The organism is Bacillus sp. z26, from assembly GCF_058313635.1.
Window position 1 is genome coordinate 57672 of record NZ_JBZFQM010000003.1, and the last position, 57671, is coordinate 115342.

Here is a 57671-nt window from a genome sequence, read left to right on the forward strand (position 1 = left end):
TGGTTTTGGGCTTGCCCACATTGCACTTGGAGTAATCGACTTAGTCGAGCATCGAGATAAATACTAAGCGAACCTATATATCCAAGAATAAGCAACTTAACCGTTGCTTATTTTTTTGGTACTAATACAATCCTATCTTCTCTTATATATAGATATAAGTTTAATTCAATGAGGAGGTGCCCATATGTACGGAAATCAACAATTTTACAGTTGGACTCAAAGTCTTGGACCTCATTACCAAATACCCATGTGGATCAATCCGCCTGTGCGGTTTGTTTCTAATAGGAATTATTATTCGCCATATAGCAGAAAAGTTCCTGCCATAAATACAAGCAAATTTAGAAATTCGGCCAAAAAGACTGCATCCTATCTTGCTGAAGGATTAAATATTGCCAACCGAATTTCCACATCCCAGGAACTGGCTTATCAAATAATGACTGCTTCAGAGCTTAATAACATTAGCCAAGTGAATCAATTATTGCTTTCAACAGGTATTCAAATAGCCCCCTCCATTTATTATGATCCAGAGGGGATACGGCTCGTTTTTACTGACAAACAAACATCTCCCCCCTGTTGTGAAGTTGGAGTGGTTATCCGATGGAGCTAAAAACCAGCAGTTATCAAACTGCTGGTTTTGTTTACAAATTATTATTAATAAAATCCTCCACCATATCCCCATGGGTAGCCATATCCATACGGGGAACCATATCCATAGCCCCACGGATTGCTAAGTAATGCTCCCCCAATTAATCCACCGGCTAATCCTAAACCAAATCCTCCCCAGCCGAAAGGACGGCCAAATCCGAAACCAAAACCTGGCCTGCCGAAAGGACGGCCATATCCAAATCCACCACCAAAACCTGGCCTGCCCCAGGGTCTTCTCTGTCTATAATCCATCTGTAAAATACCTCCTGTGTGTTTGATGCCTACACTTATTATGTATGCAAAAACCTAGCAGCAGGTAAGGGCGGATGTCCTTAATAAGGACGGCATTTCTTTTTCATCACCTTAAATATCCTTTTTGTTTCCTTTAAGAAGGCTGGATTATTCTTCGCCATCCAAACCGAAACGTTCAACAAGTACGGCTAATGTCCTTGACATCACACCGGTAGCACCCGATGGGCCAAGCTCATAACCAGAACGTCTTGTGGATGTACCGGCAATATCTAAATGGACCCAGGGAGTGTCTTCAGCAAATTCACCAACAAATGCTCCCCCCATAATGGCATGCCCCTCTCCTCCCGGAGAATTATTTAGATCAGCTATTTTACTATTCCGGACCCGCGCTTTATCCTTTTCGGTAATCGGCAATCTCCACATCGGTTCTCCAGCTTCATCAGATGCTTTTAATACTTCCTCAAACCAGCTTTCATTATTTGTCATTGCTCCTGTCATATCAACACCTAAAGCAGTTATAACCCCGCCCGTTAATGTGGCCACATCAACTAAATAATCAGCTCCATGCTGTTTCGCATATGTGATTGCATCTGCTAATACAAGGCGTCCTTCAGCATCTGTATTTAAGACCTCAATTGTTTTGCCAGCCATAGAGACGATGACATCATCCGGCTTAAAAGCATTTCCGGAAATCATATTGTCCGTTGATGGTATTACAGCAACAACATTTTGTTCAGGTCTTAACTCACCAATAATCTCCATAGCTCCAAGGACAGCGGCTGCTCCACCCATATCTGTTTTCATTCCGACAATTCCTGTTTTAGTTTTAAGGGAGTACCCGCCTGTATCAAAGGTAATACCTTTACCGACCAATCCAATCACATCTGTCCATTCAGGTTTCCCTTGATATTTCAGGACAATCAGTTTAGGAGGTTCAGCCGACCCTTGATTGACGGCAAGCAAGGCTCCCATTCCAAGTTCCAGCATATCCTCTTTTTCAAGGATTTCACATTCAAACTGATACTTAACAGCTAATCCTTCGGCATAATTGGCCATGTCTGTTGATGTCAGCATATTGCCAGGCAGGTTCACTAATGTACGAGCTGAATTTGTCCCCTTTCCATATGTGTATCCAACAAAAAGGGACGATTCAACAAGCTCTTGATCTGCATCCGTGTAAACAGCAATCTCTTCAACTTTTTTAGCAGTTTCATTTTTCTTTTGCTTATAGCCTTCAAATTCATATGTAGACAATGCAAATGCTTCCCCTAATGCATGAGCAGCATCTTCGACCGTAATGACATCTGTTAAAAATGAGGTTAAATCAACACCAATCTGTGTCCACCCACTATCTTCAACTTTCTGAAACATTTTCCCAAAAGCCTCTTTTAGTTCTTCGAATGTTAGATCTCTTTGTTTGCCGAGACCTATGAAAACTAATCTTTCCGGAGGAATTAAACCAAGTGTATGTAATGTCGATACTTTTTTCTTTCGAGCAGAAATATCGCCGATTTTAGCTAGTTCCTGAAGTTTACCATTCATCTTTTTGTCTGCGTCCGATAAGATGGCGGCTAGCGTAATCGGATGATTAAAAGCCCCTGTTACCAAAACAGGTATCTGTATCTGACTCGGATTTTCTTTGATTACTCTAAACATAGAACCCCTCCTAATCGTTTTTCTTTTACCAGTGCCTTTTGCTGATAATCAGTTTGGCACTCCCCCTTTATCTTACCATTGACATCATTATTTAGAACCCATCACGCATTATCATTTATCTTACAGTTCCTAAACAAACCCTCTACTGCATGTTTTAATTGGTGTAGGGGAACTGGAAAAACAGCATTTTAGCGGCATGAACAAAAATGCTGCTGAAATGTACGAAAACCTTCATGAATTGGATGCATATGGGATTCGTTTACAGTTTAAGGAGTTTTCTGATGTAAGCCATGTATCAGTATTATTGCCACTTATAAATCGCGCCATTAGATTTGGGAGCATATAAAAAACAAATGCCCCGGGGGGATTTAAATACAAAAAAAACCGCCCAAAAGGAACGGTGAGAAGTCTCTAATTTTTGTTCATGATTTGATTTCTAAATACTTGCAAACTCTCTGTTTCATTTAATACCTTTAGCTCTTCTTCAGTTAGCTTGCCTGTTCCCTTACTGATTACATATACATTTAGCTGCTTTTTCCCCCATTGCTGATAGACATCCTCCACGCTGTCATAAAAGAGGTCTATTTTGTTCCCTTTTATGGCCGAACCTGTATCAGCTACCACTCCATACCCATATGAAGGAATAAAGAGAATAGTCCCGATAGGAAATACGCTAGTATCTGCTGCTATTGTTGAATACAAATCCCGTTTCACCTTCACACCAGAATAAGTAATCCCATATCCAGGATGAGTTGGATTTTTCCCGGTGGACTCGTACCCCGCTGTATATCCGGTAGCGATTACTTCTTTAGCAGGATATTTACTCCAATCATCATTATCTTCCAGTGAGGAAGCCGATTTTGCTTGTTTAGTGGTTAATGCGGTATCGTAGCTTGATAAAGACTTGTTTTCTGTCGGCTTTCTCAGGTTGTCCTTTACTATTTTGGAATGTATATGACGAAAACCAGGAAACTCATGAACATCGATCCCTGTAAAATATGAAAGAGTAACAAAAGTTGCCAGTAGTAATAAAAGAACTAGCGAAATTGCTCTGATTAATTTAAATGCATGGTCCATGTGATGATTTCTCCTTTCACACAAACCATTTTTCCCATTACCAGAAAATCTATTCTATTATCAGAAATGTGTATACGCGCATACGGATTAATTTAAATAAAAAAACCTTTACCAATTACTCGGTAAAGGTCAAAACATTCTGTATCCATTTGAACGAAGAATTCTAATTACTATGCCAGATAGAATAGAGCCTGCTAACCCTCCCAATAGAATAATCGCATCAGCGAGGGCAAGGTTGAATAAATGCTCCTTTAATAATTGAAAACTTGAAGATGGATTTACAAAGTACTCCGTTAACTTTAGATTATTAATAAAATATAAAGATACCAAAGGATAGATTACCGTCATAATCCATGTCTTTCTAAACAACATATTTAAAATAAACCCCAGCCCAAAAAATAAGATAAAGAATAAAACAAATGACACAATAACAACCGGAATCGACATGCCCATTCTCTATACTCCCCCTTAGTCGTACAAAAGTAAGTGTATAGGATGGAAGAATTTTCGTCAATTGGGTTGTTCTTGGAAAATAATATTCCGATGTTATTATTTTTTATTCTTTGTTTTTCCACTTCCACCGCAGCATGAACAGGTTTCAGATCCACCAAGCAATAATTGAAAATAACCTTTTCCGGAGCAATACGTGCACTGATATGATTTCTGATTCATAACCTAATCATCCTCCCATTTATTGAATTTTCAGATAATATAACAGAAAACACAGGAAATGAAAAGGGCTTTAAAAAATGTATAGATGGTATGTAAGCGTAATCATAATATCAATCCTTTTATATACTCGCTAATACGCAAGGATTATTTATTTATATAAACAACTTATAAGCTGTATATTGAAATATATCCCCTGGATTGATTCCTTCAAGTGGTTTTTTATGAAGAGACGCATGCTTTTCATTTAATTCCTTTAGTAGCAGAGAACTGTCCGGATCCCGCTTGATCTTCAGTTCATCCATAAAGGCAACATCCATTAGTTCATCTTCTTGAATCATAATCTCTCCAGCAATCGGTTCCAGTAAAAACAACAGCATATTATCGCTAATCTCATTGCGTATTACACCTGTTCTGAGACCAAATAACCCAATAACCTTTGTATCAATCCCTGTCTCTTCTTTAATTTCTCTGACCACAGCCTCGTCTGCAGTTCCCCCTGGATTTACGAAACCTGCCGGCAAAGACCATTTCCCCTTTAAACCGCCATATGACTTCTTCACAACGAGCCACCTGCCGTCTTTTGTTACGACTAGTCCCGCTACACCCAGCCATACATATTTGCTTCTTTCCAACATTTTATTTCAACACCCTTTCTTTAAATTACAAGATAACTTACAAAAAGCTGCCCTGAATGAACGGACAGCTTTCAATCTATAACGAACCCTAATTTAGATTAATTTAAATTTACCTTTTTTCATGAGAAGGGGTAATCCACCCATGATATATAAAGCACGATTATCAATGATTTTTTTCATGGCTGATGCCCTTGCACCTTTTAATTTTTTACCAAAAACCACGCCAATTGCGTCATCATCGCCAAGTGAGCATACAGTTCCCTTTTGTTCGTATACAAAATCTCTTAGCTTTTCACCTCGAAGCAATGCAATAATATTCTCTGCACATACTTCAGCTTGCTGCATGGAAATTTGAGCAGTTGGCGGATACGGACGATTAATCTCCTCATTAATGATCAATGAACAATCTCCAATGACAAAAGTATCTTCAAGGCCCGGTGCTTGTAAAGTGGGCTCCACTTTCACACGTCCACGCATCGCTTCAATTCCTGACTTCTCTATGATACTGCTTCCTCTGACTCCCGCTGCCCAGATAACTGTACCGGCTTTAATTAATTCTATTTCATTCTCACCAATACCCACTAGGATTCCCTCTTCTGTACAACCTTTAACTGGTGTACCAATCATGAATTCAACACCTTTTTTCTCCAAACGGGCTACAGCATATTGTACCAGTTCCGGATCAAATCCTGGCAGTGCGGATGGTGCAGCTTCGACACAAATAATGCGCGCTTTTATAGGATCTACATCATATTCTTCGCAAAGAGCCGGTATACGGTTAGCAAGCTCTCCAATAAATTCAATACCTGTAAATCCGGCACCGCCTACTACTATCGTTAATCTTTCTTCCTTTTTATCTGTTTGATATTGAGAAAATTGATAATCAATATGTTCTCGAATATGACGTGCTTTATTCACACTGGAAATACTGAATGCATATTCTTTTAATCCTTCAATGCCAAATGTTTCAGATTCAGCACCTAAAGAAACGACTAAATAATCATAGGAAACATTACCATTCTCGCAAATTACTATTTTTTCATCTTTTTTAATTTCTATAACGGTATCTTCAATCAATGTTACCTTATTCCGATCTATGACACTGCTAATGCCGTAACGTACTTTATCATGGTGTAATGTGCCTGCGGATGCTTCATGCAACCATGTAGTTTCATAATGATAATGATGCTTATTAATTAATGTAATCTCTGCTTCATTCACATTTAGCTTTTTTTGCAAGCGTTTAGCAGTTAATAGCCCGCCATAACCTGCTCCAAGAATAACGATTTGAGGTTTTTTCACTTGTATCACGTCCACCTTTTTATAAAATATAAAATGAAAATAAATTGTGATATCATTCACGTATATATAGATAAAAATGTCACAAAATATTAACAATTAGCTATAGATTACTATATTCCCTTTTGGTTAATTTTTCAAGTACTGGATTTTAAAAGAAAATTAATAAGCAACAATATTTGCTTTTACTTTTTAGAATAATTAAAATTATCTTCTTTATATACACTCTTAGCCTTTAGAGGAACGTTATACCAAAATATATGGTACTATTTATGTTATTAAGGATTTTTTCCAATATAGGGGGTTATCATGTGAATGAAGATCAAAATGTATATGATGTAACGGTCATCGGTGGAGGACCCGTAGGATTGTTCACGGCTTTTTATGGCGGTATGAGGCAAGCCTCTGTGAAAATCATTGAAAGTCTGCCCCAACTAGGCGGGCAATTATCCGCACTCTATCCTGAAAAATATGTATATGATGTTGCTGGTTTTCCAAAAATACTCGCTCAAGATTTAGTTAATAACCTTAAGGAACAAACGGCTAAGTTTGATCCAACTATTTGTCTGGAACAAGCTGTTCTTACTGTTGATAAACAGGCAGACGGCATTTTCAAATTAACAACAGATAAAGAAGTTCATTATTCCAGAACAATTATTATTACAGCGGGCAATGGTGCATTCCAGCCAAGACGCCTAGAACTCGATAATGCTTCTAAATACGAAGGAAAAAATCTTCATTATTTTGTTAATGATTTGAATAAATTTGCAGGTAAAAAAGTCGTTGTGTGCGGCGGCGGTGATTCTGCAGTGGATTGGGCATTGATGCTTGAGCCAATTGCAGAGGAAGTGACAATCGTTCATCGCCGTGATAAATTCCGCGCCCATGAACATAGTGTAGAAAACCTTAAAAATTCTAAAGTAATCATTAAAACTCCGTATATACCTTCTGAATTAGTTGGCGATGAAGAAAAAATCACACAAATTGTTTTGGATGATGCAAACGGTGAGCATAAAGAAATGATTGATGTAGATGACGTATTAGTTACATTTGGTTTTGTTTCTTCACTTGGTCCAATTAAAGAGTGGGGACTAGCTATTGAAAAGAATTCAATCGTTGTGAATAGTAAAATGGAAACAAATATACCGGGTATTTATGCAGCCGGTGATATATGTACGTATGATGGAAAAGTGAAGCTGATTGCAAGCGGATTTGGCGAAGCTCCAACTGCCATTAACAATGCAAAAGCATATATGGATCCTAAAGCAAGAATCCAACCTCTTCACAGTACCAGTATGTTTAAAGATTAATTCACTCTACTCCACAAAAAAGGAATTCAGACCAGTAAGAACTTTATGTTCTCAATTCTGAATTCCTTTTTTATTATATTTACGCCAGACAGTTCTTAGGATTTACCCTATAAACCTTTAGTCTAACATTGTTCGGGAGTTCCCGTAGCTTTAGCTGTACGGAATGAGGACCCGCAGCCACATGTAGCAATCGCATTGGGATTATCAATCGTAAAGCCTCCACCCAACATGGATTGTTTATAATCTATGCGCGTTCCATTCAAGATAGCTGCATCCTCTTTATTCACCAGAAAATGAATATCATGCTGAATCGTTTCAAGGTCATTTTCCGACTTTTTCTGTTCAAAATTCATACCATAGGATAAACCGCTGCAGCCTCCGCCATGAACGGATACACGCAAGTATGGCTGATCCTCGCCGCTTTCTTTTATCATCGTATTTATTTGAATAGCTGCCGCTTCCGTAACAATAATAACTTCATTATTCACGCCTACATTCCCCCTTAAAAAAATGGTAGAAGGAAAATCAATCCTCTACTCATTAGTATATACATTAACCCGAGTCCCCTCAACCTTGGAAGTCACCTATATTAGGTATACTGCTTCCATTTCATGATCTAAATAAATGTCTTCACTAAGATGATTTTATTATTTTATCCAAAAGAATGAATTATATTTTTTACATAAACCGTTACAGAATGAAGGAAAATAGAAGGACGAAACTGAAAGGAGTTTCTATAATGCTTTCTTCTGAACAACAATCCAAATTTAAATCAAAACTAGTAGAGCAAAAAAAAGAACTTGAACATCATATATCCTTGAATAATCATTTTGGCGTCGGAGAAGATGAGAATTTTTATAATTATGTGGGAGAGCTTTCTACATACGATAATCATCCGGCAGATACCGCCACTGAATTATATGAACGTGGTAAAGACTTAGCCTTAAACGAACATTTTGAGAATGAACTTGCTCAGGTTAACCGAGCTTTGGAAGCAATAGAAAAAGGGACATACGGAAAATGTGAAACATGCGGGAGAGACATCCCATTTGAACGGCTTGAAGCCATTCCTTCTTCCACCTATTGCATCGAGCACAGTACTGAACAAACGGTCTCCCACGAACGCCCAATAGAGGAACAAGTCCTTCATCCGTTATATGAAAAAAAGCATGAAACTGAAGTGAATGGCTTTGATGAAGAAGATTCATGGCAGGCAGTTGCAGAATGGGGAAGTTCAGATAGTCCATCTGATTATTATGATCCAAAAGAGCATTACGACCAGGTCTATTTGAATTCCGATGAACATATTGGGTATGTGGAGGATATAGAAAACTTCGCCGGGAACGATATAGAGGGAAAAAATGTACAAATTTATCCCACAACGGAGCTTGAGCAATTAAAAGATCTATTGGATGAAGAAGGAATCATGACTTCCTTTGGAGATTTAAAACCTTATGAAGAAGAGCCCTATACTGAAGATGCCAATGATGAGGATTGATCCTTTTCGCGATAAAAGGGAAGAAATAAGCGTAATAATACGCCTGCTTCTTCCCTTTTTTATATTAAAACATAGGATTCTCTTCCAGATATTCATAAATATGATCGACCAGTTCTTCCGGGCTGTTCCCTGTCACAACTTCTCCATTTACCAGGGCATACATACTGGCTGAGCAGATTCCACAATAGCTGAGACATCCATATTCAATTACATCTAAATTGGGATCTTTATCTAAAATCTCCATAGCAGGCTGTGATCCGCTAACAAGATTACTGACGCAGAATTCAATAATTGGTTTCATAAAATTGTCACCCCTCAGTACACCAAAATCCTACTCTAAAACGAAATAATAGTCAATTAATTTAGACAAAACAAAAGTTATATTACCCTTTTTCCCTCAAAAATATGGAAATGTCCTTTTTTAAAAATAAATCGACAAAATAAATAGACTTTTCACAAATTATACACTATTCAGTTGTTATTTTTGCTCATTTCCGATATACTTTGTATGGAATTTTACAATATTAACAACTATTCTCAATAATGGTATATATCCAATACTTTAAACCAAAATAGTATTCTAGCAAAATTTAAAATCAGAAAAAATGTATATCCAACAAAGGAGTCGTCATTTCTATGAAAAACTTAGTCATCCTCGGTGGTGGGTATGGTGGTATGAGAATATTGAACAAGCTCACCGATCATCATTTCCCTGCAGATGTTCATGTTACTCTAGTCGATAGAATCCCTTATCATTGTTTAAAAACCGAATTTTATGCATTAGCAGCTGGTTCCATTTCTGACCACACTATACGTGTTTCATTTCCTCAACATGAAAGAATTCAATATAAGTACGGAGAAGTAGACTCTATAGATTTACCAAATAAGCAAGTTCTGATGAAAGATCAAGAACCACTTTCATACGATGAACTGATTATCGGCCTCGGCTGCGAAGATAATTACCACAATATCCCTGGAGCTGCAGAATATACGTATAGCATACAGTCGATTGATAAATCCCGCAGCACCTATCAAGCTCTCAATAATCTTGGGCCAGGTAAAGTAGTGGCCATTATTGGCGCAGGATTAAGCGGAATTGAATTAGCAAGTGAATTAATTGAAGGGCGCCCGGATTTGAATATTAAGCTTTTTGACCGCAATGAACATATCCTATCGACATTTCCTCCAAAACTAAGTAATTATGTGGAAAGCTGGTTTATTGAACATCATGTAGAACTGGTGCCGAACAGTAATATTACAAAGGTGGAACAAAACTTACTATATAATGGTGACGTTTCCATTCCATGTGATGCCATTGTTTGGACAGCCGGAATTCAACCAGTCCGGCCAGTCAGAGATTTACCTGTTGAAAAAGACAGCGGTAACAAAATAAAGCTGACAGCTCAGCACACCATTCCGGGATATCCTGATGCATTTGTCGTTGGAGATTGCGCAAGCCTTGGCCATGCCCCAAGTGCACAGCTGGCAGAAGGACAAGGAGAACAAATCTACCAGGTTCTACTTAAAAAATGGGCCGGAGAACCGCTCCCTGAATCTTTCCCGCCGATTAAACTGAAAGGGATTCTCGGATCTCTGGGTAGAAAACATGGTTTCGGCTTAATGGCTGAACGTACCATTACCGGCAGAATGGCTCGGCTATTAAAGTCAGGTGTTCTATGGATGTACAAATACCATAATGGGTAATGGAGCTTAATCTTTGTATGCCTCCAGCTTAGATTAAAAAAGCTTGCAGATCCAAACTGAACTGCCCCCTTAAAAGTTAGATTTGTGTCTAACTTTTAAGGGAGCAGTTCAACAGAGGATGCAAGCTTTTTCTATAAAATTCACTATTCATCTTTATAGCCATATTCCTTTAAAGCTTCCGAAATCGTTCTTAATCGCGGGTTTCCTTCACCGACTATTTGTCCGTTCAGGATGACCAATGGATAAAAGTATTCTCCTTCAGCAACTTTCACAGCTATTTCTTTTATTGACGGGTCTTCTGGCGGATGATAGATATCGATATACGTAATGGTTAATGGCTGATTCGGAAATTTCCTGGATAAAGCAGCCTGCAGCCACTCATATGTTTCCTTCGATGATGGCATCCCAACACAGCTTGCACATATTTGTGTCGCTCCATACACATATAAATTAGCAACTATCACCTTTTCTCCCCCTAATTAATCTCTTTTATTTTCATCTTACATAATTTAAATAAAGGAAACAAATTTTAACTGTAAGCTAAGGAAAGGAGATAGCTTTTTTAAAGTAAAATCATTATAATATGAGTAGGAAAGGAGTCGATAGCCATGGCAGAACAAGAGTTGTTTGGGCAAGTTCAGAATGTACTTGATAAATTGCGTCCATTTCTTCTTCGCGACGGCGGCGACTGCGAGCTGGTTGATGTGGATGATGGAATTGTAAAATTACGTCTTTTAGGGGCTTGCGGAAGCTGTCCCAGCTCCACGATCACACTGAAAGCTGGCATCGAACGTGCACTTCTTGAAGAAGTTCCAGGCGTTGTTGAAGTTGAACAAGTATTCTAATCACCAAAACATAAACAGCGATTCCCCTATAGTGGAATCGCTGTTTTTATTTCAGCATTTGGAGAACTGCTCCCTTATCTACCATTGGAACATGCAGTACAGTCATTTCTGGGAACTCCTTTTGCAGACGCTCACAAATTGAAGGAACGGCTTCATGAGGAGCCAACGTGAAAATAGTCGGTCCTGCTCCACTAATCGAGCTTCCAAATGCCCCTGCCTCTTTTGCTATCCGTTTAATCCTTGAATAGTGAGGAATTAATTCACTGCGGAACTTTTCATGAAAGCAATCCATCTCCATCATCTCTCCAACTAGTTTCCAATTATTTGTGGCAGCAGCTGCTACTAATATATTTGCTGCTGCACTTGAAGAAACCGCTTGAGGATGCGAAAGTTGGACTGGCAATACACTGCGTGCTCTTTCAGTATTCAACTCAAAAGGAGGAATGATTACAATCGCCTGAACATCCCCAATCGGTAAGGCTACCAGATTGGTTTCATGATCATTATGTAAGCCAACGATTAAACCTCCGTAAATGGAAGCCCCCACATTATCAGGATGCCCTTCTTCTATACTCGCAAATCTCAGTTTTTCTTGTTTACTCAATCCCAGGTTGCAACATGCATTGGCAAGCTCGACTCCCGCAACAATCGCAGAAGCACTGCTGCCCAATCCTCTTGCCAAAGGGATTTCACTTTCCACAATCAATTTACAAGCCGGCATTTCTGCTCCAAAATAGGTTGCTGCTTTCTTAGCCATACATACAATATAATTTCTTTCATCTGTAGGCGTAGATTTTAGCTCTTCCGATTTCACGATGACCTTCCATTCATTAGATAGAACAGCCTCTATTTTTAAGTACAAGCCTAATGCTATTCCAATGGAATCAAATCCCGGACCCAAATTAGCTGTGCTTGCCGGTACTTGGATGTTCAACTTGCCAGGCTGGTTCATGATAGAAATACACCGCCAAAGTATTTCGCCAATTCATCTACATCATTTTCAATAACTTTTGGGGTTATATGGCTACACTCTACAGCTGTAGCAGGGTCTTTAAGTCCATTACCGGTTAACACAGCGACAACTGTTTGTCCCTTCTTGATTTCACCAGTTTGCAATTGTTTATAAATACCTGCAATAGAAGCACAGGAGGCCGGTTCAGCAAATACCCCTTCTTTTCTGGCTAATAATTGATAGGCCTGCACAATTTCCTCATCGGTTATTTCATCCATTTTACCATTCGATTCCTTTACCGCCTCAACCGCATATTCCCAACTTGCCGGATTTCCGATTCGAATAGCAGTCGCAATGGTTTCCGGCTGTTCAAACACCCGATTATGAACAATCGCTGCAGCACCCTCTGCTTCAAACCCTCTCATTTCCGGGAGACCGGTTTGGTAATGCTCATTATATTCTTTAAACCCCTTCCAATAGGCTGTAATATTGCCGGCATTTCCAACCGGTATAGCCAGTACATCAGGTGCTTTTTCTAATTGTTTGCAAATCTCAAAAGCAGCTGTTTTTTGTCCTTCAATTCGATAAGGATTTACCGAGTTCACAAGAGTGATCGGATATTGAGCACTGATTGAGCGAACCATGGCCAATGCTTGATCAAAGTTTCCTTTAATGGCATAAATTTCAGCTCCATACATAACAGCCTGTGCCAGCTTTCCCATTGCAATTTTGCCATCCGGAATGACAACAATACACCGTAAACCTGCTCTGGCAGCATAAGCTGCCGCTGCCGCTGATGTATTACCGGTTGAAGCACATATAATTGTGTCACTGCCTGCTTCAATTGCTTTCGCCACTGCCATCACCATGCCTCGATCTTTAAAGGAACCTGTTGGATTTGCTCCCTCATATTTGGCATATAAATCTATTCCCCATTCTTTTGAGAGGGCATTACAATGAATCAACGGTGTATTCCCTTCCAACAGACTCAAGTTTGGAGTCTTGGCATTCACTGGCAAAAAATCTTTAAATTCCTGTAATAGCCCATTCCAGCTCATCTTAAACTCCTCCTTCAACTCGGTATGTGCTTTTGATCGAATATACTTTTTCATGTGATTCCAGCTCTCGCAAAACCTGATCAAAATTAGATAAAGGAGCCTGATGTGAAACAAGTATAATCTCCGATAATTCATTTACTTTAATCGGCAGCTGCATAATTTTCTCAAAACTTATCCCGTGATTAGCAAAAATAGATGTCAGTTTGGCAAATACTCCGACCTCATCCTTTACATGTATTCGCAGAAAATACTTACTAATCATTTCTTCATCTGTCTTTAATTTCTTTTCAAATTGGGGTATAACCGCACTCCGGCCATTTACCTTTAATCTCATGTTTTTCATGATTGCGACAAGGTCTGATACAACCGCTGTTGCTGTTGGCAGGCTCCCGGCTCCCGGTCCGTAAAACATTGTTTCCCCAACAGCCTCACCATACACATACACTGCATTATATTCGTCGTTTACAGTTGCAAGAGGGTGTTCCTCCGGTAAAAGGGTAGGTTGGACGCTTACTTCTACTTTCTGATTGCTTCTCTTGGCAACCCCCAGTAGTTTCATGGTATAGCCCAGTTTTTTACAAAGTGCTAAATCCTCCTCAGAAACAGCTGTAATTCCCTGAACCTTTACATCATTCAAACCAATATTCATCGAAAATCCCAGGGTAGCCAGAATCGCCATTTTCCTTGCTGCATCTAAACCGCCTACATCAGCAGTTGGATCTGCTTCAGCAAACCCAAGCTTCTGTGCTTCATCTAATGCATCCTGATAAGAAACCTTTTCTTTGGTCATTTTTGTCATAATATAATTCGTCGTACCATTGACAATCCCCATTATTTTAGTAATGTGATCAGATGCCAGTCCATCTACCAAGCTTCGTAAAATCGGAATTCCTCCAGCTACACTTGCTTCATAAAATAAATCACAGCCATTCTCCGATGCTGTACGCAATAAACCCGGTCCATAGACCGCCATTAAATCTTTATTGGCTGTTACAATATGTTTTTTATTTTTTAATGCTTGCATCAACAATAAGTAGGTGTCTTCCACACCTCCAATTACCTCAATGATAATATCAATTTCGGGATCAGAAATGATTTCCATAGGGGATGTCGTTAAAAGTTCAGACGCTAAATCCATCTCCCTTTCTTTATTTAGATCTTTAACAAGGATTCTTTTGATCTCAATCGGGCAACCAACTTGATGCATCAGTTTGTCCTGATGGTTTTGAATAATTTGTACAACACCTGTTCCGACTGTTCCCAGCCCCAGTAATCCAATAGTAATTGGTTTCACCCTATCCCTCCTATTTTGTCCTTATTAAAAATACATTTGTCTATGTATAAACGACATTATAAATATAAATATACCTGCTTACAACTTAAATTGTTTAAAAATATAATAAATTTTACTCTATTGTTTTATTATACATAATATTCTAACTATTTTTTTAAAAATAATTAGAACAGCCTCTCAGCATAAGAGTGATTCTCTTGCCAATTACAAAGGATATTCTTCTCTGCTTCAAGTTTATTCCTTAAGTACTCCCTGTCTTAACTGCCTCTCCAGCTTATTTCTCGTCATTCTTATTCAGTAAAAAACTAATCACCTCTTTTCACCAAACTTACTAAGATATAGAAAGAAGATTTTCTCTCTCATTTATCAAGGACAAAAAAAGATTATCCCGTTCCAGCAAAGATGATGGGGCTGTTTCATTTTCTCTTTATCACTATTTGTATGTACTATAAATGGAAGTCGGTGTATATTTTATGAAAGGCAAACCCATGGATAAAACCGAACAGACTGCACGAAAATGGCTAAATGACCGTGGTGTATCAATCAAGGAAATCGGTGAATTAGTCATGTATCTTCAACATATGTATCATGAAAACTTGCAATTGGAAGATTGTATTTACAATGTGGAACGCGTTCTTGCTAAACGTGAGGTTCAAAATGCTATTTTAACAGGCATTCAGTTAGATATGTTAGCTGAAAAGGGGTTATTGGAGGAACCTATACAGTCCATTATTAAAAGCGATGAAGGTTTGTATGGCGTAGATGAGAATCTTGCATTAAACATTGTTAATGTATATGGATCCATCGGCTTTACCAACTATGGATATGTCGATAAGCTTAAACCAGGGATACTGAAAGAATTAAATGATAAATCAACTGGAAAATGCCATACTTTTCTTGATGATATCGTTGGAGCCATTGCAGCTGCAGCCTCAAGTCGCTTGGCACATCGTGTTGAAAATGTGGAATAGACATAAAATAAGAAGGGACTCACTTTAAAGGAAATATTTCCTTAGATGTGAGACCCTTTTTTTTAAATTAGATGGTCCATTGATCCAATGAATCGATTGTATAGGTCGGCTTTTGATCATACCCGTTTAAATGTTCTCGGGTCGTAACACCTGTATGAACAAGCAGTGTGTCAACTCCGGCATTTATTCCAGCCATAATATCTGTATCATAGTTGTCACCAACCATTAGGGTTTCTTCCTTAGCTAACCCGAGTACCTTCATGGCCTGTTCCATAATAATAGATTCCGGCTTTCCGATAAAAATAGGCTCCGTTTGTGTGGATACGGTAACAACGGAAGTTAAGGATCCGTTCCCCGGTAACAGGCCTCTCTCCGTTGGAATCGCAATATCTGCATTGGTTGAAATGAATGTGGCTCCATTACGGACAGCCAGACAGGCTACCGTTAATTTTTCATATGTAATACCACGGTCAATACCAGTAATTACAAAATCAGCATCTTCTTCTTTAAAGGCAAATCCTTTTTCTTTGCATGCTTCAATGATACCGTCTTCACCGATAATAAAAACGGAGGCATCCTGTTTTTTCTCATATATATAGTTTGCGGTAGCCATGCTTGTTGTAAACACTTGCTCTCCTGTAGCAGGAATTTCAAATTGACGTAGCTTTTCAGCTACCTGCTCAGGAGTACGTGATGAATTATTCGTTACGAATAAATAAGGAATATCCTGTCTCTTAAGTTCTTGCACAAAATGGACAGCTTCCAGTATCCTTTCCGTTCCTTTGTACATCGTTCCATCTAAATCAATTAAATAACCTTTATACTTTTTCATACGCTTGTTCTCTCCTGGACGTGTTAGATTTACTCCATTTACTTTACCACAGTAGAATTCAATCGAAAAGCGGAAGCCCGTTAGATAGCTCTCCTATGTTTAATAGGGCTTTATATATTATTCCTTATTTAGTATGTCAAATTTTGCAGAAAGGTTACCCAGTTTGTTTTTTTGAAATTGAGCTCTCCTTTTACCCCTGGAAAGAGTGTTTGGCTGGATTTTAGTCAACTTCGGCTGGTTTACGGCTCACTTTAGATCAATTTCCGCTCACTTCGGCTGGATTATCCCGTTTCCTGCTCTATTCCCTCCCACTTTGGCTCGGGTTCCGCCTTCCTTAGCCGCACTCTTCATTTATATTTGTTAAAACAGACTCTCTTTTCCCCCTGGAAAGAGCGTTTGGCTGGATTTTAGTCAACTATGGCTGGTTTACGGCTCACTTTGGTTCGATTTCCGCTCACTTCGGCTCGATTATTCCCGTTTTCCGCTCTATTCCCGCCAATTTGGAAATAAAAAATAAACGACAAGCATACCGGCTCATCGTTTCTATGTACTATAATTTATTATATGGTTTAAAAGCGGTCACGACACCTAACTCAGTTTCAATATAGCTTCTTACACATGCTGGGAACTGTTGAATGGTGCTCAAATTTTCATAGATTGCTTTTTGCAGGTTCTCGTGATGAATAGCTGTGTAGGTTTGTACGAGTGCTTTTCTATAGGGCAGCAATGCTTTTAAATTCGGCTCCATTTCTGTGCCAATCACTTTTTCATCCAGCAAGATATCAATAATGTCTTCATAGCTGCCAGGGTCTCTCATGATAAAACCATCTATCATTGCATTTCCGACATCCAGGATTGCATCTATGGTTGTTTGAAAGATACGCTCTAATGCCAGACTCTCAATAACTGATTCAGTCCAATCTTCTTTACTCTCCAGTAGATTTGTCTGTGTTTCTATATAGCACAGTTTATCCTCAATTGCTTCTCGATCTACGAAGTACATCCTGTATTCCTCCTCATCATCTCACCATATCGATTATCTTTATAAGCTTATATGGTGGCCAACGAAAGTTCAAGAAATTGTGGTCTTCCATAAAAATATCCTTGAGCGAGGTCTACCTTATTCCGTTTCATGACTTTGGCTTCATCTTCATTTTCAATTCCTTCTGCCACGACAAGGGAACCAGTTTCTTTAGCAATTAGCAGCAAGCCTTTAAGCATAGATTCTTTCACACTGTTGGAATGAATATTATGTATGACTGTACGATCGATTTTTATGATATCAGGCAATACTTCTCCGATAATATGCAAGCTTGCATAGCCAGCTCCTGTGTCATCAATAGCAATCCTGATTCCAATTGAACGCAAATAGCATACATTTGCTCTTAATAAATGAATTCCTTCAATCGAATCTCTTTCTGTTATTTCAAATACAACCATAGACGGATCTATCTCATATTCCTTTAATAGCATCTCTACATGACGTGAAAAATTACGTTCTCCCATCGTAATGGGTGTGAAATTGATAAAAATATCGCCCTCTATTTCTGTCTTTTGTATATGCTGAAATACCTTTTCCAGCACAATCATTTCAAGGGTAAACAATCTGCCTGTTTGTTTAGCAACAGCAAATAACGTTAACGGGTTTTCAAGCTTCGTTCCAGCTGGACCTCTCGACAGCATTTCCCAGGCTTTCACTTTGCCCGTTTCTACATCTAATATAGCCTGTGACATCAGGCGAATCGATTTATCATGGATAATACCAGTAAGCTGATGAATCATTTCATTATAATCCGGCTCTACTTCATTACGAGCCATCGAATGTGCCAAAACGAATGCCCGATTAACTGCTGTTTCGACATTTTTATATGTACGGTCACAGTACATATACCCATGTCCAACTGTAAACTCAATTGGCGAATGTCTGTATACATGAGATCTCATGACTGACTGGTGTATATTTACTATGATATTATCCAATGGATCGGCGTCTGGTGTGGACAACGGCATCTTCACATACAAGACAATGCTATCCCGATTAAAATCCTGAACACCCATAATATCTGTCGTACAAATATATGTTTTAATAGCGTCCTCAAAGTCTTTTTTCATCTCATAAAAGAAGGAATAATAGGCTTGCTCACCCGCCATTTCCTTCAATTCATCCATTTTGCTCAAATGAAATACAACGACAGCGATTTCATTTTGATTTCCAAATGCTTTTGTTATCCTAGAAACAATTGGGTTTCTCATTGTGAATTTTGGAGGATAGAACAGAAGTCTGGAATCCGGAAGAAAAAAGGATAGCCATTTATTCCATTTCACTCTTCCGTTATTGGTACGAACCATATTACACAATCCTCTCACAGAAGCATAGTAGGAATTTATATCCAGTATACTGAACACTTATCATAAACCTATTATATCCTTTTTTATAAATTTTTGTTGAAAAATGTTAAAATAATACAATAATTGAACAAAATAAAAGCTATACATTTAAAAGGTGAAATACTACAAATCAAAATGGCGGAGGGATTATATGTCAGAACAATTTTTTCTTTATGATGATACACTTGATACGAAAACAAGATTTGTCAGTTTTATGGGGGACAACAGCAGAATTGACCTTGCTTTAACCCGAACCGATCGTTTTTATGGAAAAACACTCGTGTTGGATATGCAGGGAAATCGATTTGCCATTATTGGTCCAGATGATTTGGAGGAGCCCGGTTATTTGGAATACGCTTTTTCTATCACGAGTGATGAGGCATTGGAGTGGAAGAAGTTTTTAGACGAGATTATCTAATAGCATAATCGATGCATAAAAGCCCCCCATTAAAAAATCGGAGGGCTTTTCAATTACTTTTTAGTCTTCTTTAAGATAAAGTATGAACAGCCAAAATTACAGTATTCATAAAGGTATTCTTTGATGGTGCTGATCTTATTATCGTACGATGCTTTTTGATTTTGGTCATCAAAAAAACCTTTAAGGCGAAGCTGCCCATATCCCCAATCCCCAAGAATATAGTCGTAGCGGTTTAATATCTCACTGAAACGGCTTTTAAAAGTTTCTTCATTAAACCCATCACCATATTCTTCTACAATCTCATATTGAGTGTTATTAATGGTAATCATTTGTTCACCTCTTACTCATTTCATCCATGATTTGTTTCCTTATTATATCATTCTCCACATATAACCATGAAGTTTTTTATTTGCGTCTTCGAATGGTGCATAATTGTCTTCCATTTACTTTACTACCCTTTACCTGCTCTTAGTAGGATGAGCAATCTTATATGAATTACAATTACTTTCCAATTTCCAACTAAAATAATCATCCATATTTTTCGGTATACTAACGAACAAGTAAAGGAGTGTTCCATATGTTCTATCGCGTATTGATTCTATTCATCCTGGCAGCTACGATTTCTACTTGTATACCCATGCAGGCTGCAGCTAGTCAAGATGAGCAGCAACTAATTAAAAAACGAATGGAATTGTACAAACAAGTCGAAGACTCCACCCTACTACCCTGGTACTATATAGCTGCTTTTGACCAATATGAACGAAGTATCAGATTAGCTCGAAAAGATCTCCCGGACCCTAATATATTAGGTATTCTAATCCCCCCTGATAAGTGGACCGGCCTTGCAAATTTAAATAATGAAGACACTAACCCATTAACTATTTCTTTTTTTGGGGGCATGGGGCTAGATGGTGATCAGGATGGAAAAGCAGATCGTTCCAATGAATATGATCAATTAGCTGCAATCAATCAGTATTTGCTTTCTTATGGAATAGATAAGGATAATTTCCGTATTGGAATATGGGAATACTATAAAAGGGACAGGGCAGTGAGTATTATTATGAGCAATGCTGAATTATTTAAAAAACATCAAACCATTGATTTGCAGAAAAAAGCTTTCCCTGTACCTCTCGGCAGCCATTATACATATAACAGCACATGGGGAGTTGCCCGAGGCTGGGGTGGCCGCCGAACTCATGAAGGCACAGATATCTTCGCAAATTATGGTGTACCTGTCAGGTCTACCTGTTACGGAATTGTTGAGCTGAAAGGCTGGAACAAATTCGGTGGATGGAGAATCGGGATTCGTGATATTAATAACACCTATCATTATTTCGCCCATCTGAATGGTTTTGCAAAAGGGATTAAGGTCGGCCAATTAGTTGAACCAGGTACTCTCCTTGGCGGTGTTGGCAGTTCTGGCTATGGCCCACCCGGCACATCAGGAAAATTCCCTCCCCATCTTCATTACGGAATGTATAAAGAAAACGGACGAACTGAATGGTCCTTTGATCCATATCCATATTTAAGACTTTGGGAGAGGAAAGAAAGAGCTGCAAAAGCAAAGTGATAATTTTGAGCCGATATGAAAAGACGGATCTATCCTGTAAATATAGAAATGGCCTGAATTCTGTATGAAACAAGATTCAGGCCTTTCACTTTGTCTTTCATCCTTAATTACATGTAAGAGTTCCAGAATAACTTCACGCTTCCCTGAGGTGTAAGTAATACTATACTGCCAAAGGACCAATTTCCGACAGAACCTCTATTTTGTCGGCAATTGAATGGCTGGACTTCCTCCTGTTCCACTGCCATTAAAATAAGTTGGGACATGACCGGACACGACTCTCATCCCCATTGGAATATTTGTGGTAATCTTCGTTGGCTTTGAAGCAAATGGAATAATCACCTGTGCATGAACTTCAACCTCTAAATAGACTTTGATTAGTGCGTTGTTTATTCCATATGGCTCCAAGGTCGTTTTTACGTCACTTTGAACATCACTGATGGTTTCCATTTTCACTGGGATTTTGGGACCAAGATTGCCCAATAAAGCATTATTGGTTGCTTTCCCAAGGGGTACCTCATGAATGGTTCCTTTTGAACGTTTTGACTCTGCCATTACTTGATCCTTTAAATAATCAAAGGATGATAAATTGCCATTTTCTATTTGACTTAATTGCTTTTGAATAAGTAAAGAAGTTTCTGAACGAATCCTGTTAATAATTTCAGTGTTAAACTGGATTCCGTCCACTGCTATATTATCTCCCTGCTTCGGTATATCTGTAATAATTTCATTCATATCACTATTTTTGGAAATGGTTTCTTTTATCGCATGATTAATGACCAAGCTGGTAAGTTTTTTGGTTTCAGATTCGGCATAACGCATCAATGTGGGTTCAATAGCTGCATTCACAATCCAAAGGCTGAGCAAACTTGTTCCGATAAAGAAAAGAAACGTAATAAGGAGGACATGTTTAACAGGCAAGGGACCTCTCATAATAGTTCGTTTCCTTCTAATTCGTTTCATAAAAAATCCCCTCCTTACAAGTATATCTATGCTTGTAAGGACGGGATTATTAGCTTAATTTCTGGGAGTGGCTGCTGTAAGTGACGTCACATTTTTGAATGGTGACATCCAACTGGCTTTTCAAATCAACCTCATACCTAAATGGTAAAGGTTCACCATTTTTTTCATACACTTCTATGACTGGACGATCGCTAAAACCTATATTTTGCCTGGATACAATCCCTTTGCGTTCATCGCTTAATACCACTGCTATACCTACTGGATATATGGCTACTGATCTCTTAAATGCATCTACAACTTCTCTATCAAACTTCGTGCCGACGCCTGAATACAAAAGTTCCAAAGCTTCACTTGGCAACATGGCATTCCGATATACCCGGTTAGATGTAACAGCATCAAAAACATCTGCGACAGCAATAATTTTAGCCATGTACAGGATTTCATTGCTTTTTAGCCCGCGGGGATATCCACTTCCATCAAGTCGTTCATGATGTTGATAGGCACAATGAGCCACGAGTAATGAAAGACTATGGACCTGTCTGAGTATGTTGAACCCATCCTCCGAATGCTGTTTAATCAAATGGAATTCCTCTTCCGTCAGTTTGCCAGGTTTAAAGAGGATTTCTTCTGGAACGGTCATTTTTCCCACATCATGCAGAATGGAACCAAGTCCTAAAGTTTTTAATGTTTCTGGCTTTAATTTCAATTCCAATCCTATGGCGAGTGAGTATAACGTAACATTTAAAGAATGATTAAAAACATAGTTGTCAAATGTAAAGATATCAGAAATAATATGAAATAAATCCTGGTGACCTTTTAATTCATCTGTAAGTTGATCGATAAGTTTTGACATGCTAAGAGTAGCATGATCTATAACCATACTTTTGGATTGCTTGATCTCGTCTTTCATATTCTCAAAAGTATCTTTAATTGTCACAATAGCTCCTCTTCGGAGTTTATCAGGAATACTATCTTCAGGAATTATATGACTGGTTTCTACTTCATCAATATAAACATATAGGATATTATATTTCTGCAGCCGTTTAATGTGCCAATCTGTAATTTGCACACCTTTATTCAAGAGGATTCGGCCCTTCATATCAACGATTGGCTTTCCTAGAACGACACCCGATGATAAATAAGCTGTCTGAATGATTCTCATTTTTTATACCTCTGTTAAGGAAAAGGATTAAAATGTCTATAATTTGACATCTTCTAACTTATTATAACAGATTAAACCAAATTTCCTTTTAATTTTTGGAATATATTATAAATAATCGCTTTTTTTGGAGAGGATGAGTTTATCCAAACTCATCATGATTCTCCAGCATTATAATCGTTCTAAAACGTATCTGAATCCAAAAAAGAAGAGCATTCCCCTATACCGAGGAATACTCTACATGAACTGAATCGCATCTTTTCCAATCATTCCCGGGGTAATCCCTCTCTTTTTAGCTTCATCGGTCACCGATTCGAGCGGAGCATTCAGCAATTCTTCAAAGGTACGTACACCTACGGCCCTGCCGGCAATGATCCTTCGCTCTTTAAGTCGTTCATTCAACAATCCAATATCCAACGCTCCGCACATAATATATCCCTCCTGCCCGGCTATCACAAGGAGAGATGTCTTTGGCAACTGTACACATACTCCCTTGTATAATTTTCCGGCTATTTCAAAGGGCAACATTTCTATCATGAGCTTCACCCCTTTTTCAAGGTATCGTTCATAAAGTATATGGCTATTCACAGGAATAATAACCTTAAGATGTTTCCAGTGCTAATTTCCAGGCAAGAATATCTCTTAGAAATTCCGGCATAAGATACATCTTATTCTCAATCTCCCTGACTTCCGGAAACAAATACCCAAATGTAAACATATCAGGGATAGCTACCCGATAAATTTTATTTTTTTCGATACTTTTCCCGTTATGCAGCCACTGAATCTGATTCTCTATATCTATCAATTGGATCCCTGCATAAACAAATAATCCCATCACTTTCCCTCGGAAACCAAGACCCTTCACTTGTAAGTGAGGCCATTCGGGATTGCGGGTCATGTTCAAGATTTGGATTAATTTTTCTCCATTTATCGTCAAAACACATGGATTGATTGGGTGTGGACAAATTTTATGGATATCATATTTTGTCACAACGCCGGCTTTCAAACCATCCAGTAATAAACCAGAATTTACTATAGCAATATCTGATTTACACCAATCCTTTAAACCTTGGCAAAGTATATCAGGAAGATCCGATTGGTGAAACCAATCTGTTTTTAGAGGCTGTTTTAACGTAAGGATTGCTTCGTCCAGTGATATCTCACCGATTCTATACAATTTATTGGCCAATTCCTGTTCTTTGTCTGTCAATCCATCTGCCCTCATATCTTTAAGAGTAGCCCGTGTGGTAATAAATCCTTCATCTATCGTTAATTCAACATGCCCGACAAACATGCCATATTTACCTGCACAGCATAGGAGGGTATTATTAATCTTTTTTCCGCTATGCAGAATATGATGAGTGTGCCCGCCAAGTATAATGGTGATTTCCGGATGTTTAGCAGCAATTATTTCATCGCTTGGTAAGCCTAAATGAGAGAGTAAAATAATGATATCTGCTTTCCCATTTAATTCATTCAGAATACGCTCTATCTCCATGAATGGGTCTGTTATGGACCATCCAAGGAGCTGATATAATTCAGTGAATGGTGCTGTTACTCCAAAGAAAGCAATCCGTCTCCCTTCTGGTGTTACCCTGATATAGTAGGGGATAGCCCATTCGGGTTTACTTCCATCAGGCTTATAAAGATTGGCCACGGTTACCGGGAATTTTGCTTCCTTGTATAATTGATCCAATTCATCATGTGGTAAAGTAATTCCCTCATTATTACCAATTGTTGCGCCGCTGATCCCAGCCTCATTTAATAACCGGACGTTCCCTTTTCCCATTGTACCTTCCGTATAAGGATGAAACCGGTCAACATGATCACCAATATCGAGCTTAAATACAAGATCTCCCGCTTCTTCATAACCTGCTTGCTGGTTGTTCATATATGTTACAATTTTATCCCAATGTTCAAAATGACTATGTAAATCATTTATATGAAATAAATGAATGGTTTCTTTCATATTCTCACCTCTAGATAAGCGCTTGTACCCCTTCCCAGATCAATTTTATGCCAACGACTACCAGCATAATTCGGAGTGCGATGACCAAGGTGGTACTTTTCATTTTTGTATTAGCATATGCACCCAATTTTGCTCCAATATATCCGCCTGGAATGAGGGCCAATGCATAGAGCCAGATGACATGGCTTTGCAAGATATGGCTAACGGATCCAATAATGGATGAGAAGAATATTAACAGCATCGATGTTCCTACAGCGACGTGGGGAGGGAAATGGAAAGCTAACAGCATCACAGGAACCATGAGCGAGCCTCCGCCTATCCCAAATAAAGAGGATAAAAAACCAACAACAAAAGAAACTAATATAGCACTGCTTTTTCTGTATCCATATTGGTGCTCTTGCCCTTCCTTATCTATGTATGTACGGGTAACCATGCCATTAAAATCGCTCTTTTTCGGCTTAAGTTTATTCCTTATCATTAGCAGAAAGGACATAAAGACCATTAAAATCCCAAAGAGGATATTAAAGGCTTCCACATTTAAATAGGAATTGGCCCATCCCCCAATTAAACTGCCCGGTGCAATTCCAAGCAGAAATAAATAAGCACTTTTATAATCTACTGTCTTCTGTTTTAAATAGGCAAGGGTAGAAGACAATCCTGTAAAGATTAGGGTGAAAAGAGAGGTACCAACAGCCATTTGGGGGTTGATGTTACCAAGAACTCCACCAGATAAAAAAAGAAGAATCGGAACGATGATAATTCCCCCTCCCAATCCAACCAGAGAACCGAAAAAACCGGCTGTCAATCCAACGATAATTAATAATAAATAACTCATATGATCCGCCTTCCAATGATACAGTATATATAGATAAAGCTAAGTGATTATAGTTAGTTTTCATTTATATAATTAATAATGCATGGGTGTTATTGTGACGAAAAATCGTCTTGGCGTCAGCCCAATAATTTCCTTGCGATTTTCTGCTATCCACCGGAGTCTTTTAACTTATTTTTAGTCGATGTTTGAACTTCCACTGAATTAATTTCTTATTCTTGTATTTATCTCGCACCTGCCTGAGGCGGGAGATTTCTGCCTTAGTCAAGTTAAAATAAATCCATCTGTCTCGGACTTAAATCCTGATAGGTAATTCCTAATAATTTTTGAAATTCTTTCGCATTACCAGCTGCGTCACCACCGGAATTATTATTGAATAACACAATAATATCCTTTGTATCCTTTGCTAACTCCGTAATTCTCATTCTCCATTCAAGTAGCTCTTCTTGATTATATTTATATAAATAACGAACTTCACGCCAATTCGCATCATTCGGTTTATTCCAGCCATACACGTTTCTTCCATGCATCCGTACAAGTGTCAGTTCTGAATTCGTCGCAATGGGGACTGTCGGGACAGAACCCTCTCCAGCCTGTGGTTCATCCACAACAGAATGAATCCAACCTTCCTCTTTCATAAAAGACAAAGTTGCTTCTCTAAATTTTTCGTTATACCATGATTGATGCCGAAATTCCAATGCTATCTTACAATCTCCCATCATTTCTTTACAATATCTTAAATAATGGACATTCTCTTTGTTACAATCAAACCATGGCGGAAATTGAAACAGAACCATCGCCAATTTATTTGCATCTATGTATGGCTTTAAGGATTCCTTAAAAGCAAGAAACATATCTTTCTTTGTCTCAAAAGGGATATCGCCACGCTGATGCCCTGTCATTCCCTGATAAGCTTTAACCACGAAACGAAACGTATCCGGTGTTTCTCTTACCCATTTCTCCGCATTCTTGATCGGTTGTACAGCATAAAAGGATGCATCAACTTCCACTACTGGAAAATGGCTGCTATACTCAGCCAGTTTATCTTTAGCTTTTATATTCGCAGGATATAGGGTATCATGGTCACCCCATCCGGTTACCCCAATATAAATCATAAAGGATCCCTCCTACGTCATATCATAGCATATGAATGCAGATACTTGGCTAATGGTGCTTCTCCATTGATAAATACCATTGTACAAAAAAAGACAGCACCAGGGTGCCGTCTTTTTAACTGTTTAGATACCTTTATACGCTTCTCTTAAGATTTCTTCAAGTTCACTGATAAGAGGTAATTTTGGATTGGCTGTTGTACATTGATCTTCAAATGCACGCTCTGCCAATACTTTTACTTGTTCTTCAAAACGTTCTTCCGTGATTCCTTGTCCTTTAATGCTCATATCAATTTCTAATGATTTACCAAGTTCAGTGACAGCCTGAATTAAGGATTGAACCCCTTCTTCCATTGTATTTGCAGGAAGTCCCAGCATTCTTGAGATTTGCGCATATCGTTCATCCGCACAATAGTATTCATATTTTGGGAAGAGCGCATGTTTTCTTGGACGTATCGCATTGTAACGGATAACGTGAGGCAAAAGAATCGCATTGGAACGGCCATGTGGGATATGGAATTCAGCTCCAATTTTATGTGCCAGACTATGATTTATTCCAAGGAATGCATTGGAGAAAGCCATTCCTGCCATACAGGAAGCATTATGCATTTTCTCACGCGCTTCCTCATTGGCTCCATCATGGTACGCTGTTTTTAGGTTATTAAAGACAAGTTCAATTGCTTTTAAAGCTAATCCATCTGTATAATCATTTGCCATAACGGATACATACGCTTCAATCGCATGTGTTAGTACGTCCATACCAGTATCGGCTGTGATGTTTTTTGGAACGGTCATGACAAACTGCGAATCCAGAATGGCCACATCCGGTGTTAGGGCGTAGTCAGCCAAAGGATACTTTACATTTGTTTCCTTATCTGTAATAACGGCGAATGGTGTTACTTCAGAACCAGTGCCGGATGTTGTCGGTATGGCAACAAATTGGGCTTTTTCACCTAAGTCAGGATATTTAAATGTACGTTTCCTGATATCAATGAATTTTTGTTTAATGTTAAAGAATGTAGTTTCCGGTTGTTCATAGAATAGCCACATCCCTTTAGCCGCATCCAGCGCGGAGCCCCCGCCTAAAGCGACAATCACGTCGGGTTCAAAACTGTGCATTAATTTAGCTCCCTTGAAAACTGTTTCATCAGATGGATCCGGTTCTACATCCGCAAACATTTCAATGGCTTCAATTCCTTTATTTTTCCACAAATATTCTTTAACAATATCCACATAACCAAGGCTTACCATACCAGGATCAGTTACAATAAAAGCACGTTTGATTTTTCTCATTTTCGCTAAATATTGTGTTGAATATTTTTCAAAGTAAATTTTAGGCGGCAATTTGAACCATTGCATATTATTACGGCGTTGTGTCATCTTTTTCACGTTAATTAGGTGAGTAGCCGAAACATTCTCAGAAACTGAATTATTTCCATATGAACCACAGCCCAGTGTCAAAGATGGGATGAAGGCATTATAGATATCACCAATTCCCCCTTGAGCAGATGGAGCATTTACAATGATGCGGCAAGCCTTCATTTTCAATCCATATTCCCGTTGGATTTGCTCATTCGTACTGTGAATAACGGCAGAGTGTCCAAGACCGCCAAGGTTTAGCATATCCATACAAGCCCCAAAGCCCTCTTCCGTAGATTTCACACGGATACAAGCCAATACTGGACTTAATTTTTCACGGGATAAAGGATATTGTGGACCGGCGCCATCGATTTCGGCAATCAAGATTTTTGTATGCTCCGGTACTTTGATTCCGGCCATTTCAGCTATTTCCTCAGCAGATTTACCAACTATATTGGCATTAACGGCACATGTACTTTCATCAATAACAAGACCTTCTAGTTTCATTAATTCTTGACTATTTACAAAATAGCAGTTGTTTTTAATAAACTCTTGTTTAACTTCTTCGTAGATTTCATCATCTACAATAATTGCTTGCTCAGAAGCACAGATCATTCCATTATCGAACGATTTGGATAAAATCACATCATTGACTGCGCGTTTTAACTTAGCAGACTTTTCAATATAACATGGTACGTTACCCGGGCCTACACCAAGTGCCGGTTTACCTGTTGAATATGCTGACTTCACCATTCCTGCTCCACCTGTAGCAAGCACTAATGCAATATCTTTATGATTCATTAATTGCTTGGTTGCTTCGATAGATGGATGTTCAATCCATTGAATACATCCCTTAGGAGCACCTGCAGCCACAGCCGCATCATGTAAAATTTGCGCTGCCATCTTGGAGCTTTTCTGGGCTGATGGATGGAAAGCAAATATGATGGGATTACGTGTTTTAATCGATATTAAGGCTTTAAACATAGTAGTGGAAGTTGGATTCGTAACCGGTGTAACACCAGCGACAATTCCGACAGGTTCTGCAATATCCATTACACCTGCTTGTTCATCTTCATGAATGACGCCAACGGTTTTATCATATTTAATACTGTGCCAAATATATTCAGTCGCAAATATATTTTTAGTACATTTATCTTCATAAATCCCTCTGCCAGTCTCTTCAACTGCCATTTTGGCTAAAAGCATGTGTTGGTCTAGACCGGCAATTGCCATTTGATGAACAATATCATCGATTTTTTCTTGATCAAATGTTTCAAATGTTCTCAGGGCAGATTTTCCATTTTCAATTAACTCTTCAATCATCTCAGAAACGGTTAGGACTTCTTCTAATTTTTCTTCTTTAATAGCCACTATAATTTCCTCCTTATAGAAAATCGTTTAATGGTCACTAATTGTCCCACCGGGATAATTAATGTCCCTACTAGTGAAAAAAATTTTGACATCCTATCTGATAAGTTTATAATATCAGATTATTTAAAAACAATCTGTAAATAAATTGTGAACATTCGCTCTAATTTTATCAAAACTATATGTGAAGCATATCACAAACTTAGTATATGCTTGATTTGAGCAAATGTCTATCTGTTATTTCGTTTTTTTTAAATATGAGTCCTTTGTCATAGATTTATCGATACTCTATACAAACCTTTATAGTGGACAAAAATTGAAACTTCAGTAAAGTAATTCTTAGATAACCCAGAAAGGAGAAAGAATCCAATGTACAAGAAAGCACTCCTGCTGATTGGCTTGGCCTTTTCATTAACAGCCTGCTCTTCCGGTAATGAAGAAGAATCTCAAAAGCCTCAAACGGAAGAAGAAAAAATATATGCCAATAATTGCGCTTCCTGTCATGGCAATGCCTTAGAAGGCTACGCCGGACCGAAATTAGATGATATCGGAAATAAAATGAGTAAAAAAGAAATTTTAGAAACGATTAACGATGGTGCAACAGGAATGCCAGCAGAAATAATTCAAGGCGAAGAGGCAGAGAAGGTTGCTACATGGCTTGCTGAGAAGAAATAAAGAACCTTACCTTTATTCTCTTTAATTATTTCCTATACTCAGAAAACTGTTCATTATATAAATAAGTTTCAATAGGGAGTAACCTTGATCATAAGAAATGCCGTCACCATTTGATGACGGCATTTCTTATTGTTCTGTATATTCTTTTTGTCTATCTTGTATAGAAAATTGTTGAGATGCTAAACAAATTTGGTTATCGTACAGTTTTTGAGCTATGACTTTCTTCACCAATTGAGCTGCTTCTAAATAGTGTTCATCATCCACAGTAGCTTTCACAGAAAAGCGATAGCCATAGAGGCTGCTATCTAAAGAAGATAATCCATGGACTTGATATGGTTCGAGATATTCACCGAATATATCCTCTTTAAGATAAATGTAGTGCTTTTCGTTGAGCTCAACACATGCCTGACCAAGTAACTCTTCTATTTTCTCAGGATTTTCCTTGAAACTTACGATCACACTCTCAAAAACCCTTCTCTTTTCTACATTACCATTTTCTACTTTTCGGATTTCACCATTCGGAACAGTCATCAGTTTTCCGTTCACTAAACGAATTTTTATCACCCTAAAACCCATTTCCTCGACAGTTCCACCATCTATCTCCCCATTAACATGAACAAAATCTCCTCGCTGAAATTGTTTTTCAAATATCATAAAAAATCCAGCCAGAAGGTCAGTCATAATCTTTTGGGCCCCGAGACCAACTACTATTCCTAATACTCCACCCGCTACAAGTATATTTTTAATATCTACAAAGGGTTTAATCATAGCAAGAATAATTATAAAAAAAGCTAAATATGTAGACGTGTTGCGTACAACGGATTCAATCGTTTGTTCTTTTTTCTCACTAAAAAAATGGGTATGTTTAAAAAAATTGTGGAGAATAAACCTAACCAAATAAATTAAAGCATACGTGATTATAACCGTGTAAAGAATAGATAAGCCATAGCTTTTAAGTTGAGTCCAATCAATATTGATAGTATTTTGTATTCTATTAAAAATATCCATTCCCATCCCCCATTTTAGTATTAAACTTACTAAATACTACTAAAAATACTGGTAATATCCAAGTATAGTAGAAGGTTTTTTGTAATTAATTCTAATTAACAGTAGTTAGAAGCAGAAGAATTGCAGGGTCCAAAACTAAGTGGATTCGTGATTATTTAGGTGGGACCTAAAGGTCATAGGTGTAACATAAACGAGCTATAGGTATTTAACTCGACTTTTATTGCATCTTTTAACTTTGAATCAAAAAAAGAATCCGAAATTAGATTCGGATTCTTTCATGAATATGGAATTTGTTATATCAGGATTATCCGATAGAACCTTCCATCTCAAATTTAATTAATCTGTTCATTTCAACGGCGTATTCCATTGGCAGTTCTTTCGTGAATGGCTCAATGAATCCCATAACAATCATTTCTGTTGCTTCTTGTTGTGAAATACCTCGGCTCATTAGATAGAAGAGCTGCTCTTCAGATACTTTAGAAACTTTCGCTTCATGCTCAAGAGAAATATTATCATTGTGTATTTCATTATATGGAATTGTATCGGATGTTGATTCATTATCCATAATAAGCGTATCGCACTCAATATTGGAGCGAGCTCCATCCGCTTTTTTACCAAAGTGTACAATACCGCGGTATGTTACTTTACCACCATGCTTAGAAATTGATTTAGAAACAATAGTGGAAGAAGTATTTGGAGCCAAGTGTATCATTTTAGCACCGGCATCCTGATGTTGACCTTTACCGGCAATGGCGATGGAAAGAGTCATTCCACGAGCGCCTTCTCCGCGTAAAATACAAGCTGGATATTTCATAGTAAGCTTGGAACCGATATTTCCATCAACCCATTCCATTGTACCATTTGCATCTACCACTGTACGCTTTGTTACAAGGTTATACACATTGTTTGCCCAGTTTTGGATCGTTGTATAACGGCAGTAAGCATTTTCCTTAACAATGATCTCAACAACTGCACTGTGAAGTGAATTCGTTGTGTACACAGGAGCCGTACAGCCTTCTACATAATGCACGGAAGCATCTTTATCAACGATGATTAAAGTACGCTCAAATTGACCCATGTTCTCCGAGTTAATACGGAAATATGCTTGCAATGGAGTATCCATTTTAATACCTGGTGGTACATAGATAAATGATCCACCGGACCATACTGCAGAGTTTAATGCAGCAAATTTATTATCAGCTGGTGGAATTACTTTTGCAAAATGTTCACGGAAAATGTCTTCATTTTCACGTAAAGCGGAATCTGTATCTTTGAAGATGATTCCCATATCTTCCAAATCCTCTTTCATGTTATGATACACAACTTCGGATTCGTACTGAGCGGAAACACCAGCAAGATATTTTTGCTCCGCTTCAGGAATACCCAGCTTATCAAACGTACGTTTGATTTCTTCAGGTACTTCATCCCATGATTTTTCGGATTTCTCGGATGGTTTTACATAGTACGTAATTTCATCAAAGTTTAATCCTGCAAGATTGCCTCCCCATTGTGGCATTGGCATTTTATAAAAAAGTTCAAGAGACTTCAGGCGGAAGTCCAGCATCCATTGTGGCTCGTTCTTCATGCGAGAGATTTCTTCAACAATCTCACTAGTTAAACCGCGTTTAGAACGAAAGATGGAAACGTCCTTATCATGAAAGCCGTATTTATAATCACCGATATCAGGCATTTTTTTAGCCATCGATCGCTTCCTCCATTCTTTCTGGTATGAGCTGCTCCCTATACACAGCCCATACCTTGTCATTTTTATTTTTCGTTAAGCCCTTTTTCCATAGCTTTCCAGGCAAGCGTTGCGCATTTAATCCGTGCTGGAAACTTACATACACCCTGTAGGGCCTCTATATCACCAAGGTCCAAATCACCTTCGTCATATTCCTTGCCTAACATCATATTTGAAAAAATTCCAGCAAGTTTCATTGCATCCTCGATGCTTTTTCCTTTAATGATTTGTGTCATCATAGAAGCAGATGACATTGAGATAGAACAACCTTCTCCATCAAACTTTGCATCGTGTACAATTCCATCTTCTACTTTTAGAGTAAGGTGGATTCGATCTCCACAAGTAGGATTATTCATATCAATCACAAGGCTGCCGTCTTCCAGACTTCCTTTGTTCCGTGGATTTTTATAGTGATCCATAATTACTTGCCTGTAAAGGGTATCTAGATTATTAGAAGCCATTACTGAAATACTCCTTTGTTTTAACGAGTCCTTCGGCCATACGGTCGATATCTTGTTCCGTATTATATAGATAGAAACTAGCTCTCGCCGTTGACGAAGCATTTAACCATTTCATAAGAGGCTGTGCACAATGGTGCCCTGCTCTGATGGCAATCCCATCAGCATCCAGTACGGTAGCTACATCATGCGGATGAACATCCTCAAGATTAAATGTAACTACCCCAGCTCTTGATTTAGGATCTTTAGGACCATAGATTTGCAACCCATCAATACCTGATAATTTATCAAGTGCGTAAGCAGCAAGCTTATGCTCATGCGCTTCAATATGGTCAAGGCCAATTTCATTTAGGAAATCGATTGCGGCTCCCAGTCCAATGGCGCCTGCAATTATAGGTGTGCCAGCTTCAAATTTCCATGGAAGCTCTTTCCATGTAGAATCCTGCAACCCTACAAAATCAATCATCTCTCCGCCAAATTCAATTGGTTCCATTTTCTCCAGATATTCCTTTTTCCCATACATGACACCAATGCCTGTTGGTCCACACATTTTGTGGGCGGAAAAGGCGAAGAAATCACAATCAAGATCCTGAACATCCACTTTCAGGTGGGGAGTGCTTTGCGCACCATCGACCACCATAACGGCACCATGTTCATGTGCAATTTTGCCGATTTCTTTAACTGGATTGATCACACCGAGTACATTCGATACATGCATGACCGACACAATCTTAGTTTTTGAAGTGATTACTTCTCTAACTGTTTCAATCGAAATGGTACCGTCTTCCTCAAGTGGGATATATTTTAGCGTGGCGCCAGTAGCCTTAGCTACTTGCTGCCACGGAATGATATTACTGTGATGTTCCATCATACTGATCACAATTTCATCTCCAGCTTGAAGATTTGATTTTCCGTAGCTGGCTGCAATCGTATTAATAGAAGTCGTTGTTCCTCTTGTAAAGACAACTTCTTCGATGGATTTGGCATTAATGAACTTTCTTACCTTTTCACGAGCTCCCTCATAAGCATCCGTAGCTATTGTTCCAAGCGTATGAACACCACGGTGTACATTTGAGTTATACCGTTTATAATACTCATCAATAGTCTGAATGACGGATACTGGCTTCTGTGATGTTGCTGCACTGTCCAGATATACCAATGAATGACCATTGACTTTCTCATTTAAAATTGGGAAAAGTTCTTTAATAGTAGTTGGAATCATTATTTAACTTTCCTTTCAATTACCTCTGTTAACTGCTTTTTAACAGCCTCTACAGGTAACTGATTGACTACTGGGGCAAGGAACCCATGGATAATTAAACGTTCTGCATTTGACTTACTAATCCCTCTGCTCATTAGATAATAAAGTTGAGTAGGATCCACACGGCCAACAGAAGCTGCGTGGCCTGCTGTTACATCATCTTCATCAATCAACAGAATAGGATTCGCATCCCCACGTGCTTTTGGACTAAGCATTAATACTCTGGATTCCTGTACGGCGTCAGATTTAGTTGCACCATGTTCAATTTTACCGATTCCATTGAAAATAGAAGATGCTTCATCTTTCATAACACCATGCTTCAGGATATATCCATTTGAATTTTTACCAAAATGAATCACTTTCGTTGTAAAGTTTTGGATTTGTTTACCCGTACCAACAACTACTGTTTTAGTATCACCATAAGCACCGTTACCATGTAGGTTCGTAATATTTTCTGAAATCGTATTGCCATCGTTCATTAAGCCCAATGCCCATTCTATTCTTCCATCATTTCCTACAGATGCATTACGGTTTACATAGGTTTTCATGTCTTTGGATAATGTGTCAACTGCACCATATTTAACGGTTGCATTGTCTCCGACTACTACCTCAGAAATGATATTTCCAATGGTTTCTTTCCCATCAACCAGTGAAATATAGTTTTCAACGTATGTGACGGAGCTGCTCTCTTCTGCAACAACTAGTACGTGATTATATAACTCAGTATCCGCATGATCAATCATGAATACAGCCTGGATTGGTTCTTCCACTACCACATTGCGTGGAATATAAAGGAAAGCTCCCCCATTAAAAAGGGCTGCATGCAAAGCTGTCAGCTTATTCGTATTTACAGGGACACTTTTCGTCATGAAGTATTTTTGCAATAGTTCAGGATGATCTTTAGCAGCAGTTCTGATGTCTGTAAAAATAACCCCTTTATCACGCAGCTCCTGCGAAAGTGTTAAATATGCAGCTGTATGGTTTCGCTGTATATATAAACTTCTATTCTCATTAGGATTGATCAGTTTCTTCACGTCTTCAGTGAGTTCATCAATAGAAGTAAATGTCTCACTTGTAACGGAGTTCACTTTCATATCCTCTAAATTCCATTTATCAATCTTCGTTTTATCAGGTTTAGGCATAGGCAGCTCAACTGAGGCAGAAAGAGCGTCTAAACGGAAGCTTTCAAGCCAGGCAGGCTCACTATGTCCTTTTGAAAAAGAAGATATAACGTCTTTTTCGAGTAATGTAGTTTCGATTGTCATAACGATCCTCCTATAGCTTATGCTTCAATTTCTATTGTTTCGTCTTCAATACCTAATTCTTTTTTAATCCAGTCATATCCTTCTGCTTCCAAACGTTGCGCTAGTTCCGCACCGCCGGATTTCACGATTTTACCTTGCATCATAACGTGAACATAATCTGGAGTAATATAGTTCAATAAGCGTTGATAGTGAGTAATCATTAGGCAGCCAAAATTTTCGTTTCTCATTTGATTGATTCCTTTGGAAACAACTTTTAGAGCATCGATATCTAGACCGGAGTCGATTTCATCAAGAATCGCAATAGCTGGTTCCAACATTAATAATTGCAGGATTTCATTACGTTTCTTTTCACCGCCAGAAAATCCTTCATTTAAGTAACGTTGTGCCATGTCTTGGTCCATTTCTAATAAATCCATCTTTTTATCCATTTCTTTAATGAATTTCATCAAAGAAATTTCTTCTCCCTCTTCACGTTTACTATTTATAGCAGAACGCATGAAGTCCGCATTTGTAACTCCAGTAATTTCACTTGGGTATTGCATAGCTAAAAACAGACCGGCACGAGCACGTTCGTCTACTTCCATCTCTAGTACATCTTCCCCATCCATTGTAATAGAGCCACTTGTTACTTCATATTTTGGATGACCCATAATAGCAGAAGACAATGTAGATTTCCCTGTACCATTTGGTCCCATAATTGCGTGAATTTCTCCACCTTTAACTTCAAGGTTTACACCTTTAAGAATCTCTTTACCTTCTATTGCTACGTGTAAATCTTTAATTGTAAGAACTGAACCAGCCATTCTTATACCTCCAATATATAGTCATCTAAGTTTTAGATTATTTCTATTCTCAATTTATTCTCATTACAATCTTATAACAAATCAAATCTAGATTCAACTTTTTGAAATAAGAAATTACATATAATGGACACAATATGCTACCATACTACTAACCTTTATTGACATTATAAAGTTAATTTTTGTGAAAGAAAAGAACCATCATTTTCTGCCTTCCACTAGCTCTGAAAAATAACGACAATCGTATTTTTTTAAGAATAATCTTAAAAATATAAAAACAGGCAAAGGAAAACAACTCGTTTTTCCTCTGCCTGTTTTAAGAAAATATTCATTTATCCATTATCCATAGACTCTTCTATTCACATCATTTAAGATTTGATTGCTCTTCATATAGCTGCGTTCACGCTTTTCTTCTACTTTCATGCGCACATTCAAATTCTGGCTGTATACTTGATATCCAACCCCGTGTGCCTGTCTCATCGCTTTATCCATTTCATCTGTTACTCTAAGTTGTAACTGATTAACAAAGATAATAAATCATTCCTTTCCATTTATTATGAAATAAGTGTATCACTCTGTATAAAAACCCTCAAAGTCTATATACCACTCTGAGCGCATCTTAAAAGCGATATTGCTTATTTATTTAAAGAAATTCTTACTCATTCAAAAAAATGATACCAAAGAGACTTACATTTATGGTTAAAAGCGATCAAAAGCGATGTCTGGGAAACCATAATATAATAGAAGAAAAAAGGTACAGCCGCTAATTTCGACTGCACCTTTTCGTTTAGATATTATTTAGTTGCAGGGATAACAGACCCTTTGTATTCCTCAGTAATGAAGTCCTGAATTTCTTTTGAATGAAGGACTTCAACTAATGTTTTAATTTCTTTTTTATCCTTGTCATCAGATCTGACAGCAACAATGTTTACGTAGGGATTATTTTCAGAACTTTCCAATGCAATAGCGTCTTCTGCGGGCACAAGATCTGCTTCGATTGCATAGTTGGAATTAATTAGAACTGCATCACCTTCGTCATTATTATAAACCTGTGTTAACATAGGCGCTTCAATATCTGTTTTAAATTTTAAATTCTTAGGATTATCTGCAATATCATCTACCGTTGCAGCTGTTTTATCAATGCCTTCTTCCAGCTTTATTAAACCTTCAGTTTCAAGCATGGATAACATACGGCCATGGTCAGCTATTGAATTGCTCATAATAATCGTTGCGCCTTTTGGAAGATCATCCAGGCTTTTGTACTTTTTGGAATACACACCAATCGGTTCGATATGGACACTTCCTGCATTGGCAAAATCATATCCATTATCTTTAACTTGGCCTTCGAAATACGGAATATGTTGAAAGTAATTCGCATCAATTGATCCGTCTTCTAAAGCTTTATTTGGCATCACATAATCTGTAAACACTTCAACTTCTAGTTTAATGCCTTTTTCTTTAAGTAAAGGCGCTGCTTCTTCCAGAATTTCCGCATGCGGTACATTTGAAGCACCAATTTTAATTGTTTTTAAATCTTTGTCACCTGACTTGGATTCATCGCCCGACCCTCCGCAAGCTGTCAATAGAAGAGTTAATCCTAAAACAAGTATGAATGATAACTTTTTCACTTTGGTTCCTCCCTATCGTTTGTCTAATTTTCTTGTTATTAAATCTCCAATAAATTGGATAATAAATACTATAATCAATACTAAAACAGTGGCGACAAACGTGACATCTGTTTGACCGCGGCTAAACCCTTCCGTATAGGCGAGGCTTCCCAGTCCGCCCGCACCAATCATACCAGCCATCGCCGTATATCCAACCAATGCAATGGCAGTAACCGTTATACCTGATACTAACGCAGGCAATGATTCAGGTATTAAAACCTTTCTTATAATCGTAAATGAAGTAGCACCCATAGATCTTGCGGCTTCAATCACACCTTTATCAATCTCGCGCAACCCAATTTCAACCATTCGAGCATAGAACGGGGCCGCACCAATAATTAAAGCAGGTAAAGCGGCCTTAACACCGATAATACTTCCAACCAAGGCCTTTGTGAAAGGGATAAGCAGGATAATCAAGATGATGAAAGGAATCGAACGGAATATATTAACGAAAGCTCCTACGATTCCGTATACCATTTTGTTTTCCCACATATTTCCCTTTGAGGTCAAAAATAAAAGGAGACCCAGTATAATTCCCAAGAAAAAAGTTGCAACTAATGAGATACCAGTCATATATATGGTTTCCCAGGTTTTTTCATAGATACGTTCCCATACTACATTTGGAAATAATGTTTCTATCATCCGGACATCACCTCCACACCAATTTCCTGTTTGTGGAGATAATCAATGGCCTTTGAAACTTCAGTTGCATCCCCGTCAACATGAATAAACAATGTTCCGTAAGATCCATGCTGAGTCTGTGAAATTTTACCTTGCAATATATTGACATGAATTTTATAAGAGCGAATGACTTCTGATAAAACAGGCGTTTCAGCAGATTCGCCAATAAAAGATAATTGAACAACTTTTCCCGTCGGATATTCCGTAAGTAAATGTTCGATCGTATCTTTCGTTTCTTCCGGCTCAGTAACTTGCTGTACAAATCGCTTTGTAATCGGGGCAGTTGGTTTTTTAAATACATCAAGCACTTGACCACTCTCCACTACTTTCCCCATCTCCATCACGGCTACGCGATGGCAGATTTTACGTATAACATGCATTTCATGCGTAATTAATACGATTGTTAAGCCCAGCCTTTTGTTTATATCAACAAGTAATTCTAAAATATCATCTGTTGTCTGCGGATCAAGCGCTGATGTAGCTTCGTCACAAAGAAGTACTTTCGGATTATTTGCTAAGGCCCGTGCAATTCCAACCCGCTGTTTTTGACCGCCGCTTAACTGGGATGGGTAGGCATTTTCACGTCCATCCAATCCAACCAGATTAACAAGCTCCTTTACTCTCTTTTTGCGTTCCTTGCTTGGTATACCAGCAATTTCTAAAGGAAACTCTATATTTTCACTGACTGTCCTTGACCAGAGAAGATTAAAGTGCTGAAATATCATACTTATTTCCATTCTGGCTTTTCTTAGTTCAGCGCCTTTAATAGCAGCCATGTTTTTACCTGCTACTACTACACTGCCTTCGGATGGTTTCTCTAAACCGTTCAGCATTCTAATCAAGGTACTTTTTCCTGCTCCGCTGTACCCGATGATTCCAAAGATCTCTCCCTTTTCAATTGATAAAGAGACTTGATCTACTGCTTTGACAGCTGATGAACGTTTAAAAGTTCCAGAGAAGGTCTTCGATACATCACGTAATGTAATCATGAAAAGTTCACCGCTCTTTCTATCAACATCTAATTTTAAGATAGTTTTCAGTTAAAATAAAAATGCCTTTCTGCGGAGGCAGAAAGGCATGATTAGTATATAAACATGTTCCTTTCTCTCATCTCCCAGGATTTATAACATCCTGTGTGAATTGGCACCTTTTCAATCTAATCGATTGCCGGTTGCCGGGCTTCAAAGGGCACATCCCTCCACCTCTCTTGATAAGAGTACATAACACACTATTCAATTTAAATCTAACTGTCTGCTATCCTATCATGTTTTAGAAAGAACTGTCAACACCAAAGTCTTCTTCGAATGGTCAAAAATGTTATTTCAAAACTTCTTTAATCGAAGATATGCCTGTTGCCTTTTCTATCGCCAGTTCCAATTCTTCAATTAAATCTTCTGTATTTTCAATGCCGACGGAAAGTCTGATTAAATCCTCCTGCACACCGGAGGCTTTTAATCCCTCCTCATTCAGTTGCTGATGAGTCGTGCTTGCCGGATGAATAATTAAGCTTTTTGCATCACCCACATTTGCCACATGGGACCATAACTCAATGGAATCAATCAGCTTTTTACCTGCCTCACGTCCTCCCTTTATACCAAAAACAACAACTGCCCCCGCCCCTTTCGGTAAATATTTCTTCGTTTTTTCATAGTCACCGTGATCTGGATCTCCAGGATATAAGACCCATGATACTGCTGGATGTTGTTTTAAATAATCGACTATTATTCTCGTATTTGCGACATGCTCCTTCATTCTTACATGCAGGGTTTCCAGTCCCAGAATAAATTGAAAGGCGTTAAATGGACTAAGGGACGGACCCAAATCTCTCAATAACTGTACTCTTGCCTTCACGATAAACGCCCCTGCTCCAATTGCCTCACTATAAATCAAGTCATGATAACTTGGGTCCGGTTCAGTAAAACCAGGGAATTTAGGTGAATTCCAGTCAAACTTACCTCCATCTATTATGACCCCTCCCAGTGTGGTTCCATTTCCAAGCAGCCATTTCGTAGCAGAATGGACGACAATATCTGCTCCAAATTCAATAGGTCGGCTTAAATAAGGAGTCGCAAAAGTATTATCAATGATTAAAGGAATTCCAGCTTCATGAGCAATTTCCGCTACCCTCTCAATATCCAGCACTTGCAGACTTGGATTTCCGATGGTCTCTCCAAAAATCGCTTTCGTCTTTGAAGTAATGGCTTCTCTGAAATTTTCCGGATCGTCTGGATCTACAAATTTCACATGAATCCCATACTTAGGAAGAGTATTGGCGAATAAATTATAGGTTCCGCCATATAGAGTAGAGGCTGATATGATTTCATCACCCGCACCCGCAATATTTAAGATAGAGAGTGTGATAGCTGCAGCACCACTTGAAACTGCCAGTGCTCCAATTCCACCTTCGAGTTCAGCTATGCGTTCCTCAAATACACTTGATGTGGGGTTATGGATCCTTGTATAGATATATCCGGGTTCAGCTAATCCAAATAAGTTCGCAGCGTGATCTGTATCTTTAAATACATACGCATTCGACTGATAAATCGGTACACTTCTCGCTCCTGTTAATGGATCTTGCTGTAAGCCTCCGTGTATACCTACTGTTTCAAACCGATACTTCTTTTGCTCATTAGCCATTCCACATCTCTCCATTTCGTTTTAAGTAGAGAATTAAGTAAATGAAAAAAACTCTTCCTAAATATAAGAAGAGGCAGGCATTTTCCATCTCTCCTTATCTCCCGGATTTGTTTGTATCCGCAGGAATTGGCACCGTGTATTATAAAAATACCGGTTGCCGGGCTTCAACGGGCCAGTCCCTCCACCTCTCTTGATAAGAATCAAGCTAGTATTAAGTTGTTAAAACTATAGCATAGGAAAAAACAACAGTCAACAGATTATTCTGAATATTTAAACAAAAAGATAAATCATTCATGATTTTAGCTTCTACTATTCTTCAATCATTAATAAATCATTTTATCTGGCTACATGGAAACTATGCCAAACAACCGAGAACCCGGGCTATAATAAGAGCATCTTACAAATATCTTCACGCAATCTGACATATAAAAAGTATGCAAAAGTGAATGTCAATTATATAGACATTCACTAGCAAATAGTCATCGACATATTTCCTGAGAAATAATCCCTACTAATCTATCATTAGTTTCAATCGATCTACGAGATACGGAACGGAATGAAAGGCATATATTTTCTCTATTACCTGGTTGTCTTTAATTAATATGAGGCATGGTACACTTTCAATTTGATATTCTTCTGCAAGTTCTTTTGCAAAGTTGAGATTAATTTTTTCCAATGGTGCACTTGGGAGAACTTCTTTTGCAATATCAAGCATTCTGCCTGCTAATTGACAGGTACCGCAAAGAGGGGTATACGTATAGATTGCTTTATTGTTCGTGGTTAGATCGTTCATTTTTAATAACATCCTTCATTTGTTTTAAGAATTCAGCCTTTACATCAATATTGGCTCCCAAAAGAATCGTTGCCAAATGATATCTTGGCGCATTTGCCACTTCCCGATATGTTCGATCAATATATAAATGAGAAGCATTTGGCATTTCTTGACGCAACTGTTTTCTTAATTTTTCTCCGGATTCATCAGCATCTGCCAGAATGTATACGTCCTTATGTTCAAGCATTTCAACCAATTCATCTAATTTTGATAAACTGATTGTTCCATTCGTACATATAATTTCTACAGATTCATTAAGAATAGGCTGTATCTTTTTGCGGTCGGTAGACCCTTCTACAATTATTACCTTTTCATTTTGAGTATCCAGCATGATTAATCACCTTTTGTCCGGAGACTATGTTAAAAACACAAAGATACTCTCCATTTTCGTTACAAGTATCTTACCCTAACCTCCTGAAAAGTATCAATTGATTAATAGTAAACTTAAAAAGGAAAGAAGCAAGCTTCTCTCCCTTTAATCTTCGCTAGTTGCTGTTTCGTATTGGCCAGCATCCATTAGCTCATCGTATTCGCTTCTTTCGGATGGTTCAATCACTAACATCCATGCTTTTTCATATGGAGATTCATTTACGTATTCAGGATTATCCATTAATTCTTCATTTACTTCAACAACTGTACCACTGATTGGAGCATATAATTCAGATACCGTTTTAACTGATTCCACACTGCCGAAAGGCTCGTTGCGCGTTAACTCATCCCCTACTTCAGGAAGCTCGACAAAAACGATATCTCCCAATTCTTTTTGAGCAAAATCTGTTATTCCAATTCGAATCCTGCCGTCCTCTTGTTTTACCCATTCATGCTCCGCTGTATAACGTAATTCCGCTGGAATGCTCATGATCCTAATCCCCCCAAATATATATATGGTTCTTCCTCATCATGACATCAAACTGCTCATTTTACAATAATTTCATGCCCATGAATTTTGGAAATTTTCTTCCTTAAAACCGACTGTTACTCTCTCTCCATTATAGGCGATTGGACGCTTAATTAACATCCCGTCAGATGCAAGCAAGGTTAGCATTTCCTCTTCTGACATTGCCTTTACTTTATCCTTTAATCCAAGCTCTCTGTATTTCATTCCACTTGTATTAAAAAACTTTTGAAGAGATAATCCGCTTTTTTTATAAATTGTTTCCAACTCTTCTTTGGATGGTGGATTTTGTGCTATATCGATTTCTTGGTAGGAGACTTCCTTTTCATCAAACCATTTCTTTGCTTTTCTGCATGTCCCACATTTGGGATACCAATAAAATGTAATCATCTTTTCACCTCAATTGAAGCATACCATATTTTTTTAGCCTGCTTAAACTGATTTACATATGCTTAAATAAGTGTTCATTTCGGTTAACACTATTTTCTGCAGAATGGGCTCGCTATCCCCGGGCAAGCATCAACCCTCCTCGCACTCTGCGCTGCAGGGTCTAGGGTACGCTTGGTCTTCTCGCAGGAGTCTCTCCCATTCTACAGAAATAGGACACTTTGTTATATATGAGAATCCTCAGATACGGCAAAACCTAATATAAGTAACCATTAGACCCCAAGATAATTATTCATGACTACTCAGTAAAGGACGAGCGACCAGCGATTTTACTCACTCGTTTTACATAGACGACTTTAAGAGGACTTAAAAAAGCGATGCTTTCTCTTACTGACATGAACTTGAAAACATGGCTAATTAAAATTATGAAAGTCCAAAAATAAAGGAGGGATTCAGAATATGGACTCTATAGAGCCCTTCTGAATCCCTTCTTTATAATCTTAAGCCTGGTTTTCTCCCTGGCTTTTCTATTTAATTAACTTATAGGTTAAACAGTGTAACGTTCAACCTCAACCAATTTTACTGCCGCTTCACGTTTTGTTGCAATGACATTAAATGGTGTGAAGCGTGTAAATTTACGTAAAGCAGATGTCATCATACGCAATGTATCACCTGTTTCTGTTGCTACCAATGTTTCTTTAGCATGCTTTTCGATTTCTCCAAATGCTTCCTGGCAGAAGATTTGAGTATATAGAAGTTTTTGTTTGTTCTTTTCTAAGCCATCTCTTTTAATTGCTTTCTCTGTACGAAGAACAACCGATTCCATTGCATAGACAAAGGAAGCGATATCTGCAATATTTACAAGAATTTCTTGTTCTTTTTCCAATTCAGCACCAAATTTTTGCGCTGCTAATCCTGCAATCATAATACCGATATTTTTTGCATTTTTAACGAGATGTTTTTCTTGATCAAGAGGCTCCGTACCTGGCTCTTCAGGCATAAGCATCATTAAACCTTCAGATAGTTCCTGCGCTTTTTGCAAGAGTGGCAATTCACCTTTCAACGCTTTTTTCAGGAATGTTCCCGGGACAAGCAGACGGTTAATTTCGTTTGTCCCTTCAAAAATACGGTTGATTCGGGAATCACGATACATTCTTTCAATTTCATACTCTGCCATGAAGCCATAGCCGCCATGAAGTTGAACGGCTTCATCGACAACATAATCCAAAACTTCAGAAGCAAAGAATTTATTTAAGGAACATTCAATTGCATATTCTGCAATGGACTTTGCGACTTCTTTCCCATCTTTTATTTCTTCATCACTAAGTCGGCTCATTCTTTCTTCAAATAAACCAACTGTCCTGTAGACAGAGCTTTCAGCTGCATATATTTTGGAAGCCATTGTAGCCAGCTTTTCTTTTGTTAAATTAAATGAAGAGATTGGTGTTTTAAATTGCTGGCGCTGATTGGCATACGTAGCTGCCAATTCAAATCCACGCTTGGATGCTCCAACTGCGCCAACTCCCAATTTATAACGGCCAATGTTAAGAATATTAAAGGCAATCACATGCCCTCTTCCCGCTTCACCCAAAAGGTTTTCAACAGGTACTTCTGCATCTTCAAGGATTAAGGTTCTGGTTGAAGAACTTTTAATTCCCATTTTCTTTTCTTCTGGTCCAGTAGAAACACCTGGATATTCTCTTTCTACAATAAAGGCAGAGAATTTATCTCCATCAATTTTCGCGTATACAACAAATACATCAGCAAAGCCTGCATTTGTAATCCATTGTTTTTCACCATTTAAAATATAGTGAGTTCCCGCTTCATTCAATTTTGCAGTTGTTTTTGCACCAAGTGCATCAGAACCTGAACTTGGCTCTGTTAAAGCATAGGCAGCTAATTTTTCACCTGTAGCCAATAATGGAAGGTACTTTTGTTTTTGCTCTTCATTACCAAATAAAACGATTGGCAGTGAACCGATCCCGACATGCGCTCCATGAGAAATGGAAAATCCTCCTGCACGTGATAATCTTTCTGAAATAAGCGCAGAGCTTACTTTATCCAAACCTAAACCACCGTATTCTTCAGGAACATCCGCACCCAATAAGCCAAGTTCTCCGGCTTGTTTCAATAATTTCACTGAACGATCAAACTCATGATTTTCTAAATATTCTACCTGGGGTAATACTTCATTTACCAAATAATCTTCAGTCGTTTTTGCAATCATTTTGTGTTCATCTGTGTAATCCTCAGGAGTAAACATATTTTCAGCTTCAATATCTTCAATTAAAAATGCTCCGCCTTTTAATACTTCTTCTGTTTGATTAGCCACTTTACTTCCTCCTAATTTGGAGATGACCCAAGTTTTTATACCCAATCATCTCATCACTTTTCCTTTTTATGCCAATAATTCAAAAACTCCAGCGGCGCCCATACCTCCGCCAATACACATCGTTACGATTCCAAACTGTTCATTTCGGCGTTTCATCTCGTGAAGGAGGCTCAATGTTAATTTAGCTCCTGTACACCCAAGTGGATGTCCCAATGCAATCGCACCGCCATTCACATTTACCTTCTCCTCATCGATACCCAAGTGGCGTATGACTTGAATGGATTGGGATGCGAATGCTTCATTCAATTCAAATAATCCAATATCAGATAAGCTTAATCCAGCCAGCTTAAGCGCTTTAGGAATTGCTTCAACCGGACCGATTCCCATAATTTCCGGTGGTACGCCTGCAACGGCGAATGATCGGAATTTCAAGAGGGGTTTGAAGCCTTCCGCCTCTGCTTTCTCCCGGTCCATAAGTAATACAGCAGCTGCTCCATCGCTTGTTTGTGAAGCATTGCCCGCTGTTACTGTTCCTGTGAGTGAAAATGCAGGTCTCAGTTTTGCAAGCACTTCAGTTGTTGTACCTTCACGAACTCCTTCATCTGTTGTAAATTGAACAGAGCGCTCTTTTAATTTATGATCCGAACCAACATGGCGAAGAGTCACATCTACAGGAACAATCTCATCTTTAAACTTTCCATCACGGATGGCCTGTGCAGCCTTCTGATGGCTGTGTACGGCAAAGGCATCCTGTTCCGCGCGGGTAATACCGTATTTTTTAGCAACCTCTTCAGCTGTATGTCCCATTCCCATATAGTATTCAGGAGCTGCTTCGGCCAGCTTGTAATTTGGACGGACTACATGCCCCATCATTGGAACCATGCTCATTGATTCGACACCGCCGGAAATGACCGTTTCGGAATGCCCCAGCATAATCCGTTCTGCACCGTAGGCAATGGACTGCAGACCTGATGAACAGTAGCGATTTATCGTAATAGCCGGCACATTGTATGGTAAACCTGCCAAGGCACCGATATTGCGCGTCACATTGAGTCCCTGCTCAGCTTCAGGCATTGCACAGCCAAAAATCATATCATCAATTGGCCCATCATAATTTTCTGCTCGCTTCAGCGTTTCCTTTACTACCAGTGCACCTAAATCATCTGGTCGAACGTTTGCAAGGGTTCCTTTTTTGGCTCTGCCAACCGGGGTTCTGGCTCCGGCAACAATCACTGCTTCTCTCATGCCCATCCTCCTCTTAATCAATCAAAATTCCGGTCTATTAGTTACGTAATGGTTTTCCTTTAACAAGCATATGTTGCATGCGCTGTTGGGTTTTCCCCTCTTGGACAAGGCTGATAAACGCTTCTCTTTCTAAATCAAGCAAGTATTGTTCATCCACTTCAGTTCCATAAGGCACTTTACCGCCAGCTAAAACATAGGCAATTTTTTGAGCGATCTTCAAATCATGCTCTGAAATATAGCCGGAATACAGCATTGATTGCGCTCCCAGTAATAAAGCCGCATAACCTGGTTCACCTGATACCGGAATTTTTTTGCGTACCGGAGGCTTATATCCGGTATCATGCAACGCAATGACGGCTTGTTTTGCATCATATAGCTGATGATCAGGATTGAAACTGATTCCATCCATGTTGTTGAGGAAGTTGTTTTCTCTGGCTTCATCACCAGAAGTTGATACTTTGGCAGTGGCAATTGTTTCAAATACATTAATAGCAATCTTAGTAAGGTCGAAATCAACCCCGTTTGGTAAGCTATTAAGCTGTTTAATATATAGCTCTTTATTTCCGCCTCCGCCCGGCAGTAAGCCCACTCCTGTTTCCACCAATCCTATATAGGTCTCAGATGATGCCTGAATCTTTGCTGCAGGCAGGCAAATTTCAGCCCCTCCGCCAAGCGTCATATTAAACGGCGCGGCAACAACCGGTTTCCTGCTATATTTAATATTCATCATCGCTTGCTGGAATTGACGTGTAATCATTTCCACATCAAAAATATTGTCATCTTGTACTTCCATTAGAATCATAGCCAGATTGGCTCCAACGCAGAAGTTTTTACCTTGGTTGCCTATCACTAGTCCTTTGTAATTTTTCTCCACTTCTTCAATCGCATAATTGATCATGTGGATAATATCAAAACCAATCGCATTATTAGGTGAATGGAATTCCAGTAATGCTACTCCATCGCCTATATCGATCAGGCTGGCACCGCTATTTTTCTTAATGACCCCTTTTTGTTTCTTAATCAACTTCAAATTAATATTTTTTTCGTTCACTTCAAGTTGTTGATATTCACCGTTTGCATAATAAAGTGTTCCATTTTCTCCTTCTTTATAGAAGCTTGTGTTTCCGTCTTCTATCATTTGCGTTATCCACTCAGGAACATGGTGTCCTTCCTCCTGCATCTTGGCAACAGATTTCTCTAAACCAATCGCATCCCATGTTTCAAATGGCCCAAGCTGCCAGCCAAATCCCCACTTCATCGCCTGGTCGATGGCTACAATATCATCCGCAATATCGCCAAGTAATTCTGCCGAATAGATTAAAGTAGGACTTATCACATTCCATAGCAGTTCACCGACACGATCTTTTGAATAAATAAGCGCTTTCAATTTTCTTGCAGCGCCTTTCTCCTGTTTTACCATTTCCAATGAAGGTGCTTTTAACTTTTTACGCTCTACGTATTCCATAGTGGAAGGATCAAGTTCCAGTATTTCCTTTCCTTTTTTCAAGAAAAATCCCTGGCCCGATTTACTTCCTAACCAACCATTTTCAAGCATTTTTTTCATAAACTCAGGTACTTCAAATACGGATTTCTCTTCTTCATTATCTACATTGTCATACACATTTTTAGCTACATGGGCAAAGGTATCCAGCCCTACTACATCCAATGTACGGAACGTAGCACTCTTTGGACGGCCAATTAAAGGACCTGTTACAGAATCAACTTCTCCGACGCTGTAGCCTCGCTCCATCATTTCACGAACAGTTACCAATAAGCCGTAGGTACCAATTCGGTTTCCAATAAAATTGGGAGTATCTTTTGCTATTACTACCCCTTTGCCTAAAACATTCTCCCCAAATTGTTTCATTGCACTTACTATTTCAGGCGACGTTGTTTTAGTCGGAATGATTTCTAACAGCTTCAAGTATCTAGGTGGATTAAAGAAATGGGTGCCAAGGAAGTGCTTACGGAAATCTTCAGAACGCCCTTCCGTCATTGCTTCAATGGAAATCCCAGAGGTATTTGAACTTACAATACTGCCTGGCTTTCTATATTCGTCTATTTGTGCAAATACACTTTGTTTAATATCTAGTCTTTCAACAACGACCTCGATAATCCAATCGCAGTCACTAATTTTCGATAAGTCATCTTCAAAGTTTCCTGGCTCAATTAGAGATAAATTCTTCTTGGAGGTTAACGGTGCAGGTTTTTGTTTAAGTAGTTTTTGAATGGACATTTGGGCCAATCGATTACGTACTTGATTGTCTTCAAGTGTTAGTCCTTTTTTCTCCTCATCTGCGGTAAGTTCTCTTGGAACGATATCCAATAACTTAACCGGAATTCCAATGTTGGCTAAATGTGCTGCGATGCCTGAACCCATAACCCCTGATCCAAGTACAGCTACTTTTTTAATTTGAAGGTTCAATATTAAATCCCCCTTTATTTTGAATGAATGTTCATTCATTTTTATCGCAAAAAATTTTGGAATAAAAATCCTACATATCTAACTATAAGAGATTTTAGAAAATTCCGCAATTAAAATATCCAAAAATATGGCAGTTTGTTATTAATTTTTAATTTGGTCAAACTAATAGAGGAGGTGATTTTAATGGCAAAGCTTAAAAAGAACCCAAGCAAATCAGGAGTCAGTGCTGCAAGCGTAAAGGGAAATGCCGGTCCACATCACGAAAAGCTTCATTCTAAAGTAAACAGTCAAAATAACCAATTTAAAAAATAATATATCATTATTCATTTATATGTACGAGATGTAGTTATTGTGCTCCACCCAACTAAAAAAGAACAAAATATACCCCAAATCATCGTAGATTTGGGGTATACATTTCATGCATATATGTTAGGCCATTACTTTTTCTTCCTGCATAGAAATGATTGTTCCGGCATTGCCTTTCAATGCATCTAAAGCTTTATCAAGTGATGTTATAATTGTGGAACGGCCTGGTCTTGATTCTGCAAATTGAATGGCAGCCTCAACTTTAGGAAGCATACTGCCCGGTGCAAAATGACCTTCCTCCGCCAATGCTTTTATCTCCTTGGTTGTAATGGATTCCAGTTTTTGTTGATTCGGCTGATTATAGTTAATGTAGATGTTATCTACTGCAGTCAAAATAATTAAAGCATCTGCATCTACTAATTCTGCCAGCTTCTCAGAAGCGAAATCTTTATCGATAACGGCTTCTACACCAATCAGTTCATCGTTGGATTTTAGGACTGGAATACCACCGCCGCCTGTAGAAATAACGATCTTTCCGCTTTCTACAAGACTGTTAATACTCTTATGCTCCAAAATGCTTACTGGTTTTGGTGAAGGCACCACTCTTCTCCAGCCTCTGCCTGCATCTTCCTTAAAGGAAGCACCAGTCTCTTGAATCAATTTCATCGCTTCTTCTTCTGTATAAAAAGGACCAATTGGTTTAGTAGGATTTTTGAAGGCTCCATCGTTTTCATCAACAACAACCCTTGTTACAATACCTACTACATCCTTATGGATTCCTCTTTTAGAAAGAGCCTTGTCCATAGCGTTTTCCAACCAATATCCAATCATACCCTGTGACATAGCCCCACATGTATCAAGAGGCATAGCTGGATTTTTTTCTGAATCAGCTGCTTTTTGCTGAAGAAGGATATTGCCTACCTGTGGTCCATTACCATGTGAAATGATGATATCCACTCCATTTTCCACTAGCGTTGCAAGTTGTTCAGCCGTTTTTTCTAGTGCCAGCTGTTGAGCTTTTGCACTGGCATCTCCGGATTGAATGGCATTACCGCCTAAAGCTATAACTACTTTTTTTCTTTCCATACGTAGTCCATACCTCCAAAAATCAGTCTGTAGTTAGATACTTGTTAAATGGAAATGTTTCCGTTAATCAAACCAACAATCGCCATGCAGGCAAATACAACAAAGGCTGCCGCAATAGCCATTTCTGTTTTCGTAAATACTTGTTTAACATCCGCTTCTTTCTGTACAGCTCTGTAAATCAGGATACCCGGTGCATATAAAAGCATCGTTAATAGTAAATATCCGATACCGGCTGCATAGACCATCCAGATACCATATACACTTGCCACGATACCAATGATAATATTTTTAATGCGATCAGCCGCGTTATCTTGTAAGGAATATTTTAATTGATAGAAAGCAGAGAACGCATAAGGAATTAAGATGGCTGAAGACGCCAATGAAAAAGCAAAGTTATATGCTTGCTCAGATACAAGGAATGTTAATAGGAACAGTTGAATTAAACCATTTGTAAGCCATAAGGAATTAGATGGTGCTCCGTTTTTATTTACTTTTGCGAACCATTTAGGGAATAGCTTATCTTTCCCTGCCAAGTAAGGAATCTCAGATGCCAGCAATGTCCAGCCTAACCATGCACCTAGGACAGAGATAATTAATCCAAGATTGATAAATGTTGCTCCCCATGGACCTACCATTTCTTCAAATACATAGGCCATAGATGGATTATCCAATCCAGCCACATCTACACGATTCATCGCACCGATGGACATGATGGAAATTAATACATAGATAATTAACGTACCAATTAAACCAATGACTGTTGCTTTACCAACATCCTTTTTGTCTTTCGCACGGCTAGATAAAACAACCGCCCCTTCAACACCGATGAATACCCATAAAGTTACGAGCATTGTATTCTTTGTTTGAGACATAACGTCACTGAATTGGAAGCCTGCACCAGTTCCCCAGAAATCATCTAAGAAAATATCAGCATTAAATGCAAAGATACCAATAATGATAAATAAGAAAATAGGAACTAATTTCGCAATGGTCGTTACGATATTTACAAGTGAAGCTGAGTGAACCCCACGTAAAACTAAAGCATGCACAGCCCATAGCAGTATGCTAGCACCAATAATCGCCGCAATATTTTGTCCACCTTCAAACACTGGGATGAAATATCCAATAGACGAGAACAGAAGGGTAGCGTAAGCAACGTTACCTAACCATGCTGATAACCAGTATCCCCACGCACTATTGAATCCCATAAACTTACCAAATCCAGCGGAAGCATAACTGTATACCCCACCATCAAGATCCGGTCTTTTTGCATTCAAGTTTTGGAAAGATAGCGCAAGAGCTATCATCCCTATACCAGTAATTGTCCATCCTAAAATAATGGCCCCTGGGGATGCGGCACTAGCCATATCTGAAGCAAGGTTAAATGCTCCTCCACCAATCATAGAACCTACAACAATTGCAATTAAAGCAAACAAGCCAATCTTTTTATCGTCTGCCATTCTTCTTCACCTCTATTTGATAATGGTAGCAGGGAATTGTATAGAACCAATTCCCTGCTCATCTACTTATTCAATATTGCCTAATGTTAAGGCCATTACAGATTTAATCGTATGCATTCTGTTTTCTGCCTGATCGAAAACTTTGGAATGCTTGCTGCGGAAGACTTCATCTGTTACTTCCATTTCAGCTAAACCATGCTCTTCATGAATCGCACGTCCATATGCTGTTTCAAGGTCATGGAATGCCGGCAAGCAATGAAGGAAGATTACATTTTCGTTTCCAGTCATTTTAATCATGTCCATATTCACTTGATATGGAGCTAAAAGAGCAATACGTTCTGCAAATTTATCTTCTTCTCCCATAGATACCCAAACATCTGTATAGATTACATCTGCTCCGGATACTGCTTCTTCAACATTAGAAGTAATCGTAATGCGACCATTAGATTCCTTAGCCAATTCTTCAGCCAGTTCTACAATAGAAGCTTCAGGGAATAGGGATTCAGGAGAGCAAATACGTACATCCATACCAACTTTTGCTCCGCCAACTAATAAGCTGTTCGCAACATTGTTACGTCCATCTCCCACATAGACAAATTTAACACCTTTTAAATGGCCAATATTTTCTTGTACTGTTAAGAAATCTGCCAATGTTTGTGTTGGATGCCATAAATCTGTAAGACCATTCCATACAGGTACTCCGGAATGCTCAGCCAAAGCTTCCACTTTTGAATGCTCGAATCCACGGAATTCGATCCCATCAAACATGCGTCCCAATACTTTAGCCGTGTCTTCGATGGATTCTTTTTTACCAAGTTGGATATCATCTTTTCCTAAGTACTCAGGATGTGCACCTAGATCAGTACAAGCTACCGTAAATGCACAACGAGTACGGGTTGATGGCTTTTCAAACAAAAGGGCAATATTTTTACCTTCCATATAACGATGAGGAATGCCTTGTTTTTTCTTTTCCTTTAACTCAGCAGCAAAATCAATCATGTGTAAGAATTCAGCTTCCGTGAAATCTTTTTCAGCTAAGAAACTTCTACCTTTAAGATCCGGTCTTGTCTTAATCATTACGACTTCTCCTTCCAAAGATAACTTACTTTCTATATATTGATTAAATATCTTCACGTACAAGCGGCATGCTCATGCAGCGTGGGCCCCCACGGCCACGAGCCAATTCCGAGCTTTTGATTTCAATAACCTTGACTCCATGTTCGCGCAGAACTCTATTGGAGACTTGGTTTCGATCATATGTAACAACCACACCTGGTGCAATTGCCAATGTATTAGATCCATCATTCCATTGTTCACGAGGAGCTGCGATTTCATCTCCATCACCGCAAAGGATGATTTCAAGTTCAGGCAATCTAAGTACTTCTTTAAGAGTTTCTTTAAGATCTGTGCGATGCGTGATATTTACTGAGTATTCATCAGAACCTTTTTCAAGGATGTAAATATTCATTTTACCGCCAGGTCCCTGAATCATCGGATGCATTGTAAACTTATTGTAGTCAACCATTGTAAATACAGTATCCAAATGCATAAATGCACGGCAGTTTGGTATTTCAATAGCTATTACTTTCTTGAATTGATCTTGTTTATTCAAGATGCTAAGTGCAAATTTTTCGATTGCTTTAGCGGATGTTCTCGCTGAAACTCCGATTGCGACTACTTCTGGGCTTAATACCAGCTCATCTCCACCCTCAATTGGGTTATGATACGTACGATCAAGCCATACAGGAACATCTTTACCAGCAAATCTTGGATGATGCTTGATAATATACTCCATAAACAAAGATTCTCTGCGTCTTGCAGGTTCACGCATGTTATTAATTGTTAATCCATTTCCAATAGATGCTGCTGGGTCACGCGTAAAATAAAGGTTTGGCATTGGATCTGTATAGAATGGATAATGGTCCTCCATCAATTCATACAAATGTGTTTTTTTGCTGATCTCCAGTTCATTTTTGCGGATACCGGACATAATTTTTTCAATCATGTCTTCATTTGAAAATGATAATAAATACTCTTTAAGATTTTCAAATGTACCCTGTACCTTTGCATTGCTTTCTTCAAGCATGCGACTAACAAATTCCTCTTTCACTTCAGGATTTGTCAGCGATTCTGCAGCAAGCTTCTCAAGGTATAATACTTCTATCCCTTGATCTCTTAGTGTATTAGCAAAATAATCGTGCTCTTCCTGAATAATCGGCAAATACGGGATATCATCAAATAATAGCCTCTCCAGATATTCCGGAGTAAGATTTTCTACTTCTTTACCAGGACGCTTTAACATAACTGTTTTTAACGTACCAATTTCAGAAGTAACATGAATTGGATTTGTCATCTTGCCTTTCCTCCTGCACATCTTATTTTTCTTACATTCTTAGTGTACAAAAGTAAAAAAAAGAGATTTGTGATATTTTTCACACTTGAAATGTGTAAATCTTCACATAAATCTCTTTAAATAAAAAATACTTTGTATAAATATTCAATTAATTATGTGCAATTTCTATTAACCCAGCCAATCTATGTATATTTTCATGCATAATAGGCTCATGATTTAGAAGAAATAATTTTTCTTTCTTATAAATTTGCAACCGATTTTAGCCTTTCTTCCAGCACCTCTGCCTGAGTAACTGTCCGGCAAATAATCATACACGTGTCATTCCCGCATATCGTTGCTGCTTTTTCTTCCCAGTCAAGTTCATCTAAAATAGCACCAAATGAGTGTGCATGACCAGGTAATGCTTTAATGATAATAAAATATTCAATTCTTTCTATATTAAGTAAGGCATCCTGCATTTTTTTTCGGAGTTTCATTGTATCATTGTACTTATGCTCACCAATAAAGCCATATTTCGTTCCCCCGGTCTTAGATGGATATTTTACTAAGCTTAGTTCCCGAATATCTCTTGAAATAGTAGCTTGAGTGATATGTAATCCTTGCTTTGATAATACTTCAACCAGTTGTTCCTGAGTTTTAATCTCATTATTTTGAATTACTTCCTTAATAATAGCGAGTCTTTTTTCCTTATTCATGATAGTAGAATGCTCCCTTCGCCATGTATTATAATTCTATTGTATACAGATTTGTGCATTAATGAGCAAGTTAATCATACGAAATTATAGTGTATAAAAGGTTTCTTTTTATACCCATTACACTATTTGGATATAAACCAATAACGATTAAATTTAAAAGGAGGAATAGTCTTTCAAGTACAGATCATAGCGTGCCCGGAATAATGTAAACCTGGTATTAATATTCTTAAGGAACGCGTTGCTAAGATGCTCATCGAATCCTTTCCATTATGAAGATAAAGTCGATTATGAGAATAAACTGAATTGGGTAAGGACTTAAAAACTCATCTCTTATAGGAATGGTAACGCCATAGAAAATATAACGTCAACAGAAAGTTCCAGATGTATGTGGATAAAATACAAATCGGAGAAACGAATAGAATAGCAACGTTTCTCCGATTTATTCCACATATTTTTAAGGACAGGCAGCGCTTTAACCGTCACACAATTTGGATTGGATAGTGAACTTTAGGTACTTTTTCACTTCTAGCTAATTCGTCAGTTGACAATTGGACGATACCAATTAATCAGTTTATATAGTTACTTCAGATGACTTCCTTTTCAAAGTATTCAGGTTTATGTATATGAAGCATTCGATCTTTTATGGATAGGATTTGGTCCTTCTTTAATCTATTTACGACCATACTTACAGTTTCTCTCGATGTTCCAGACATAACTGAAATTTTAGTTGTCGTAATCGGACAATTAATACGTATAAATCCTGATTCTCTTTCTCCGATATCATTCATTAAATAGTTTATGGTATTTAATACTCGTATATGAGCACTTGCAGTCATAACATTTTTAACTCTATTTTCTTGTACTGCAAGCAACCCATTGATTTGAAGAATAACTTTTTTGAGAAGAACATTATTTTTAGCGACAACTCGTTCAAATACATCCGCCACCATATAAAAGACTCGAATATCAGTTTCCGCAATGGCGCTATGCCTATACTCTTCACTTTCAAATAAGCCCATAAAAGGAAATACTGTATTCTTTTTCACATAATTCGTATATAACAAACTTCCCTCTCGGTTCGACTTTTCGAGCATAACAAAACCATCAAGCAGTATATAAATTCTAAGCCTCGGATCCCCCTCAAAAAATAGATATTGCCCTTTCTTATATGTTCTTTCATATAGGAAAGGCTCTAATTCCTTTATCTCTTTTTCTGATAAGCATGAAAATAAGTCAACCTGTCTTAATAATTGAATTGCCTTAGCTTTCATTCGTACACCCACTTATATGTATTGTTCAGTTGAAGTTAATCCTCTATTAAACTCGAGCTTGCAAACAAAGTATTTATTGAAACGGATAGCATACAAAGATTTCTATAAATCATGAAGTTTCTATAACTTATAACCTTTCATTACTTCTCTTTATATAGTAACAAAAAAATGATATTAAAATAATAATATTTAACCAAAAAAATTAAAAAGTATGTATTTTCAATAAATTAAATGCAAAGTAAGTACTTTAAACACTAGATGCAGTTTTGCCTGAAATCCTTCTCTTTTCTCTCTATAAAAAATACCTCCTGCCAAATCAAACTTAGGCAGGAGGTATTCTTTAATTAATTCCTTAT

Annotated in this window: 60 protein-coding genes and 2 riboswitches (2 of these 62 cut by a window edge); of the genes, 11 read left to right on the forward strand and 49 right to left on the reverse strand. The window is 38.2% G+C overall.

Annotated features, from left to right (window positions below; all coding sequences use genetic code 11):
- Both AC4G3K_RS10665 and AC4G3K_RS10670 read left to right on the forward strand, forming a co-directional pair.
- Positions 1-67, forward strand: partial view of an asparagine synthase gene (locus tag AC4G3K_RS10665; RefSeq protein ID WP_491077659.1) — the final stretch only. The gene continues 113 nt to the left of window position 1, outside the view; only the last 67 of its 180 coding nucleotides appear in the window; its start codon lies beyond the left edge, outside the window; it ends in the stop codon at positions 65-67.
- Positions 68-184: 117 nt separating this feature from the next.
- Positions 185-607, forward strand: coding sequence for a YuzC family spore coat inner layer protein (locus AC4G3K_RS10670; protein WP_491077658.1), 423 nt, complete (start codon positions 185-187; stop codon positions 605-607).
- Positions 608-651: 44 nt separating this feature from the next.
- On the opposite strand, the gene ymaG is transcribed toward AC4G3K_RS10670, so the two are convergent.
- The 7 genes from ymaG to AC4G3K_RS10705 form a co-directional block, all read right to left on the reverse strand.
- Positions 652-897, reverse strand: coding sequence for an inner spore coat protein YmaG (ymaG, locus tag AC4G3K_RS10675; RefSeq protein WP_491077657.1), 246 nt, complete (start codon positions 895-897; stop codon positions 652-654).
- Between the two features lie 147 nt (positions 898-1044).
- Positions 1045-2553 carry a leucyl aminopeptidase gene (locus AC4G3K_RS10680; RefSeq protein ID WP_491133286.1) on the reverse strand — a complete coding sequence of 503 codons (1509 nt, stop codon included), beginning with the start codon at positions 2551-2553 and terminating at the stop codon, positions 1045-1047.
- Positions 2554-2964: 411 nt separating this feature from the next.
- Positions 2965-3630: a stationary phase survival protein SpsC gene (gene spsC, locus AC4G3K_RS10685; protein WP_491077655.1), complete on the reverse strand. Its 666-nt coding sequence runs from the start codon at positions 3628-3630 to the stop codon at positions 2965-2967.
- Between the two features lie 129 nt (positions 3631-3759).
- Positions 3760-4083 (reverse strand): YuiB family protein, encoded by a 324-nt coding sequence (locus tag AC4G3K_RS10690; protein WP_491077654.1) that lies wholly within the window; start codon positions 4081-4083, stop codon positions 3760-3762.
- A gap of 96 nt (positions 4084-4179) precedes the next feature.
- Positions 4180-4302: a YuiA family protein gene (locus tag AC4G3K_RS10695; RefSeq protein WP_491077653.1), complete on the reverse strand. Its 123-nt coding sequence runs from the start codon at positions 4300-4302 to the stop codon at positions 4180-4182.
- A 152-nt stretch (positions 4303-4454) separates the two neighbouring features.
- Positions 4455-4934, reverse strand: a complete 480-nt coding sequence (locus tag AC4G3K_RS10700; RefSeq protein ID WP_491133575.1) for an NUDIX hydrolase — start codon at positions 4932-4934, stop codon at positions 4455-4457.
- Between the two features lie 96 nt (positions 4935-5030).
- A complete protein-coding gene (locus AC4G3K_RS10705) occupies positions 5031-6248 on the reverse strand; it encodes an NAD(P)/FAD-dependent oxidoreductase (protein WP_491077652.1) in 1218 nt (405 codons plus the stop codon).
- A 299-nt stretch (positions 6249-6547) separates the two neighbouring features.
- Between AC4G3K_RS10705 and AC4G3K_RS10710 the strand changes: the two genes are divergently transcribed.
- Entirely contained in the window at positions 6548-7546 is a 999-nt protein-coding gene (locus AC4G3K_RS10710; protein ID WP_491077651.1) for an NAD(P)/FAD-dependent oxidoreductase, read from the forward strand.
- 122 nt (positions 7547-7668) lie between these two features.
- Here AC4G3K_RS10710 and AC4G3K_RS10715 read toward each other — a convergent pair whose 3' ends face one another.
- Positions 7669-8034 (reverse strand): HesB/IscA family protein, encoded by a 366-nt coding sequence (locus AC4G3K_RS10715; RefSeq protein WP_491077650.1) that lies wholly within the window; start codon positions 8032-8034, stop codon positions 7669-7671.
- A 251-nt stretch (positions 8035-8285) separates the two neighbouring features.
- Here AC4G3K_RS10715 and AC4G3K_RS10720 point away from each other — a divergent pair, with 251 nt between their 5' ends.
- Positions 8286-9044 carry a TraR/DksA C4-type zinc finger protein gene (locus tag AC4G3K_RS10720; protein WP_491077649.1) on the forward strand — a complete coding sequence of 253 codons (759 nt, stop codon included), beginning with the start codon at positions 8286-8288 and terminating at the stop codon, positions 9042-9044.
- 64 nt (positions 9045-9108) lie between these two features.
- Here the strand turns inward: AC4G3K_RS10720 and AC4G3K_RS10725 are convergent, their stop codons facing one another.
- Positions 9109-9345, reverse strand: a complete 237-nt coding sequence (locus tag AC4G3K_RS10725; RefSeq protein ID WP_491077648.1) for a YuzB family protein — start codon at positions 9343-9345, stop codon at positions 9109-9111.
- Between the two features lie 335 nt (positions 9346-9680).
- Between AC4G3K_RS10725 and AC4G3K_RS10730 the strand changes: the two genes are divergently transcribed.
- Positions 9681-10748 (forward strand): NAD(P)/FAD-dependent oxidoreductase, encoded by a 1068-nt coding sequence (locus AC4G3K_RS10730; protein WP_491133287.1) that lies wholly within the window; start codon positions 9681-9683, stop codon positions 10746-10748.
- Positions 10749-10891: 143 nt separating this feature from the next.
- Here AC4G3K_RS10730 and AC4G3K_RS10735 read toward each other — a convergent pair whose 3' ends face one another.
- Complete coding sequence (locus AC4G3K_RS10735; protein WP_491133288.1) at positions 10892-11212, reverse strand: YuzD family protein; 321 nt, start codon at positions 11210-11212, stop codon at positions 10892-10894.
- Positions 11213-11356: 144 nt separating this feature from the next.
- Between AC4G3K_RS10735 and AC4G3K_RS10740 the strand changes: the two genes are divergently transcribed.
- Positions 11357-11593 carry a NifU family protein gene (locus AC4G3K_RS10740; protein ID WP_491077646.1) on the forward strand — a complete coding sequence of 79 codons (237 nt, stop codon included), beginning with the start codon at positions 11357-11359 and terminating at the stop codon, positions 11591-11593.
- Between the two features lie 46 nt (positions 11594-11639).
- Here AC4G3K_RS10740 and thrB read toward each other — a convergent pair whose 3' ends face one another.
- Genes thrB through AC4G3K_RS10755 form a run of 3 tightly spaced genes read right to left on the reverse strand, consistent with a single transcriptional unit; the run spans position 11640 to position 14897 of the window.
- The gene (thrB, locus tag AC4G3K_RS10745) at positions 11640-12545 is read right to left on the reverse strand and encodes a homoserine kinase (RefSeq protein WP_491133289.1); all 906 of its coding nucleotides are present in this window, start codon (positions 12543-12545) and stop codon (positions 11640-11642) included.
- Positions 12542-13603, reverse strand: coding sequence for a threonine synthase (gene thrC, locus AC4G3K_RS10750; RefSeq protein ID WP_491133290.1), 1062 nt, complete (start codon positions 13601-13603; stop codon positions 12542-12544). The genes thrB and thrC overlap by 4 nt, the downstream gene beginning before the upstream one ends.
- A 1-nt stretch (position 13604) precedes the next feature.
- Complete coding sequence (locus AC4G3K_RS10755) at positions 13605-14897, reverse strand: homoserine dehydrogenase (protein WP_491077643.1); 1293 nt, start codon at positions 14895-14897, stop codon at positions 13605-13607.
- Positions 14898-15370: 473 nt separating this feature from the next.
- Here AC4G3K_RS10755 and AC4G3K_RS10760 point away from each other — a divergent pair, with 473 nt between their 5' ends.
- Positions 15371-15868: a phosphatidylglycerophosphatase A family protein gene (locus AC4G3K_RS10760; RefSeq protein ID WP_491133291.1), complete on the forward strand. Its 498-nt coding sequence runs from the start codon at positions 15371-15373 to the stop codon at positions 15866-15868.
- Positions 15869-15935: 67 nt separating this feature from the next.
- Here the strand turns inward: AC4G3K_RS10760 and AC4G3K_RS10765 are convergent, their stop codons facing one another.
- From AC4G3K_RS10765 to AC4G3K_RS10775, 3 genes are all read right to left on the reverse strand, one after another.
- The gene (locus AC4G3K_RS10765) at positions 15936-16700 is read right to left on the reverse strand and encodes a TIGR01457 family HAD-type hydrolase (RefSeq protein ID WP_491077641.1); all 765 of its coding nucleotides are present in this window, start codon (positions 16698-16700) and stop codon (positions 15936-15938) included.
- A gap of 550 nt (positions 16701-17250) precedes the next feature.
- Positions 17251-17703 carry a DUF86 domain-containing protein gene (locus tag AC4G3K_RS10770; RefSeq protein ID WP_491077640.1) on the reverse strand — a complete coding sequence of 151 codons (453 nt, stop codon included), beginning with the start codon at positions 17701-17703 and terminating at the stop codon, positions 17251-17253.
- A gap of 47 nt (positions 17704-17750) precedes the next feature.
- Positions 17751-19049, reverse strand: coding sequence for an EAL domain-containing protein (locus AC4G3K_RS10775; RefSeq protein ID WP_491133292.1), 1299 nt, complete (start codon positions 19047-19049; stop codon positions 17751-17753).
- A 190-nt stretch (positions 19050-19239) separates the two neighbouring features.
- Here AC4G3K_RS10775 and AC4G3K_RS10780 point away from each other — a divergent pair, with 190 nt between their 5' ends.
- Positions 19240-19506 carry a DUF3055 domain-containing protein gene (locus AC4G3K_RS10780; protein WP_491133293.1) on the forward strand — a complete coding sequence of 89 codons (267 nt, stop codon included), beginning with the start codon at positions 19240-19242 and terminating at the stop codon, positions 19504-19506.
- A gap of 53 nt (positions 19507-19559) precedes the next feature.
- On the opposite strand, the gene AC4G3K_RS10785 is transcribed toward AC4G3K_RS10780, so the two are convergent.
- Positions 19560-19835: a YutD family protein gene (locus AC4G3K_RS10785; RefSeq protein ID WP_491077637.1), complete on the reverse strand. Its 276-nt coding sequence runs from the start codon at positions 19833-19835 to the stop codon at positions 19560-19562.
- A 248-nt stretch (positions 19836-20083) separates the two neighbouring features.
- Between AC4G3K_RS10785 and AC4G3K_RS10790 the strand changes: the two genes are divergently transcribed.
- Positions 20084-21076 carry a M23 family metallopeptidase gene (locus AC4G3K_RS10790; RefSeq protein WP_491077636.1) on the forward strand — a complete coding sequence of 331 codons (993 nt, stop codon included), beginning with the start codon at positions 20084-20086 and terminating at the stop codon, positions 21074-21076.
- A gap of 195 nt (positions 21077-21271) precedes the next feature.
- On the opposite strand, the gene yunB is transcribed toward AC4G3K_RS10790, so the two are convergent.
- From yunB to adhE, 7 genes are all read right to left on the reverse strand, one after another.
- Entirely contained in the window at positions 21272-22036 is a 765-nt protein-coding gene (gene yunB, locus AC4G3K_RS10795; protein WP_491133294.1) for a sporulation protein YunB, read from the reverse strand.
- A 49-nt stretch (positions 22037-22085) separates the two neighbouring features.
- Entirely contained in the window at positions 22086-23198 is a 1113-nt protein-coding gene (locus AC4G3K_RS10800; RefSeq protein WP_491133295.1) for an HD-GYP domain-containing protein, read from the reverse strand.
- A 234-nt stretch (positions 23199-23432) separates the two neighbouring features.
- Positions 23433-23732 (reverse strand): YunC family protein, encoded by a 300-nt coding sequence (locus tag AC4G3K_RS10805; protein ID WP_491133296.1) that lies wholly within the window; start codon positions 23730-23732, stop codon positions 23433-23435.
- Positions 23733-23796: 64 nt separating this feature from the next.
- Positions 23797-25164: a bifunctional metallophosphatase/5'-nucleotidase gene (locus tag AC4G3K_RS10810; protein WP_491133297.1), complete on the reverse strand. Its 1368-nt coding sequence runs from the start codon at positions 25162-25164 to the stop codon at positions 23797-23799.
- A gap of 10 nt (positions 25165-25174) precedes the next feature.
- The gene (locus tag AC4G3K_RS10815; RefSeq protein WP_491077631.1) at positions 25175-25999 is read right to left on the reverse strand and encodes a sulfite exporter TauE/SafE family protein; all 825 of its coding nucleotides are present in this window, start codon (positions 25997-25999) and stop codon (positions 25175-25177) included.
- 266 nt (positions 26000-26265) lie between these two features.
- Positions 26266-27111, reverse strand: a complete 846-nt coding sequence (locus tag AC4G3K_RS10820; protein WP_491077630.1) for a DUF72 domain-containing protein — start codon at positions 27109-27111, stop codon at positions 26266-26268.
- Positions 27112-27234: 123 nt separating this feature from the next.
- Complete coding sequence (gene adhE / locus AC4G3K_RS10825; RefSeq protein ID WP_491133298.1) at positions 27235-29838, reverse strand: bifunctional acetaldehyde-CoA/alcohol dehydrogenase; 2604 nt, start codon at positions 29836-29838, stop codon at positions 27235-27237.
- A gap of 366 nt (positions 29839-30204) precedes the next feature.
- Here adhE and AC4G3K_RS10830 point away from each other — a divergent pair, with 366 nt between their 5' ends.
- Positions 30205-30510, forward strand: coding sequence for a c-type cytochrome (locus AC4G3K_RS10830; protein ID WP_491077628.1), 306 nt, complete (start codon positions 30205-30207; stop codon positions 30508-30510).
- A 126-nt stretch (positions 30511-30636) separates the two neighbouring features.
- Here AC4G3K_RS10830 and AC4G3K_RS10835 read toward each other — a convergent pair whose 3' ends face one another.
- The 18 genes from AC4G3K_RS10835 to AC4G3K_RS10920 form a co-directional block, all read right to left on the reverse strand.
- The gene (locus AC4G3K_RS10835; RefSeq protein ID WP_491133299.1) at positions 30637-31518 is read right to left on the reverse strand and encodes a mechanosensitive ion channel family protein; all 882 of its coding nucleotides are present in this window, start codon (positions 31516-31518) and stop codon (positions 30637-30639) included.
- A gap of 304 nt (positions 31519-31822) precedes the next feature.
- Entirely contained in the window at positions 31823-33220 is a 1398-nt protein-coding gene (gene sufB / locus AC4G3K_RS10840) for a Fe-S cluster assembly protein SufB (protein ID WP_491077626.1), read from the reverse strand.
- A 65-nt stretch (positions 33221-33285) separates the two neighbouring features.
- Entirely contained in the window at positions 33286-33720 is a 435-nt protein-coding gene (sufU, locus tag AC4G3K_RS10845; protein WP_491077625.1) for a Fe-S cluster assembly sulfur transfer protein SufU, read from the reverse strand.
- Positions 33710-34939 carry a cysteine desulfurase gene (locus tag AC4G3K_RS10850; RefSeq protein WP_491133300.1) on the reverse strand — a complete coding sequence of 410 codons (1230 nt, stop codon included), beginning with the start codon at positions 34937-34939 and terminating at the stop codon, positions 33710-33712. Before AC4G3K_RS10850 ends, sufU begins: the two co-directional genes overlap by 11 nt.
- Positions 34939-36243, reverse strand: coding sequence for a Fe-S cluster assembly protein SufD (gene sufD, locus AC4G3K_RS10855; RefSeq protein ID WP_491077623.1), 1305 nt, complete (start codon positions 36241-36243; stop codon positions 34939-34941). The genes AC4G3K_RS10850 and sufD overlap by 1 nt, the downstream gene beginning before the upstream one ends.
- 17 nt (positions 36244-36260) lie before the next feature.
- Entirely contained in the window at positions 36261-37046 is a 786-nt protein-coding gene (gene sufC / locus AC4G3K_RS10860; RefSeq protein WP_491077622.1) for a Fe-S cluster assembly ATPase SufC, read from the reverse strand.
- Between the two features lie 336 nt (positions 37047-37382).
- Complete coding sequence (locus tag AC4G3K_RS10865) at positions 37383-37535, reverse strand: YuzK family famiily protein (RefSeq protein ID WP_491133301.1); 153 nt, start codon at positions 37533-37535, stop codon at positions 37383-37385.
- Positions 37536-37837: 302 nt separating this feature from the next.
- On the reverse strand, positions 37838-38671 hold the full coding sequence (locus AC4G3K_RS10870) for a MetQ/NlpA family ABC transporter substrate-binding protein (RefSeq protein ID WP_491133302.1): 834 nt from the start codon (positions 38669-38671) through the stop codon (positions 37838-37840).
- A 12-nt stretch (positions 38672-38683) separates the two neighbouring features.
- Positions 38684-39352, reverse strand: a complete 669-nt coding sequence (locus AC4G3K_RS10875; RefSeq protein WP_491077619.1) for a methionine ABC transporter permease — start codon at positions 39350-39352, stop codon at positions 38684-38686.
- Positions 39349-40380, reverse strand: a complete 1032-nt coding sequence (locus AC4G3K_RS10880; RefSeq protein WP_491077618.1) for a methionine ABC transporter ATP-binding protein — start codon at positions 40378-40380, stop codon at positions 39349-39351. Before AC4G3K_RS10880 ends, AC4G3K_RS10875 begins: the two co-directional genes overlap by 4 nt.
- A gap of 115 nt (positions 40381-40495) precedes the next feature.
- Positions 40496-40608: riboswitch (SAM riboswitch) on the reverse strand.
- Between the two features lie 100 nt (positions 40609-40708).
- A complete protein-coding gene (locus AC4G3K_RS10885; protein ID WP_491077617.1) occupies positions 40709-42028 on the reverse strand; it encodes an O-acetylhomoserine aminocarboxypropyltransferase/cysteine synthase family protein in 1320 nt (439 codons plus the stop codon).
- Positions 42029-42119: 91 nt separating this feature from the next.
- A riboswitch (SAM riboswitch) is annotated at positions 42120-42228 on the reverse strand.
- A 311-nt stretch (positions 42229-42539) separates the two neighbouring features.
- The gene (locus AC4G3K_RS10890) at positions 42540-42821 is read right to left on the reverse strand and encodes a thioredoxin family protein (RefSeq protein WP_491077616.1); all 282 of its coding nucleotides are present in this window, start codon (positions 42819-42821) and stop codon (positions 42540-42542) included.
- On the reverse strand, positions 42796-43191 hold the full coding sequence (locus AC4G3K_RS10895) for a toprim domain-containing protein (RefSeq protein WP_491077615.1): 396 nt from the start codon (positions 43189-43191) through the stop codon (positions 42796-42798). The genes AC4G3K_RS10890 and AC4G3K_RS10895 overlap by 26 nt, the downstream gene beginning before the upstream one ends.
- A 144-nt stretch (positions 43192-43335) precedes the next feature.
- Positions 43336-43719 carry a glycine cleavage system protein GcvH gene (gcvH, locus tag AC4G3K_RS10900; protein ID WP_491077614.1) on the reverse strand — a complete coding sequence of 128 codons (384 nt, stop codon included), beginning with the start codon at positions 43717-43719 and terminating at the stop codon, positions 43336-43338.
- Between the two features lie 72 nt (positions 43720-43791).
- A complete protein-coding gene (locus AC4G3K_RS10905) occupies positions 43792-44145 on the reverse strand; it encodes an arsenate reductase family protein (RefSeq protein ID WP_491077613.1) in 354 nt (117 codons plus the stop codon).
- A gap of 544 nt (positions 44146-44689) precedes the next feature.
- Positions 44690-46474 (reverse strand): acyl-CoA dehydrogenase FadE, encoded by a 1785-nt coding sequence (locus tag AC4G3K_RS10910; protein ID WP_491077612.1) that lies wholly within the window; start codon positions 46472-46474, stop codon positions 44690-44692.
- A 66-nt stretch (positions 46475-46540) separates the two neighbouring features.
- Positions 46541-47719 carry an acetyl-CoA C-acetyltransferase gene (locus AC4G3K_RS10915; RefSeq protein WP_491077611.1) on the reverse strand — a complete coding sequence of 393 codons (1179 nt, stop codon included), beginning with the start codon at positions 47717-47719 and terminating at the stop codon, positions 46541-46543.
- A gap of 37 nt (positions 47720-47756) precedes the next feature.
- Positions 47757-50144 (reverse strand): 3-hydroxyacyl-CoA dehydrogenase/enoyl-CoA hydratase family protein, encoded by a 2388-nt coding sequence (locus AC4G3K_RS10920; RefSeq protein ID WP_491133303.1) that lies wholly within the window; start codon positions 50142-50144, stop codon positions 47757-47759.
- 183 nt (positions 50145-50327) lie between these two features.
- On the opposite strand from AC4G3K_RS10920, the gene AC4G3K_RS10925 reads away from it, so the two are divergent.
- The gene (locus AC4G3K_RS10925; protein ID WP_491077609.1) at positions 50328-50456 is read left to right on the forward strand and encodes a YuzL family protein; all 129 of its coding nucleotides are present in this window, start codon (positions 50328-50330) and stop codon (positions 50454-50456) included.
- A gap of 117 nt (positions 50457-50573) precedes the next feature.
- Here the strand turns inward: AC4G3K_RS10925 and arcC are convergent, their stop codons facing one another.
- The 7 genes from arcC to rodA all read right to left on the reverse strand — a co-directional run.
- Complete coding sequence (gene arcC, locus AC4G3K_RS10930; RefSeq protein ID WP_491077608.1) at positions 50574-51536, reverse strand: carbamate kinase; 963 nt, start codon at positions 51534-51536, stop codon at positions 50574-50576.
- A 44-nt stretch (positions 51537-51580) separates the two neighbouring features.
- Positions 51581-52996 carry an arginine-ornithine antiporter gene (gene arcD, locus AC4G3K_RS10935; protein ID WP_491077607.1) on the reverse strand — a complete coding sequence of 472 codons (1416 nt, stop codon included), beginning with the start codon at positions 52994-52996 and terminating at the stop codon, positions 51581-51583.
- 66 nt (positions 52997-53062) lie between these two features.
- Entirely contained in the window at positions 53063-54073 is a 1011-nt protein-coding gene (gene argF, locus AC4G3K_RS10940; RefSeq protein WP_491077606.1) for an ornithine carbamoyltransferase, read from the reverse strand.
- Between the two features lie 43 nt (positions 54074-54116).
- On the reverse strand, positions 54117-55349 hold the full coding sequence (arcA, locus tag AC4G3K_RS10945) for an arginine deiminase (protein WP_491077605.1): 1233 nt from the start codon (positions 55347-55349) through the stop codon (positions 54117-54119).
- Between the two features lie 239 nt (positions 55350-55588).
- A complete protein-coding gene (argR, locus tag AC4G3K_RS10950) occupies positions 55589-56044 on the reverse strand; it encodes an arginine repressor (RefSeq protein WP_491077604.1) in 456 nt (151 codons plus the stop codon).
- A gap of 584 nt (positions 56045-56628) precedes the next feature.
- The gene (locus AC4G3K_RS10955; protein WP_491077603.1) at positions 56629-57315 is read right to left on the reverse strand and encodes a Crp/Fnr family transcriptional regulator; all 687 of its coding nucleotides are present in this window, start codon (positions 57313-57315) and stop codon (positions 56629-56631) included.
- Positions 57316-57667: 352 nt separating this feature from the next.
- Positions 57668-57671 carry the end of a rod shape-determining protein RodA gene (rodA, locus tag AC4G3K_RS10960; protein WP_491077602.1) on the reverse strand. It continues 1169 nt past the right edge of the window, so only the last 4 of its 1173 coding nucleotides appear in the window; the start codon falls outside the window, past its right edge; its stop codon occupies positions 57668-57670.

Coding starts and splice junctions, on each gene's coding strand:
- AC4G3K_RS10670 (WP_491077658.1), top strand. CDS start 185: ATGTACGGAAATCAACAATTTTACAGTTGGACTCAAAGTCTTGGACCT.
- ymaG (WP_491077657.1), bottom strand. CDS start 897: ATGGATTATAGACAGAGAAGACCCTGGGGCAGGCCAGGTTTTGGTGGT.
- AC4G3K_RS10680 (WP_491133286.1), bottom strand. CDS start 2,553: ATGTTTAGAGTAATCAAAGAAAATCCGAGTCAGATACAGATACCTGTT.
- spsC (WP_491077655.1), bottom strand. CDS start 3,630: ATGGACCATGCATTTAAATTAATCAGAGCAATTTCGCTAGTTCTTTTA.
- AC4G3K_RS10690 (WP_491077654.1), bottom strand. CDS start 4,083: ATGGGCATGTCGATTCCGGTTGTTATTGTGTCATTTGTTTTATTCTTT.
- AC4G3K_RS10695 (WP_491077653.1), bottom strand. CDS start 4,302: ATGAATCAGAAATCATATCAGTGCACGTATTGCTCCGGAAAAGGTTAT.
- AC4G3K_RS10720 (WP_491077649.1), top strand. CDS start 8,286: ATGCTTTCTTCTGAACAACAATCCAAATTTAAATCAAAACTAGTAGAG.
- AC4G3K_RS10725 (WP_491077648.1), bottom strand. CDS start 9,345: ATGAAACCAATTATTGAATTCTGCGTCAGTAATCTTGTTAGCGGATCA.
- AC4G3K_RS10730 (WP_491133287.1), top strand. CDS start 9,681: ATGAAAAACTTAGTCATCCTCGGTGGTGGGTATGGTGGTATGAGAATA.
- AC4G3K_RS10740 (WP_491077646.1), top strand. CDS start 11,357: ATGGCAGAACAAGAGTTGTTTGGGCAAGTTCAGAATGTACTTGATAAA.
- thrB (WP_491133289.1), bottom strand. CDS start 12,545: ATGAACCAGCCTGGCAAGTTGAACATCCAAGTACCGGCAAGCACAGCT.
- thrC (WP_491133290.1), bottom strand. CDS start 13,603: ATGAGCTGGAATGGGCTATTACAGGAATTTAAAGATTTTTTGCCAGTG.
- AC4G3K_RS10760 (WP_491133291.1), top strand. CDS start 15,371: ATGAAAGGCAAACCCATGGATAAAACCGAACAGACTGCACGAAAATGG.
- AC4G3K_RS10765 (WP_491077641.1), bottom strand. CDS start 16,700: ATGAAAAAGTATAAAGGTTATTTAATTGATTTAGATGGAACGATGTAC.
- AC4G3K_RS10770 (WP_491077640.1), bottom strand. CDS start 17,703: ATGTACTTCGTAGATCGAGAAGCAATTGAGGATAAACTGTGCTATATA.
- AC4G3K_RS10775 (WP_491133292.1), bottom strand. CDS start 19,049: ATGGTTCGTACCAATAACGGAAGAGTGAAATGGAATAAATGGCTATCC.
- AC4G3K_RS10780 (WP_491133293.1), top strand. CDS start 19,240: ATGTCAGAACAATTTTTTCTTTATGATGATACACTTGATACGAAAACA.
- AC4G3K_RS10785 (WP_491077637.1), bottom strand. CDS start 19,835: ATGATTACCATTAATAACACTCAATATGAGATTGTAGAAGAATATGGT.
- AC4G3K_RS10790 (WP_491077636.1), top strand. CDS start 20,084: ATGTTCTATCGCGTATTGATTCTATTCATCCTGGCAGCTACGATTTCT.
- yunB (WP_491133294.1), bottom strand. CDS start 22,036: ATGAAACGAATTAGAAGGAAACGAACTATTATGAGAGGTCCCTTGCCT.
- AC4G3K_RS10800 (WP_491133295.1), bottom strand. CDS start 23,198: ATGAGAATCATTCAGACAGCTTATTTATCATCGGGTGTCGTTCTAGGA.
- AC4G3K_RS10805 (WP_491133296.1), bottom strand. CDS start 23,732: ATGATAGAAATGTTGCCCTTTGAAATAGCCGGAAAATTATACAAGGGA.
- AC4G3K_RS10810 (WP_491133297.1), bottom strand. CDS start 25,164: ATGAAAGAAACCATTCATTTATTTCATATAAATGATTTACATAGTCAT.
- AC4G3K_RS10815 (WP_491077631.1), bottom strand. CDS start 25,999: ATGAGTTATTTATTATTAATTATCGTTGGATTGACAGCCGGTTTTTTC.
- AC4G3K_RS10820 (WP_491077630.1), bottom strand. CDS start 27,111: ATGATTTATATTGGGGTAACCGGATGGGGTGACCATGATACCCTATAT.
- AC4G3K_RS10830 (WP_491077628.1), top strand. CDS start 30,205: ATGTACAAGAAAGCACTCCTGCTGATTGGCTTGGCCTTTTCATTAACA.
- AC4G3K_RS10835 (WP_491133299.1), bottom strand. CDS start 31,518: ATGGATATTTTTAATAGAATACAAAATACTATCAATATTGATTGGACT.
- sufB (WP_491077626.1), bottom strand. CDS start 33,220: ATGGCTAAAAAAATGCCTGATATCGGTGATTATAAATACGGCTTTCAT.
- sufU (WP_491077625.1), bottom strand. CDS start 33,720: ATGGCTTCTAATAATCTAGATACCCTTTACAGGCAAGTAATTATGGAT.
- AC4G3K_RS10850 (WP_491133300.1), bottom strand. CDS start 34,939: ATGATTCCAACTACTATTAAAGAACTTTTCCCAATTTTAAATGAGAAA.
- sufD (WP_491077623.1), bottom strand. CDS start 36,243: ATGACAATCGAAACTACATTACTCGAAAAAGACGTTATATCTTCTTTT.
- sufC (WP_491077622.1), bottom strand. CDS start 37,046: ATGGCTGGTTCAGTTCTTACAATTAAAGATTTACACGTAGCAATAGAA.
- AC4G3K_RS10865 (WP_491133301.1), bottom strand. CDS start 37,535: ATGGATAAAGCGATGAGACAGGCACACGGGGTTGGATATCAAGTATAC.
- AC4G3K_RS10875 (WP_491077619.1), bottom strand. CDS start 39,352: ATGATAGAAACATTATTTCCAAATGTAGTATGGGAACGTATCTATGAA.
- AC4G3K_RS10880 (WP_491077618.1), bottom strand. CDS start 40,380: ATGATTACATTACGTGATGTATCGAAGACCTTCTCTGGAACTTTTAAA.
- AC4G3K_RS10885 (WP_491077617.1), bottom strand. CDS start 42,028: ATGGCTAATGAGCAAAAGAAGTATCGGTTTGAAACAGTAGGTATACAC.
- AC4G3K_RS10890 (WP_491077616.1), bottom strand. CDS start 42,821: ATGAACGATCTAACCACGAACAATAAAGCAATCTATACGTATACCCCT.
- AC4G3K_RS10895 (WP_491077615.1), bottom strand. CDS start 43,191: ATGCTGGATACTCAAAATGAAAAGGTAATAATTGTAGAAGGGTCTACC.
- gcvH (WP_491077614.1), bottom strand. CDS start 43,719: ATGAGCATTCCAGCGGAATTACGTTATACAGCGGAGCATGAATGGGTA.
- AC4G3K_RS10905 (WP_491077613.1), bottom strand. CDS start 44,145: ATGATTACATTTTATTGGTATCCCAAATGTGGGACATGCAGAAAAGCA.
- AC4G3K_RS10915 (WP_491077611.1), bottom strand. CDS start 47,719: ATGAGAGAAGCAGTGATTGTTGCCGGAGCCAGAACCCCGGTTGGCAGA.
- AC4G3K_RS10925 (WP_491077609.1), top strand. CDS start 50,328: ATGGCAAAGCTTAAAAAGAACCCAAGCAAATCAGGAGTCAGTGCTGCA.
- arcC (WP_491077608.1), bottom strand. CDS start 51,536: ATGGAAAGAAAAAAAGTAGTTATAGCTTTAGGCGGTAATGCCATTCAA.
- arcD (WP_491077607.1), bottom strand. CDS start 52,996: ATGGCAGACGATAAAAAGATTGGCTTGTTTGCTTTAATTGCAATTGTT.
- argF (WP_491077606.1), bottom strand. CDS start 54,073: ATGATTAAGACAAGACCGGATCTTAAAGGTAGAAGTTTCTTAGCTGAA.
- arcA (WP_491077605.1), bottom strand. CDS start 55,349: ATGACAAATCCAATTCATGTTACTTCTGAAATTGGTACGTTAAAAACA.
- argR (WP_491077604.1), bottom strand. CDS start 56,044: ATGAATAAGGAAAAAAGACTCGCTATTATTAAGGAAGTAATTCAAAAT.
- AC4G3K_RS10955 (WP_491077603.1), bottom strand. CDS start 57,315: ATGAAAGCTAAGGCAATTCAATTATTAAGACAGGTTGACTTATTTTCA.